This window comes from Frankia sp. Mgl5 (assembly GCF_023242985.1).
Lineage (GTDB): Bacteria > Actinomycetota > Actinomycetes > Frankiales > Frankiaceae > Parafrankia > Parafrankia soli.
Map to the genome: position 1 here is coordinate 143,556 of NZ_JALKFY010000002.1, position 57,671 is coordinate 201,226.

Annotated in this window: 39 protein-coding genes (1 of these 39 only partly in view); 14 read left to right on the plus strand and 25 right to left on the minus strand. The window is 72.9% G+C overall.

Going from position 1 to position 57,671, the window contains the following annotated elements; genetic code table 11:
* Nucleotides 1-212: 212 nt before the first annotated feature.
* The 3 genes from MXD62_RS01855 to MXD62_RS01865 all read left to right on the plus strand — a co-directional run bounded on the left by MXD62_RS01855 (nucleotide 213) and on the right by MXD62_RS01865 (nucleotide 3,989).
* Nucleotides 213-635 (plus strand): cupin domain-containing protein, encoded by a 423-nt coding sequence (locus tag MXD62_RS01855; RefSeq protein WP_248827695.1) that lies wholly within the window; start codon nucleotides 213-215, stop codon nucleotides 633-635.
* An 88-nt stretch (nucleotides 636-723) separates the two neighbouring features.
* Nucleotides 724-1,512, plus strand: a complete 789-nt coding sequence (locus tag MXD62_RS01860; RefSeq protein WP_248827696.1) for an SDR family NAD(P)-dependent oxidoreductase — start codon at nucleotides 724-726, stop codon at nucleotides 1,510-1,512.
* Nucleotides 1,513-2,030: 518 nt separating this feature from the next.
* Nucleotides 2,031-3,989, plus strand: coding sequence for an HEXXH motif domain-containing protein (locus tag MXD62_RS01865; RefSeq protein WP_248827697.1), 1,959 nt, complete (start codon nucleotides 2,031-2,033; stop codon nucleotides 3,987-3,989).
* Nucleotides 3,990-4,053: 64 nt separating this feature from the next.
* On the opposite strand, the gene fxsT is transcribed toward MXD62_RS01865, so the two are convergent.
* The 4 genes from fxsT to MXD62_RS01885 are packed head-to-tail and all read right to left on the minus strand — an operon-like array spanning nucleotide 4,054 to nucleotide 11,951.
* On the minus strand, nucleotides 4,054-8,556 hold the full coding sequence (gene fxsT / locus MXD62_RS01870; protein WP_248827698.1) for an FxSxx-COOH system tetratricopeptide repeat protein: 4,503 nt from the start codon (nucleotides 8,554-8,556) through the stop codon (nucleotides 4,054-4,056).
* Nucleotides 8,556-9,677, minus strand: coding sequence for an AAA family ATPase (locus MXD62_RS01875; RefSeq protein ID WP_368862293.1), 1,122 nt, complete (start codon nucleotides 9,675-9,677; stop codon nucleotides 8,556-8,558). The genes fxsT and MXD62_RS01875 overlap by 1 nt, the downstream gene beginning before the upstream one ends.
* Complete coding sequence (locus MXD62_RS01880) at nucleotides 9,674-11,194, minus strand: hypothetical protein (RefSeq protein WP_248827700.1); 1,521 nt, start codon at nucleotides 11,192-11,194, stop codon at nucleotides 9,674-9,676. The genes MXD62_RS01875 and MXD62_RS01880 overlap by 4 nt, the downstream gene beginning before the upstream one ends.
* Nucleotides 11,195-11,252: 58 nt before the next feature.
* Complete coding sequence (locus MXD62_RS01885) at nucleotides 11,253-11,951, minus strand: effector-associated domain EAD1-containing protein (RefSeq protein WP_248827701.1); 699 nt, start codon at nucleotides 11,949-11,951, stop codon at nucleotides 11,253-11,255.
* Nucleotides 11,952-12,168: 217 nt separating this feature from the next.
* On the opposite strand from MXD62_RS01885, the gene MXD62_RS01890 reads away from it, so the two are divergent.
* Nucleotides 12,169-12,564 (plus strand): DoxX family protein, encoded by a 396-nt coding sequence (locus tag MXD62_RS01890; protein ID WP_248827702.1) that lies wholly within the window; start codon nucleotides 12,169-12,171, stop codon nucleotides 12,562-12,564.
* 38 nt (nucleotides 12,565-12,602) lie between these two features.
* Here MXD62_RS01890 and MXD62_RS01895 read toward each other — a convergent pair whose 3' ends face one another.
* From MXD62_RS01895 to MXD62_RS01915, 5 genes are all read right to left on the minus strand, one after another.
* Entirely contained in the window at nucleotides 12,603-13,571 is a 969-nt protein-coding gene (locus MXD62_RS01895; RefSeq protein WP_248827703.1) for an LLM class flavin-dependent oxidoreductase, read from the minus strand.
* 154 nt (nucleotides 13,572-13,725) lie between these two features.
* Nucleotides 13,726-14,346, minus strand: coding sequence for an FHA domain-containing protein (locus MXD62_RS01900; protein WP_248827704.1), 621 nt, complete (start codon nucleotides 14,344-14,346; stop codon nucleotides 13,726-13,728).
* Nucleotides 14,343-15,032: a 4Fe-4S single cluster domain-containing protein gene (locus MXD62_RS01905; protein ID WP_248827705.1), complete on the minus strand. Its 690-nt coding sequence runs from the start codon at nucleotides 15,030-15,032 to the stop codon at nucleotides 14,343-14,345. The genes MXD62_RS01900 and MXD62_RS01905 overlap by 4 nt, the downstream gene beginning before the upstream one ends.
* Nucleotides 15,019-17,076 (minus strand): AAA family ATPase, encoded by a 2,058-nt coding sequence (locus MXD62_RS01910; RefSeq protein ID WP_248827706.1) that lies wholly within the window; start codon nucleotides 17,074-17,076, stop codon nucleotides 15,019-15,021. Before MXD62_RS01910 ends, MXD62_RS01905 begins: the two co-directional genes overlap by 14 nt.
* A gap of 191 nt (nucleotides 17,077-17,267) precedes the next feature.
* Nucleotides 17,268-18,680 carry a glycoside hydrolase family 3 N-terminal domain-containing protein gene (locus tag MXD62_RS01915; protein ID WP_248827707.1) on the minus strand — a complete coding sequence of 471 codons (1,413 nt, stop codon included), beginning with the start codon at nucleotides 18,678-18,680 and terminating at the stop codon, nucleotides 17,268-17,270.
* Between the two features lie 38 nt (nucleotides 18,681-18,718).
* Here MXD62_RS01915 and MXD62_RS01920 point away from each other — a divergent pair, with 38 nt between their 5' ends.
* Nucleotides 18,719-19,492: a hypothetical protein gene (locus MXD62_RS01920; protein ID WP_248827708.1), complete on the plus strand. Its 774-nt coding sequence runs from the start codon at nucleotides 18,719-18,721 to the stop codon at nucleotides 19,490-19,492.
* A gap of 26 nt (nucleotides 19,493-19,518) precedes the next feature.
* On the opposite strand, the gene MXD62_RS01925 is transcribed toward MXD62_RS01920, so the two are convergent.
* The 3 genes from MXD62_RS01925 to MXD62_RS01935 all read right to left on the minus strand — a co-directional run bounded on the left by MXD62_RS01925 (nucleotide 19,519) and on the right by MXD62_RS01935 (nucleotide 24,946).
* Nucleotides 19,519-21,054: a hypothetical protein gene (locus MXD62_RS01925; RefSeq protein WP_248827709.1), complete on the minus strand. Its 1,536-nt coding sequence runs from the start codon at nucleotides 21,052-21,054 to the stop codon at nucleotides 19,519-19,521.
* The gene (locus tag MXD62_RS01930; protein ID WP_248827710.1) at nucleotides 21,051-23,840 is read right to left on the minus strand and encodes a serine/threonine-protein kinase; all 2,790 of its coding nucleotides are present in this window, start codon (nucleotides 23,838-23,840) and stop codon (nucleotides 21,051-21,053) included. Before MXD62_RS01930 ends, MXD62_RS01925 begins: the two co-directional genes overlap by 4 nt.
* Nucleotides 23,841-24,085: 245 nt before the next feature.
* Nucleotides 24,086-24,946: a hypothetical protein gene (locus tag MXD62_RS01935; RefSeq protein WP_248827711.1), complete on the minus strand. Its 861-nt coding sequence runs from the start codon at nucleotides 24,944-24,946 to the stop codon at nucleotides 24,086-24,088.
* Nucleotides 24,947-25,179: 233 nt separating this feature from the next.
* Here MXD62_RS01935 and MXD62_RS01940 point away from each other — a divergent pair, with 233 nt between their 5' ends.
* The gene (locus MXD62_RS01940) at nucleotides 25,180-25,752 is read left to right on the plus strand and encodes a hypothetical protein (RefSeq protein ID WP_248827712.1); all 573 of its coding nucleotides are present in this window, start codon (nucleotides 25,180-25,182) and stop codon (nucleotides 25,750-25,752) included.
* Nucleotides 25,753-25,760: 8 nt separating this feature from the next.
* Here the strand turns inward: MXD62_RS01940 and MXD62_RS01945 are convergent, their stop codons facing one another.
* The 6 genes from MXD62_RS01945 to MXD62_RS01970 form a co-directional block, all read right to left on the minus strand.
* Nucleotides 25,761-27,263: a Mov34/MPN/PAD-1 family protein gene (locus tag MXD62_RS01945; protein WP_248827713.1), complete on the minus strand. Its 1,503-nt coding sequence runs from the start codon at nucleotides 27,261-27,263 to the stop codon at nucleotides 25,761-25,763.
* Nucleotides 27,260-27,949 (minus strand): ubiquitin-conjugating enzyme E2, encoded by a 690-nt coding sequence (locus MXD62_RS01950; protein WP_248827714.1) that lies wholly within the window; start codon nucleotides 27,947-27,949, stop codon nucleotides 27,260-27,262. The genes MXD62_RS01945 and MXD62_RS01950 overlap by 4 nt, the downstream gene beginning before the upstream one ends.
* 48 nt (nucleotides 27,950-27,997) lie before the next feature.
* A complete protein-coding gene (locus tag MXD62_RS01955; RefSeq protein ID WP_248827715.1) occupies nucleotides 27,998-28,372 on the minus strand; it encodes a hypothetical protein in 375 nt (124 codons plus the stop codon).
* A complete protein-coding gene (locus MXD62_RS01960; RefSeq protein ID WP_248827716.1) occupies nucleotides 28,372-29,610 on the minus strand; it encodes a ThiF family adenylyltransferase in 1,239 nt (412 codons plus the stop codon). Before MXD62_RS01960 ends, MXD62_RS01955 begins: the two co-directional genes overlap by 1 nt.
* Nucleotides 29,601-29,903 carry an EsaB/YukD family protein gene (locus tag MXD62_RS01965; protein ID WP_248827717.1) on the minus strand — a complete coding sequence of 101 codons (303 nt, stop codon included), beginning with the start codon at nucleotides 29,901-29,903 and terminating at the stop codon, nucleotides 29,601-29,603. Before MXD62_RS01965 ends, MXD62_RS01960 begins: the two co-directional genes overlap by 10 nt.
* 317 nt (nucleotides 29,904-30,220) lie before the next feature.
* Nucleotides 30,221-31,588 (minus strand): hypothetical protein, encoded by a 1,368-nt coding sequence (locus MXD62_RS01970; protein ID WP_248827718.1) that lies wholly within the window; start codon nucleotides 31,586-31,588, stop codon nucleotides 30,221-30,223.
* Between the two features lie 705 nt (nucleotides 31,589-32,293).
* Here MXD62_RS01970 and MXD62_RS01975 point away from each other — a divergent pair.
* The 3 genes from MXD62_RS01975 to MXD62_RS39595 all read left to right on the plus strand — a co-directional run bounded on the left by MXD62_RS01975 (nucleotide 32,294) and on the right by MXD62_RS39595 (nucleotide 39,180).
* On the plus strand, nucleotides 32,294-33,040 hold the full coding sequence (locus MXD62_RS01975) for a hypothetical protein (RefSeq protein ID WP_248827719.1): 747 nt from the start codon (nucleotides 32,294-32,296) through the stop codon (nucleotides 33,038-33,040).
* Nucleotides 33,040-33,747, plus strand: a complete 708-nt coding sequence (locus MXD62_RS01980; protein ID WP_248827720.1) for an RES family NAD+ phosphorylase — start codon at nucleotides 33,040-33,042, stop codon at nucleotides 33,745-33,747. Before MXD62_RS01975 ends, MXD62_RS01980 begins: the two co-directional genes overlap by 1 nt.
* Before the next feature lie 93 nt (nucleotides 33,748-33,840).
* A complete protein-coding gene (locus MXD62_RS39595; RefSeq protein ID WP_248827721.1) occupies nucleotides 33,841-39,180 on the plus strand; it encodes a CHAT domain-containing protein in 5,340 nt (1,779 codons plus the stop codon).
* A gap of 43 nt (nucleotides 39,181-39,223) precedes the next feature.
* Here MXD62_RS39595 and MXD62_RS01990 read toward each other — a convergent pair whose 3' ends face one another.
* On the minus strand, nucleotides 39,224-40,615 hold the full coding sequence (locus MXD62_RS01990; protein WP_248827722.1) for a hypothetical protein: 1,392 nt from the start codon (nucleotides 40,613-40,615) through the stop codon (nucleotides 39,224-39,226).
* Nucleotides 40,616-41,152: 537 nt separating this feature from the next.
* Between MXD62_RS01990 and MXD62_RS01995 the strand changes: the two genes are divergently transcribed.
* From MXD62_RS01995 to MXD62_RS02005, 3 genes are all read left to right on the plus strand, one after another.
* Nucleotides 41,153-45,253, plus strand: coding sequence for a CHAT domain-containing protein (locus MXD62_RS01995; protein ID WP_248827723.1), 4,101 nt, complete (start codon nucleotides 41,153-41,155; stop codon nucleotides 45,251-45,253).
* A gap of 94 nt (nucleotides 45,254-45,347) precedes the next feature.
* Complete coding sequence (locus tag MXD62_RS02000) at nucleotides 45,348-46,073, plus strand: hypothetical protein (RefSeq protein ID WP_248827724.1); 726 nt, start codon at nucleotides 45,348-45,350, stop codon at nucleotides 46,071-46,073.
* 1 nt (nucleotide 46,074) lies between these two features.
* Nucleotides 46,075-46,770, plus strand: coding sequence for an RES family NAD+ phosphorylase (locus tag MXD62_RS02005; protein ID WP_248827758.1), 696 nt, complete (start codon nucleotides 46,075-46,077; stop codon nucleotides 46,768-46,770).
* Nucleotides 46,771-47,035: 265 nt separating this feature from the next.
* Here the strand turns inward: MXD62_RS02005 and MXD62_RS02010 are convergent, their stop codons facing one another.
* Nucleotides 47,036-48,253: a hypothetical protein gene (locus tag MXD62_RS02010; RefSeq protein WP_248827725.1), complete on the minus strand. Its 1,218-nt coding sequence runs from the start codon at nucleotides 48,251-48,253 to the stop codon at nucleotides 47,036-47,038.
* Entirely contained in the window at nucleotides 48,171-50,309 is a 2,139-nt protein-coding gene (locus MXD62_RS02015; protein WP_248827726.1) for a hypothetical protein, read from the minus strand. The genes MXD62_RS02010 and MXD62_RS02015 overlap by 83 nt, the downstream gene beginning before the upstream one ends.
* 303 nt (nucleotides 50,310-50,612) lie before the next feature.
* Here MXD62_RS02015 and MXD62_RS02020 point away from each other — a divergent pair, with 303 nt between their 5' ends.
* Nucleotides 50,613-51,701 (plus strand): hypothetical protein, encoded by a 1,089-nt coding sequence (locus tag MXD62_RS02020; RefSeq protein ID WP_248827727.1) that lies wholly within the window; start codon nucleotides 50,613-50,615, stop codon nucleotides 51,699-51,701.
* Nucleotides 51,702-52,398: 697 nt separating this feature from the next.
* Nucleotides 52,399-53,679: a glucans biosynthesis protein MdoC gene (gene mdoC / locus MXD62_RS02025; protein WP_248827728.1), complete on the plus strand. Its 1,281-nt coding sequence runs from the start codon at nucleotides 52,399-52,401 to the stop codon at nucleotides 53,677-53,679.
* Here the strand turns inward: mdoC and MXD62_RS02030 are convergent.
* The 4 genes from MXD62_RS02030 to MXD62_RS02045 form a co-directional block, all read right to left on the minus strand.
* Nucleotides 53,585-54,817, minus strand: a complete 1,233-nt coding sequence (locus MXD62_RS02030; RefSeq protein WP_248827729.1) for an acyltransferase — start codon at nucleotides 54,815-54,817, stop codon at nucleotides 53,585-53,587. The genes mdoC and MXD62_RS02030 overlap by 95 nt on opposite strands.
* Before the next feature lie 334 nt (nucleotides 54,818-55,151).
* On the minus strand, nucleotides 55,152-55,937 hold the full coding sequence (locus tag MXD62_RS02035; RefSeq protein ID WP_248827730.1) for a hypothetical protein: 786 nt from the start codon (nucleotides 55,935-55,937) through the stop codon (nucleotides 55,152-55,154).
* A gap of 294 nt (nucleotides 55,938-56,231) precedes the next feature.
* Entirely contained in the window at nucleotides 56,232-57,101 is an 870-nt protein-coding gene (locus MXD62_RS02040) for a universal stress protein (RefSeq protein ID WP_248827731.1), read from the minus strand.
* 152 nt (nucleotides 57,102-57,253) lie between these two features.
* On the minus strand, nucleotides 57,254-57,671 hold the end of the coding sequence (locus MXD62_RS02045; RefSeq protein ID WP_248827732.1) for a HAMP domain-containing sensor histidine kinase. The gene runs 785 nt beyond the window's last position; the window shows 418 of its 1,203 coding nt (coding positions 786-1,203); its start codon lies off the right edge, out of view; its stop codon occupies nucleotides 57,254-57,256.

Here is a 57,671-nt window from a genome sequence, read left to right on the forward strand (position 1 = left end):
CCGGGGGGGGGGGGGGGGGGGGGGGGGGGGGGGGGGGGGGGGGGGGGTTGGGGGGGGGGGGGGGGGGGGGGGGGGGGGGGGGGGGGGGGGGGGGGCGGTCAGCGCTGACCGCCACCCGTAAAACCTCCGTTGACACCCTCGGTCCCGTGTCACTACGTTTCCGCTCACAACAACCGTTCCATATACGGAACGGCACTGGAAGGAGCGGGCTGATGGCTGACGGCACCGACCGGCAGGGCAGGCAGGAGAAGCCCCGACAGTTCTTCTTCGACGTCAACGAGATGACCGGCCGCACGAACGTCGAGATCATGGGGGATTCCGAGGAGGCCGAGAGGTATTTCGACTTATTCGGGCGGGATCTCGTCACCAAGGCCATTCTCCAGTCGCCGGCACTGTCCGTCTTCCATGAGTCGGCCAAGCCGGGTGAGCGGGTCAAGCCCCATCGTCACGGCACTCACCAGATGAATTACGTCCTCAGTGGGGAGCTGATTTTCGGCCGGCGGCGGGTGGGGCCCGGAATGGGATTCTTCACGCCCGACATGCTCTACTCGTGGCGGGCCGGGGAGGAGGGCGCCGAATGGCTCGAGATCCACGCCGGCCAGCCCGGCATCTTCGTGGAGCAACGGGAGCTCTGACGGGCCTGCCCGCCACCGCGGAGGCGTTCGCGGTCCGCTGGGCGCCCGCGCCGCTCCGGAGCCACCGACCAAGCGAAGGACGTCGATTATGACCGGGTTATTCGAAGGCAAGGCCGCTCTCATCACCGGCGCCGGCTCCGGAATGGGCCGAGCCATCACCCTGCGACTCGTCGGGCAGGGCGCCTCGGTGCTCGCCCTGGACATCGACGCCGACCGGCTCGTCGAGACGAAAGCCCTCGCGGCAAAGGCCCTCGAGACGGCGGCCCTCGAGACGGCCCGAGTGGCGGGCACGGTGTCCGTCCGCCAGGCCGACGTCAGCGACCCCGGCGCATGCGCCGAGGCGGTGGCCGCCTGCGTGGCGGAGTTCGGGAAACTGGACGTGCTGGGCAACGTCGCCGGCATCTACCTCGCCGAGCACACCACCAAGGTCACCGTCGAGCAGTACCGCCGCGTGATGGGCGTCAACCTCGACGCCTATTTCTTCCTGGCCCAGGCCGCCATCCCGCACCTGCTGGAGACGGGTGGCAACATTGTCAACATCGCGTCCAACGCCGGGCTCCAGGGCGTGCCTTACTCCGCGGCCTATTCCATGAGCAAGGGCGGCGTGGTCGCGCTGACCCGGTCGCTGGCCGTCGAGTTCCTGAAGACGCCGCTGCGGGTCAACGCCATCGCCCCGGCTGGGACCAACACCAACATCGCGACCTCGGGATCGTTCCCGTCCGGCATGGACCCCGACCTCGCCCGGCGGATGGCGGGCCTGCGCGGCCTGGCCGAGCCGGAGGAGATCGCCGCCCTGTTCTCGTTCCTCGCCTCCGCCGACGCCCGCTCGGTGACCGGCGCCGTCTACACCGTCGACAACGGCCTCACCGCCAGCTGACCACCCACCCGCCACCGTCACCCTTCGCCGGCGGCCGGTTCGCTGCCGGCGAAGGATCGTCGAATCCCGGCCGGATACCGGATGGGGTCCGTCGGGCCCGTGCCCGGCGCGGGCTCGGCTCCCCAAGAAGCCTGTGCGGCCCAATCAGCCTGTTGGCCCGGGGATCGTGTCCGAACCACGAACCCGATGAAGAGGCTGGAGCGGTAAAACCCGCACCGGGCGTTAACGTGTGTGATACTTGTGCACCGGAGGCGATTCGATGCTTCCACCGCAAACGTCCCGCCAACATGTCAGGCCTGGTTCACAGCTCTGTGATCTGCTGGTAGACAAGGAAAGGGGCTCCCCTTGGCAGCGCACACGATCCAGTCCGAACTCGGTGATGTGGCATCGATGAGCCTCGCGACACTGCGGTCCTGCCCGGACGGCGTCGTGCAGCAAAGCCTGGACTGGCTCGTCGCCCGGATCGCTCTTCAGTACGAGCGAAACTCAGACGACCGAAACAAAAACAGAACTGACTGATGCGCCAGGAACGCGAACCGGAAAGTCCGGCGGAAGTTCATGATCCGATACGTCGTCATCGAATTTCGAGTAGGGATTTCGACGCGCTCGCGTCCGGAACCGATCAACACGCGCTGATCTGCCAGCTGCGGGTCGCCGAACGTAGTTACCGGTATCTCTCGCTCCGTAGTCTCCTTGATTTCGCCCGCGGGCATGAGCCGACAACCGGGCTGCTGTCGTCTCCTGACACGGCATGGGATCTTCTCGTAAAGGCCGAGCGCGTCGCTCCGGCCGAGGTCACGGCCATCCTGGACCTGCCGAGCGTCGGGGCCTGGGCGGCCCGGGCGCTGCGGCGGACCCGTGGGCTCCTGTACGACGAGATTCCGCTGTGGGTCGACCTCGGCTATCTTCACCTGCTCTCGGCAGCCGCCGGTATCCGATGTGACATCCCTTTTAGGCTTGATGTCCCGTTGCGCCACGGTCAGCTTCACCTCCCGACACTCGGCTCCATCGCGTTGCCGGGCAAGAGGATCTGGGATTCGACGACCGTCATCTCCGACGGGCGATCGGCGCATGCCCTCCTGCCTGTGGGCAAGATCCGTCTCGCGGGGCGCGACCCGGCGGACGATCCACCCGGCTGGAGGAGAACGACGAGCCTGGATGCGCGGCACCGCGGGACGGCGGCCACCGTCTACCTGGACAGTAGCGACCCTTATCGCATGGTCGACACGCCCGCGCTGCCCGAGAACATCGGCATACCCGCCCAGCGGCACTGGGAGTCCCTGTTCCAGGAAGCCTGGGCGGAACTGGTGGAACAGGACAGCGAGGTTGCCCGAAGCGTGGCCGAGTGCACCCTAACGCTGGTTCCGCTGCCCCGGGCAGAGCGGTTCAGGGAAAGAAGCACATCGTTCGGCGAATCGTTCGGTGGGGTTGTTCTATCGCTGCCGGATAGCCCGGAACGGTTCGCCGTGACCCTGGTACACGAAATGCAGCACGCGAAACTCGGCATCCTTCTCCATCTGTTCTCGCTCCTGAACGAGGAAGAAGGCGTGCTTGCCTATGCGCCGTGGCGTGACGACCCCCGCCCTGTGCGGGGCCTGCTGCAGGGGATCTATGCATTTTTCGGTGTTGCCGGATTCTGGCGTCGTCGCTTCGCCGTGGCGAAGGGAGAGGAAGCGGCTCTCGCCGGCTTCGAGTTCGCCCTGTGGCGCGGCAAGGTGAGCGAGGCCGCCGCACACGCCAGGAGCCGTCAGGAGTTCACCGCCCTCGGTCATCGCTTTCTGACCGGGATAGACACCACGGTCACTGCGTGGCTGGCCGAACCGGTGTCGCCGTACTACGCAGGGCTGGCGGGTCTCGCCGCGGCGGACCATCATGCGGGCTGGCGCGTCCACCACCTCGTCCCCCCGGCCGCCGACGTCGCGAGCCTGTCCCGGGCCTGGATCGACGGGACGGATCCGCGTGAGCTTCGTGCTCCCGGCCGGTCCGCGCTCGTCCCGGACGGGAAGGTGCCCGACCTGGACACCCTGGTCGTCCTGGTCCGGTACTGGTTGGCCGACCGGGAGCTCTTCCGCCAGATCGAACGGAATGGCCAGGTCGGCAGCGTGGTCACCGGCGCTACGGCGGCGGATCTCCACCTGGTCGCCGGACGCCACGACGAGGCCGCCCGTGCCTATCTCGACGAACTCGGGGAGCCCTCGTCCAGGCTGACTGCCTGGACGAGGCTCGGATCGGCGCTCGCCACGAGCCCCGACCGCCAGAGGGCGGCGGCCGGCCGTGCCCTGCTCACCCGGCCCGAGCTCGTCCGGGCGGTGGCCCGTGCCGTCGAGGCGGACACCGGCCGCCGACCGGCGCCGGTCGACCTCGCCGGATGGCTGGGTGAGCTTCCCCCGAACGAGGACCCGGTCCGCGGCGCGGGGGCGGATACGTCGTCCGCCCCCGCGCCTAGGCCCGGCGACTCGCAGGAGGCAGTGCACTGATCGGCCCGCTACCGTGGGTGCAACGAGCCGCTCGCACGCGTCGGAGTCTTGGCCGACGCCCGCCTCACACGAACGGATCAATGTCGCAGTCGGCCCGGACGAAGCTGGCGGCGGCGCGGGTCGCCGGATGGCCCTTGCCCAGAACCCGGTCGAGCTGCACGACGGTGTCAGCGAGGAGGTTCTCCGCCGGGCCGTCCTCGCCAAGGGCTCGCAGGTCCAGTGCCAGGTTGCTGGCACAGGCGAGGGTGGACGGATGGTTCTCGCCGAGGATGCGGCGGCTGCGTTCCAGCGTCGCCACGTCCATGTCGTGCGCGATCTGGAACTCGCCGAGGGCGTAGCGGTCGCTGGCGAGATTCGTCGCCGCGATCATCGTGTGTGCGTGGTCCTCGCCGAGCCTGCCGCGAAGCCCATCCAGGCCGGTTCGGCTCAGCTCGGACGCGGTCTCCAGGTCGCCGGCGAGCCGTGAGATGACACCGAGGTCCACCGTTGCGGCAAGCGTGTGTGGATGGGCGGCACCGAACGCGCGGTCGAAGCGCCTTCTGGTGGCCTCACACAGCTCGTGTGCCTCGGCCAGCTCCCCGGCGTGCCGGAGATCGATGGACAGGGCCAGCGCGGCACCGATCGTGCGCGGATAGTCCTTGCTGTAGCGCCGCAGGGAGCGACGTTCCACGTCTCGGGAGAGCTCGAGGGCGCTGTCGTGGTCACCGGATTTCCGGCGCGCGATCGCGAGGAGTCCCGACACCCGGAGCAGCTCGGGATGGTCCTCGATGTTCTTCACCAGCCGGCGGACGCGTTCCACCACGTCTTCGAGCCGGATGCGTACCCCCTGGTAGTCGCCGAGTTCACGTTCGTCCACGAGAAGGTTGCTGTAGGTGCGGAGGCTTTCGATGTTGTCCTCGCCGACCAGCTGTACGCGGCGTTCCCAGGTCTCCTGGTCGAGTTCCCTGGCCTCCTGGAATCTGCCGAGGAGCCGCAGGCCGAGCCCCACATTGTGGGCCGCGTCGAGGGTGACCGTGTCACCCGGCCCGTAAGCGCGCACGGCGCGCCGGTGTCGCTCGCGCGCGAATCTCAGCGAGTCCTCGAAATCGCCGGCGACCACCCGGTCCGCGCCGACGTTTCCCAGCGCCTCGAGGGTCTCGGTGTGGTTGTCGCCGTGGACCTGCTCGCACAGTTCCAGCAGCCGCTTGTTGACCCGGGCGGCCTCCGCGAAGCGGCCGCTGATGTAGCTGACCCAGCCGACCCAGCCGGCCATGGTGATGCTGTGCGGATCCTCCTCGCCAAGATCCGGGTTGCCGGTCCAGGCGTCGTACGTCTGCTGTGCGAGCGTGAGGCTTCCCTCGTGGTCACCCCACCGGAACAGGTAGTCCACCTCGTGGACGAGCAGGTCGCGGACGAAGGGGTCACGGCTGCCGATGGCCTCGGACGCGATGACATGCGGATAGAGCTCGGAGTACTGCTCCCAGTTCTCCGGGTTGCTGGGCTCGTCCGGATCGTTGGCGGCGAGCAGCAGATGGGCGCCGTGCCGCATGGTCTCCCGCTCGTCGGGGGTCATCCGACCACGCAGCACGGTCTGCACGAGGCGGTGCATCTGGAGCGAGTTCGTCCGGTGGTCGACCCGGGCGAGAGCGTAACGCGTGATCTCCCGGATGGCCATGTTCAGCTTGAAGGGGTCACGCAGGGCCGCGTCCAGCTCCGGCATAATCATGATGTTGCGTCCGCGCCTGAAGACCTGGCGCGGAATCGGTTCCGGGGCGAAGAAGGAACACACCTGGAGGAGGCGCAGCGCCGCCGGATTGCGGTCCGCGAGACGGTCCAGGGACAGATTCCACGCGGCCTGGACGGGAACCTCGTAGTCCATCGGGGGCGAGGTACCGAGGAGCTCCTCTCTCTTCTCCTCGAAGAGGGTGAGGTACTCGTCGGCGCTCATTCCCGTCTCAGCGCGCCAGGTGGCCGCCTGTTCGACCGCAAGCGGAAGGTCTCCGAGTGCCCGGGCAAGCCGGCCGGCGTCGTTTTCGGTGAGGTCGATGTCGCGTTTCTGGAGGAGTTCAACACTCTCCTCCCGGCTGAAGACGTCAACCTCCAGCGGGCGAGCGATACTGGACCACTGCGCGTTTCGCGACGTCACCAGGATCTTTCCGTTTCCGCCCTGTGGGAAGTATTCTCGAACGACGCGGGGATCCTCCGCGTTGTCGAAAACGAGGAGCCAGTTGTCGTAGGGGACGCCGATCCGCAGGGCCTCCCGTACCGCCGGAACGGCCGTGTTGGCCTCCCCACCTACCGACAGGCCAAGGCGTTGGGCGAGTTCCGCCAACGCCTTGCCGATCTGTGTGGAATGTTCGGCCGGTATCCACCACACGATGTCGTAGTCGGCCTGGTGCCGGTATACGTACTCCACCGCGAGCTGGGATTTTCCCACCCCGCCCATTCCGTGTAGAGCTTCCGGCAGTACCGCGGTGGTGCCGTGGCCGAGCCTCGTGTGAAGCTCGCGGAGAAGTCCGTTGCGCCCGGTGAAATACGGGTTTCGCTGGGGGACGTTTCCGAACACCACCGGGTGCTGGCGCGCCTGCTGCTGCTTCGCCGTCGAGGTCTCGGTGGTCGAGGTCAAAACATCTCCTTTCAGATGTGTCCGGTTACCCCCTAGCTGGCTATCCCCTAGGCGGTCTGGGTCGTCGCCGTCCGTCGGCGCGCGGGGTGGCGGCGGAACGGAGATCGCGTCGCCGCCGTCGGTGCCTGACGCAGCGCTAATATCGGTTGTCACCGAGGGCATGTTACTAACTACTGTCGGTGACTGAGTGGATGTGAGGATGTGCTGCTTGTCCGCCGCTGCCACAAAATGTTCCTGAATGCGGCGTGCTCGCGCCAGGAACGGGCCGGACAAGGCGGACAACGCTGTCTCCTCGACGGCGAGGAAAGGCGCACTGGAGGGCGTCACCTCAGGAATCGGCGCCGATCCGGGCGAATCTATCGCCTGTCGAAGATGTCGAACCATCGCGATGTCGGGTCCCAGATGGTCACAGACAGCCTTCAGCACGCGGATGGTGTCGCGCTGACGGCCGAACGCGAGCAGGTTGGCACGAACCCCGGGGAGAAAGTCGAGGACTATCTCCGCCTCGGCCCCCGGCACGTGCCCGGCGGCCGCCGCGGCGGACGGGCCCGTCCGGGTGAGGAGACCGTGCATGAACAGCTCGGAGAGTTCTCGCCGGTCGGCACCAGGGGTCATCGCGATCACCTGATCGATCATCGACCAGGTGAGCGGTGCGGCGGCCAGATGCGTCGCCAGGTCGAACGCCGGTGAGGTGGCAGCGTTGTGGAATGCCGCCACCTGCTGCCAGCCGGCATCGTCGGTGAAGTTCCGGCGTGTCGCGTCGGTGTCCGCGGTCTCCGCCGGGACGACCGTGCGGGTTACCGGTGGAACGAGCATGACCGGCAGCTCGGTTCGGCCGTCAGCCCGGCCCGCCAGCGCCCTCGCCCACTTTTCCACAGCATAGCGATTCTGCTCCAGAACAGGGATCGGACGTGCGCGTTCTATATCGACGTCCAGCGCGAACAGCCTCTTGTCCCAGGACTGGCGGAAGGACCATGACATTCCCGAGGCGGGCGCCGGGCCAGGCCCCGCGGAACCAAGCATGGGATATGAACGGATGTTCGTGTTGTGCCACATACGCCGATTGATCGGCGTCAGCACGGCGGTGTTCGCCTTCCCAGCCCATCGCCACAGGAGTGAGAACACGGCGTGCGAACGCCATGTCCTGCCCAGGGTGTCCGAGTAGATCCAGACAACGTGGTCGCGGCCGGGTCGCACCAGAAGGTCGGGCGACCGTGTGCCGGTGGAAGTGCGCGATCCACGCAGCCGCAGCTCGGCGGCCGTCTCGACGTCCGTGTCGACATAACAATGGTGCACGTCACGAAAAACCCCGCAACGCTCGAGCGCTGCGACTAGCCGCGCCGCCTCGTCGCGCCACGCGTGCATCGAGGTGCTCGTGTCGATGACGAGGGTCATGTCCCAGCGCCGTTCGAGCCGTGCGCGGTGAACAGGCATGGCGAGCGCCTCACCCGCGAGCCGCTCAGCGGTGGCCTCCTCGTCGAGATCTACGTTGATCGCCGACGACACAGTCTGCCGGAGGCTTGCCAGGGCTCGGGCCATACCTCGAGCCGTCTCACTCAACGTGACTGGTGTATAAGCCCCGGCCATGGCGGTCTGGACACCGACGACCTCGTGCCGGTCGGGAGCGGAAACTTCTGTGAACGTGGCCACCGAGGGCTGCATATCCACGTTCCGTGGCGATCTGGCTGGAACCATCCCGTCAGAGGCGCGGGGGAGGGCGCCGGTGCCCGGCGCTTCCGCCGGTCGCTCACCCGCCTCCGGATGGCTCCGGTAGTCATCGGCGATGACCTCGGTGGCGGCCGGTCCAACCGGGCCGAGCCGCGTCGGCTGGACGTCGCCGTGTGCGTCCACGGTGCTCTCCGGGACGCTCGGCTCCGGCTCCAGGAACGCGGAAAGCCAGATCGCATCCGCGATCTCGCGAGGGGACGCGCGAACCTGCGCCGACACCGGCTCGGGGGCCATCAGAACCCGGCGTCCGGATCGAGGCGTCGCCAGATCGCGTCCAGGAGTTCGCCGCGGGCCCGATCGTCCGCGGGCAGGGCGCCGACCGCCGTCAGGTGTACCGCGTTGAGCAGCTGGTCGGCGGCCAGCAGCGCTCCGGAAGCCCGCCTGGCCACGAAATTCTCAAGGATCTCATGGTGCTCGGCCGAACCCCGGGGGAAGTGCGCCGCGACCAGGGCGGCGAGATTCTCGGCCGACGGGCTGGGCATCTCCATCCGAACGCATCGGCGTAGGAAGGCGGGTGGGAACTCACGCTCTCCGTTACTGGTGATCACGATGATCGGAAAGGCCCGGCACCGCACCACACCGTTGCGGATCTTCGCCGTCCGGCCGCGGTCGGCGGTGTTCACCGCTACCTCGCTCTGTGCCTCGCGGATTCTCGTGAGCTCGGGAATGTCGAACTCGCCGTCCTCGATGATGTTCAGGAGGTCATTCGGGAGGTCGAAGTCGCTCTTGTCCATCTCGTCCACCAGGAGGACGCGTGGGAGAGGCCGCGGAAGCAGTGCCGTGCCGAGCGGCGCGAGCTGGATGAAGTCACCTACCGGGGGTGCCGCGGATCCCCCGGGCCGGGCGCGGCCGGTGTCCGCCCCGTCCTCCCGGAGCGCGCGTGTGTGGCGACGGATCGGCGGATCGGCGGACCGGACCTGCAGCGTCGCCTGCGCGCGGCCCATCGCGTCGTACTCGTAGAGGCCGGAGCGCAGTGTCGTCCGGCTGGTGACGGGCCATCGCAGCACACGACCGAGCCCGAGCTCGGCGGAGATCATGTAGGCGAGACTCGATTTTCCGGAACCGGGTCCGCCGGTGACGAGGAGTGGGCGCCGGAGATATATCGCCGAATTGATCACCGAGATCTGGTCCGCGGTGAACAGACCAGCCGGGATCACGCCCAGCCGCCGTCGGGTCTCGGCGGCGTCGTCGGGCGGCGCCGGAGCCTCGGGACCGCCGTTGAACTCCCGCCACGGTGGCGCCGGCGGCCAGCGTGCGTGAAGCGCGGCCACGTCCGCCGGTTTCCCCGTGCCGTGGAAAAGCCACCAGCTCTCCGACTGTCGGCCTCGTGCGGTGCCCCCACCGTCGCTGTTCACTGCTGCACCTCTCCTCCGACGGAGAGGGAATCGTCTGGACCCCTCTCCGGCCGCCGGTTCGGGTCATCCCATAAAATAACGAGATTGTGCCCGAGATGATCGCCTTTTGAGACTTCCGAGCGTGCGGCGTCGAGCCGGAGCCGGTGGGTACGCGCTCGGAGATCGGCCGGGCCGCCGAGATCGACGAACTCCTTCACCGCGTCGGAAACCGTCGGGGCCGCGGTGCCGTCACGGTGCCACAGAATCACGGGCAGGCCACAGCGCAGGACGATCTCCAGCTCGGCCGCGGTGGCGCGGGCCGGCGCGGGAGCGCCGCTGAGGACCGCGGCCACCAGGTTCTCGTCAGAGAGAAGGTCGGCATCGAGCCTTTGGATGTAGCCGTCGCCGTCGTCCCTGATCTGCCACGTGCTCGCCGAATCCTGCTTCTCCTGCAGTGTCCGCCACCGTATGCGCCACGGCCGCCGCCAGTGCGGGTTGTGTACCCGCTCCAGGCTTCGCACCACGACGGGATAGTCGCAGCCGAGCTGCTTCGGCAGGATCGAACCGCTCTCCTTCGGCCAGCGTTCGACGGGAAGGTGCATCAGATCGATGGGGAGGACGAATTCAAGAATTATCTGGTCCTCCCGCTCCGAGAGGAGAGCCTCGGTGTCGGTCACGACTTTTTCGGTGAACATTGCCAGGTCGCCCGGCGGGACGGGAAAGAATCGGGCACCTCGTTCGAAAACCGCCGACTCCTCGTCCCATTGTCGCCACCAGGAGACCAGGTGCGTCGACGGGTCCAGGTGGTCCAGCTCAAACTGCAGAATGACATGCACATTCTGCCGTGCCGCGGTGGCGCGGGCACCCCTCCGAAGCCGTGTGTCGTTGAGTTTGCCGGTCAGCCCCAGCTCGTAGGCGCGGCGTTGGTTCCAGTGCTCGACCATGGCGCGGGTCTCGGGCGAGAGCTGGTCGAGAATGCCTTCGAGATAGGAGATGTAGACCGGCAGCCCGTCCGGGCCGGCGTTGCGGCCGGCGAGATGCAGCAGCACCAGCCAGCCGTCGGAGCAGTGCGCCGGCGGTAGCGACAGCCCCGCCTGGGGTGAGAGCCGGCAGGCGGCGACGGCCGCGGCCCGGGTCGTCACCGTGAGCTCGGATCTGAGCCTGGTCCACAGATCCTCTCCCGCGTCGACGGCTGTGGGTGCGGCATCCCACTCGTCGTGGAGGCAGGTGAGCGGGACGGTGACCGCGGGGCCGAGCCCGAACACACGGGCGACGGCGATGATGGCCCGGATGCCGGCCGGCGTGCCGCAGCACGCCTCGACGAACCCTATGAACCACTGGCGGGAGCTGGGGTACTCGGCAATCGGGATCGCGACGCCGGAATGCCGTTCGACCTGGGAGAGAAGAAGGCGACGGCTGCTGTCGCCGTGTAGTTCGCGACAGCCGTGCAGTATTCCTGCGATACGGTCCTCCAGCTCCGAGCGAATGACCGCGACAGCAGCGGTCGCGGCAGCGTCGAAGGATGGCGGTTCTGTCATCGCGTACCTTAGCGACCGGACGGACGGAAGTCGCCAGGTGACCGCCGTTCCGCGTGGCTCACGGGCGTCCGTTGCGCAGGAAACGGTTACCGGGAAAGCGACGGTGCGCCTCGGCGAGAACGCGTCGTCGCCCGTCGGCGAGTATTCCGTCGTCGAGTAGGCGACTGACCTCCCGCCAGAACTCCTCCGACGTGAGCCCGTCCGGATTCGGCTGTTTGTCGATCGGCAGGCCGGCATCCGCCAGAACCTGCCGCTGTGCGACGGCCGTGTGGAAGGCGGCGGCTAGCGCGGCGCATTCCTGCCCGGTCAGCGCCTCGTCGTCCCGGCCCGGCGTGAGGTCTCCGCCCGCAGGGGCCTCCGCGCGGCGCGACGGTGCCTGCGCGGGCGAGCCGTGCCCGTTTCCAGCGGTCGGACCCGCGGCGGATCTCGCTGTCTCCCAGCAGTCCACCAGGTTCTGTACGGACCGGGCGGTGACGGAAGCCGGCTCCAGGACACAGAGCGCCTGGGCAAGTGCTCGCGGACCCTTGGGATGTGCGCAGCAGGCGTCGACGAAGCCTATGAACCACTGCCTGCGGTAGGGGGCGTCCGGTACCTGCAGCTGGACTCCGAGCCGCCTCTCGGTCCTGCTGACCAGCAGCCGCCGGCTGGTTTCCGCGGCCAGAGTCGGAGCCAGATCGAGCAGGTCGACGATGCCCTGCTCGATCTCGACGCATGATTGTCCGCACGGGTCGGCGGTGGATCCCGCCCCGTCCGGCACCTGATCTTTTGATCCGTCGGACGCCATAATCGCCCCCGATCGCGTCCCGAACGCCAGAATTCGGAGAATATCAGTAGCGGGACGGCGGGGCGAATCTTCTGCGGTCTTTACCGCAGGCGGTGCGAACGGATGGGTGCTGTCCACTTCTCGGGGCGGAAGACCTGCGGGCTGCCGGTGCCGCGCCGCATGTCCGGTGCCGTGATGGTTCGATACACCAGTGACGCTTTCGCGGTCCGTCCGGTCGGGCCCGTGGTTGGTGACCGGCGCGTTCCTGGCCAGCGGGGTGAAGCACCTGGTGCGTCCCGGGTCCTTCGAGCCGCTCGTGCCGCGGGCGATGCCGCGTCCCCGCGAGATCGTCTATGTCAGCGGAGTGGCCGAACTGGTCTGCGCGGCCGGGCTGCTCACGAAGGCGTCCTGGGCCGGGCCGGCCAGCGCCGCCCTGCTCGTCGGCGTATGGCCGGGGAACCTGCAGATGGCGCTGGACGCCACCGCCCAGGCTCGCCGTGGCGGCGGCCGGCCCCGTGACCTCGCCCTCGCCGCCGGCGCGTGGGCGCGTATGCCGTTGCAGATCCCGATGATCCGCGCGGCCCTCTCCGCCCGCCGCGCCGGGTGACGTCGGGACGTCCTTTCACCGCACCGCGGTGTGCGGCCTCAGCGCGCGGCCTCATCCCCAGCCCGGGCGGCCGCCTGCTCGTTCCCGTGCGCGCGTAGCGGGGGGATCACCTCGTCGAGCAGGCGGTGGACTACGCGGTCGGGGTCGCCGGTGCCTGGCGCGGGCATGAAGACGAAGTGCCGGGCGCCGGCGTCGACGAAGTCGCGGAGCCTGCCCGTGACCTCCTCCGCCGTCCCGGCCGCCGCCACGCTGTCGACCATGGTCTTGAAGTCCTGGTTGTAGGTGCCGCCCATCGTGCGCGCGGCCTCCTCGCGTGCTCGGTCGCCGTCGGGGTCGACGTTGACGAACACGAACGCGTACCACTCGAATCCGCTCAGATCACGTCCGGCGTCGGCCGCGGCCTGGCGGATGGTCCGCGCCGAGGCCGCGTAGCGGCGGGGCGAGTACAGGTAGGGCATCCAGCCGTCACCGAGCAGCGCGGCGCGGCGCATCGCCGGCTCCTTCCGGCCGGCGACGATGACGGGCGGGCCGCCGGGCTGGGCCGGCGCCGGGTGGATCCGGACGTCCGTCATCGGGTAGAACGGCCCGTCGTGGGAGATCGTCTGGGCTGTCCAGAGCCGCCGGAGCAGGCCGATGGCCTCGTCGGTGCGCCGCCCGCGTTCCCGGACCGGAACCTGGCAGGCGCTGAACTCCTGCGGGTACTCGCCGCCGATGCCCACGCCGAGGACGAGCCGCCCGCCGGTGGCCCGGTCCAGGTCGGCGACCTGCTTGGCCACGATCGCCGGTGCGTACAGCGGCAGGAGCAGGATCGACGTCCCGATGCGTACCCGTTCGGTCACCGCTGACAGGCGGGCCAGGCTCATCATCGCCTCGCCCGACGGGTTCCGGGAGGCGACGTGCCCGCCCGTCCACAGCGAGTCGATCGGCAGGTCCTCCAGTGCGGCGGCCCGTTTCAGATCGGCCCCGGCGACGAACCCGACCGAGATCACGCCGTCCTGTGCGGCCATCCGAACACCTCCGCGGCTCGCGCCGCCCCCGCCGCGCGCACCGGCGGGAGTCGGCTGGCCGAGCGTGCGGCAGACCGCCCGCCGCAGGCAACCGACCCGAGCGCGCGCCCGGCGGGTCGTGGTCGTCGCGAGAAGCCCCACGACATGCCGTGCGCTACCGGACGTCCCGGTTCGCCTTCGGTTCTCGGTCGTACCGCACCGCCGCCGCGACTAGGGAGCCGAGGCGCAGCTGCGCGCCGTCGGGCAGATCGCACCAGTCCGGCCCCAGCCGCCGCCCGTTGACGAAGGTGCCGTTCGCGGACGGCCGTTCCTCCCGCGCGCGGGCGCTGCCGTCCGCCGCCACGCGGACCACGACGTGCCACCGGGAGACGTACTCGCAGCCGTGGAGCAGGCGGTCGCTGTCGTGGGTGCCCTGCCGGCCGATCACGGCGGTGTCGCCCGCGGGGACGCGGACCGTGCCGGTGTCGAAGCGCAGCTCGACGGTGGCGGCCCGGGGACGGACGCGGCTCGGGACGGCCCCGCAGTACGGGCACACCGGCTCGTCCGGCCCCGGCAGCTCCCTGCGGCAGGCCTGGCAGGCCGGCGCGGCCGGCAAGGTCGGCGCGGCTGGCAAGGTCGGCGCGGCCGGGCGCGTCGGCGGGTCGTCGTCGGTCGCCGGCGGGTCGCTTCGGACCCGGGTCTGCCCGGTGAGGATCGTGCCGCACACCGCGCACATCGCGGCCGTCAGCGACACCGGGGAACGGCATCCGCCGCACTGCCAGGTGGTGCCGCTCACGGCTCGGGCCGCCATGAGACGTCGGTGAGCAGGAGGCCGCGCCGGGACAGCGCCTGCTCGAGGCGGCTCAGGTCACCCGGGCCGGGCACGCCGATCACCCACCACCGGTCGCCGTCCAGCCCGACCTGCAGCCGCCGTCGCGGCGGGGGGGCGTCATGGCCGGTGCCGAAGCGCGCCCGGCCGAGCGGGGTCAGCACCTCCAGCCGCTGGTTCGCCGATCCGCGCCACGCCCCGCCCGGGGCGCGCCGCTGGACGTAGGGGCCGGTCACGACGACGTCGCAGAGGGCCATGGCCGCGGCCCGGCCCGGGCTGCGGCGCAGGGCGGCGGTGGTGTAGCCGGAGTAGGCCATGACGTCGACCGTGGGCAGCGTCGCGCGCACACCGGCCAGCAGCGCGGTGAGCGCCGCCGGCTGCTGGAACGGCTCGCCGCCCGAGATCGTCACCCCGGTCAGGCCGGGCAGGTCGCGCAGCCAGGTCAGCAGGTCCTGCACCGGCACGTCGGCGGCGCCCGCCGGATCCCAGGTGTCGAGCGACATGCAGCCGGGGCAGCCGATGGTGCAGCCCTGCGTCCACAGGCCGGCCCGGGTGCCCGGCCCGAGCGTCGTCACCGGGTAGTGGCGGCGGTTCAGGCGCAGTTGTCGCCCGTCCGGCCGGGGCGCGGCCGGACCGGTCTCAGGCCCGGTCATCGCCACGCGCCTTCTCCAGGCTGCCATGGTCCCCGTCCCGCCGGAGGGTCAGCGAGCGGCGGCCGGCCCGGCTGCCGACGTCCGTCACCTCGACGGCGGAGCCCGGGCGCAGGCTGGTCTGGAACAGTTCGCGCGCGAGCGGGTTGACCAGCGCCGCCTCGATGAAAGATCCGATGCCGCGCCCCCCGTACGCCAGCACCGCTTCGGACGTCGCCTCCTGGAGCAGGCGGTCCCGGGCGGCCGCGGACAGCCGCACGTCGATCGCGTGCAGCCGGCGGACCTGGGCCAGGACCCGTCCCAGCTGCAGGTCGAAGATCTGGACGGCGGTCGGGCGGTCGATGAACCCGAAGACGACGATGTTGTCGCCGAGGCGGTTCAGCAGCTCCGGCCGGTTCAGCTTGTCGACGAAGTGCCGGCGGATCTCCGCCTCGACCCGGCGCTCCAGCTCCGCGCGGTCGGTCTCCGGGGTCAGCGGCAGCTCGCCGGCCGGTGCCCGCATCCCGAGGTTGGAGGTGAACACGATGACGGTCTCGCTGAAGTGGACCGTCGAGCCGGTCCCGTCGGTGAGCCGGCCGTCGTCGAGGATCTGCAGGAACTTGTCGAGGATGAGCGGCGCGGCCTTCTCGATCTCGTCGAACAGCAGCAGGCTGAACGGGCGCTGGCGGACGGCGTTCGTCAGCTCCCCGCCGGCGTCGTAGCCGACGTAGCCCGGCGGCGCGCCGATCAGCCGGTCGGCGGAGTGCTCCGCGGAGAACTCGCTCATGTCGAAGCGGGTGTAGGCGTCGGCGTCACCGAAGACGAGCTGGCTGATCGACTTGGCCAGCTCCGTCTTGCCGACCCCGGTCGGTCCGGCGAGGAACAGCACCCCGCGGGGGCGGACGGTGCTGCTCGCGTGCGCGCCGGACAGACCCATCACCGAGCGGACGAGGATGTCCACCGCCCGGCCCACGGCCTGGCGCTGGCCGAGCACCGCCGCGTTGAGCGTCGGCTCCGCCTCGCGCAGGCGGTCGCGCAGCTCGTCCTGCCCCCACGGGTTCTCCCGGACGCCCAGCCGGTAACTGCGGGCGGCCGCCTCCATGGAGGACAGCTCGGGGATGCCGGAGCGGCTCAGCTCGACGATGGCGGGCAGGCTGTTCAGCGGCAGGCCCTGGGCGCTGTCGGCGAAGCGCCTGGCCAGGGCCTCGCGCCGTGGCGCGTCCAGCCCGTGCGATTCCGGCAGCAGTGGCAGCAGCGCCCTGGTGGCGGCGAGCCGGTCGTCGAGCTGGGGCACGGGCACCGCGATCCGCCGCAGCGGGACCGCCGGCGACATGAAGGACGCCGGCAGCTCCTGCTCGGTGTGGACAAGCCAGATGAGCGGGTTGTACCGGGCCCGTTCGTCCGGCCAGATGAAGCGCATCGCCTGGTGGGCGAGCTTCTCTGCGGTGGCGAAGAACGCCTGCTCGTTCTCCATCAGGTTCGCCGGATTGGTGATCAGCCGTCCGGCGTAGTCGATGATCAGCGCGACCGGGATGTCGACGAGGCCGGTCGTGGCGAGGTCCTGGCCGTCGTCGTCCCCCGCGGCATCCTCGGCCCGGGCCGGATCCTTCGGGCCCAGCACGACCTGGCGCATCCGCCCGGCGAGGGCGGGCAGGTCCAGCTCGCGCTGCGGGCACTTCATCCCGTAACGCCGGCGCAGGACGTCCCGCTGGGCGCGGAGGCGCTCGCGCCGGTCGTGCGGCGGGACGGCCCTGGGCAGGTGCAGCCGCAGCCCGTCCACCGGGTCGGCCACCAGCACGTGCTGGTAGCCGCTCGCGTCGAGCGCGAACCACAGCCGGTCGAGCAGCGAGAGGAACTGCACCGGCCCGTTGGGCGGCGCCCACAGGTGCAGGTCCCGCACGTTGCCGTGCAGGACGAACTGCGGGTGGGTGAACACCGACGACTGCAGGTCGCGCACCCAGCCGGGCGCCCGGGTCCGGTCGGTGTCCCGCCGGGCGCCCCCGCCGGCGGCGCCCGGCCACCCGGCCCCGGGGGTGGTCGCGGGAGTGGTCTCTGGATGGCCGGTCATGTGCGCTGCAGCGTTGTGATCGAGCCGCTGTGACACCGCGTGCTCACCTCCGCGTCGGGCGGGCTCGATGCCCGCGGGTTGTGCGTCCGTCAGTGCGTTCAGGGACGGTCCGGTCGGTCCGGTCCGGACTCGGGTCGGAAGGGGGTCGGGGCGTGAGCGGGCGAGACGGCGCCGTCCGGTCGGCGGATGGGTCATCTGGCGGCCGGCGGCTCCGGGGGCGCGGCGGGGCAGTCGAGCATTCCCAGCCGCTCCTTGCTCGCGAGCACCGCGGTCGCGGCCTCGGTCAGGCGCCGGGCGAACGCCGGCACGCGGCGCGCCTCGGCGGCGAGGGCGCCGGTCATCGGCCCCGCGTCGGCCCGCCGGACGGAGAGCACGAGATCCCCGCCGGCCGCCACGAAACGCACGGCGCGTTCGCCCACCGGCACGGACTGGACGGCGACCGCCGCCCCGAGGTCGTCCGACACGACCATGCCGCCGAACCCGAGCTGGCCGCGGAGCAGGTCGGTGACGATCGGCCGGGAGAACACCGCCGGCTCGCGCGGATCGAGCCGCGGGTAGCGGGCCAGGGACATCATCACCGCCGCCGTGCCGGCGGCCACCGCTGTCCGGAACGGGGCCAGGTTCGGGTCCGCGGCGTCCGCGGCGCCGTCGACGGCACCGGCCGAGGTGTCGGTGTTGTGCCGGACCCGGCCGAGGCCGGGGAAGTGCTTGGCGGTCGCGAGCAGGCCGCTGTCCTGCATCGCGGTGATCACCGTCTGGGTGTCGGCCCCGACCGCGTCGGCGGTGGCGCCGAACTGCCGGTCGAAGGCCCCGATCGGCGGGTTGTCCCGGGCGGTGCCGGCGGCGACGGTGTCGGCGACGGGCGCCAGGTCCAGGGTCACGCCGGCGCCGGCCAGCTCACGCGCCCAGTCGCCGGTCCGGCGCCGCAGCGTCGCGGTGTCCCAGCCGCCCTGCTCGACCGCGCTCGGGATCTCCCCGAACCCGGGCCCGCGCAGTGTCTGGACCTTGCCACCCTCCTGGTCGACCGCGATGTGCACCGCCACACCGACGTCGCGCAGCGCGGCCTCCTGCACGGCCCGCAGCGCCCCGCGCAGGGCGTCGGCGGATCCCGTCGACCGCCCGGCGAGGAAGACGCCGCCGAGCCGGGACTGCCGGACGACGTCGACCGCGGACAGCGGGTCGGTGACCGGGACGCCGACCATCACGACCTGCCCCGCGCGCTGCTCGACGTTCATCGCGGCGACCAGGGCTCCGGCGCAGGAGACCGACCGGGGCGACCGGCTCACGCCGGCGCCACCGGCGGCCGGGCTCCCGCCGGGCGCGGGTGCGGGTGCGGGTGTGGCCGGTGGCGCCGAGGCGTCCGGCGGCGCCGACGGGCGCGGCGAGATCGCCGCGGTGGTGACCGGTGGGTTCGACCCGGCCCGCGACGGCTGCTCCCGCCCGGCGCCGCTGACCACGACGCCGAACCCGAGCAGCGCCACCAGCCCGGCGGGGACGAGCAGCCGCAGCGGCAGCCACCAGGGCAGGTCGTACAGCACGGACGGGATGGGCAGGTACCAGCGCCGTCCCGACCGGTACCGGTGCCGTCCGTACCCGGAGGGCATCCGGATCACCGGGACCGCACCCGAGGAGGAGGAACAGCATGAGCGAGGGCAAACCTTTTCCCGCGGATCCGCGGCCGAGTCCGGGGCCCGGGCCGGCGGGATCCTGGCCCGTGGTGGCGGCCATCCTCGCGGCGACGGCCTTCCTGCTGGTGGTCGGTGGCGGCTACCTGGCGGTGACGCGTAGCGATGTCCTGGCCGGTGGGTCCGGCCCGTCGCCCCTGTCCGGCCCGCGGACCCAGGCGGTGCCGACCACGGCCCCGGGCTCCAGCTCCGGCCCCGGGACCTGGTCGCCGGGAGTCCCCGGGGCTCCGGTCACCACCCCCCCGCGCCAGCCGACGCGGCCGACCACCCCCGCCGGCATCGCCGCCCTCCCGGAGCAGGCGGCCGCCGAGCTGCTGGCTGACCAGGCGGCTCATGACGAGACAGGGGTCCGCGCGCTGCGGGGAAGCTGGGTGCCGCAGGTGTCCAGCAAGTGTGTCGGCGTGCGGGCGGACCTCGAGCCGGACTGGTTTCCGGACGGCACAGCCGAGACGCCGAGCGTGACCACACCCCAGATCGCGGCCTTCCACCAGGCGCTCCAGCTGCGGTTCGGCGCGCTGACCACCAGGCCGACAGCCCTCGGAATCGACCAGGACTACGCCACCGCCGGTGCCTGCCAGGGCCAGCTCGTGTGGATCAGCATCGTTCCGCTGGCGTTCTCCGGCCCGAACACCGCGAACGGATGGTGCGACGCCAACGGGATTCCCACCGAGGAGTGCCTGGCGCGGAAGGTGGAGCCCGGCGGGCGGAGCGAGTTCGTGGCCCGCGGTTGACAGCCGGCGCCACCTGCCCGTGCGGCTCACGAGCCGGGCAGCTGGCGCCGGCGCTGCTGCTCCCCTTCCGTGCGCCGCCGCCGCTCGGCCCGGCGGCGCGCCGCCGCCGCGGCCTCCTCCGGTGACAGCGCGTCGACCGGCAGCACCGAGCCCGGTGGCTTGCGGGTCTCCTCCTCGTGCTCGACGCCGGACTCGGCGAGCTGCTCATCGACCCGGTCCATGCCGGCCGCGGCGGCCTCGCACACCCGGGTGTCGTCCGCGATGACGGCGTCCGCGGCCTCGGCGGGGCCGGCCTCGGCGGTGCGGACCGTCGTCCAGGACAGCAGCTGCTCCTCGTCCGGGCCGTGCGGGCGCAGGGCGAGCCGCAGCTCGTGCCGCGCACCGATCGCGGCCCGCACCTCGACCGATCCGTCCGGTGCCTCGATGACCTCGAGCTGCTCCGGGTCGTCGGTCAGCTCGTGGACGGCCTCCGTGAGCACGGTCGCCTGGTGGCGGCGGGCCGCGGCGGCGAGGAGCGCGTCGATGGCGGCGACCGCCCGCCCGCGCAGGGGGTCGTCGAGCAGCCGGGTGCCGGCCATGACCTCCAGGAGCTCCGCGCGGACCGCTTCGCCGGCCGCGTCGACCATGGCTGCGCCGGGGCCCTCGGGCAGGAGCGGCTGGATGAGCACGGCGGCCTCGACGGCCGCCGTCTGACGCCGCCGGACCGCGTCCCACACCTCCTGGGCGGTGGCCCGCAGCCCCGCCAGGCGGGCCTCGGCCTCCCCCGGGGGACGGCTGCCCGGCTGGCCTCCGGGCTGGTCGGCGCCGGTCTGGTCGACGGCGCGGCGCAGGGCGCGCAGCGCGGCCGCGGCGGCGTCCGCCAGCGCGGCGTGCTCGTCCACGGTGGCGAGCGCGACCCGGGCGTCGGTCAGCATCGCGTGCACCTCGGCCTCGAACGGGGCGGCGAAGGCCGGCTGCCGGCCGGCAGCCGGCGCCGCCGCAGGCCCGGTGTCGGCAGGGCTCCCGATCCGCACCCTCCCGCTTCCGCCGGTCGTCCGGACGGGGCCGGTCCTCAGGGGGCCGGTTCTCCCGCCCTGCGCCGCGGGGGCGTGCAGGCGTGCCAGCAGCGCCGAGCGGCGGCGCCGGGTCAGCTCCTGTTCGAGGCGGGCCAGCTGCCGGTCCAGCTCCCCGCACCGGCCGAGTACCGCCTCCGGCTGGCCGGAGTACCCGAGGGTCAGCAGCGCCGTGTCGACCGGGATGCCCTCCGCGCGGCACGCGGCGGTGAGCAGCCCGACGCGCGCGTTGCGCCCGGCGACCTCCCGCACCGTCGACTCCCACCGCCGGGCGTCCTGGACGGCTGCGTCGCAGGCGGCCGCCGCGCGTCCGGCCCGGTCGGCGCCCACCCGCAGGCTGTGGGACACCGCCCAGGCCATTCCCGTCCCGGCGGCCCCGGCCACGGCCGCGCCGGCGGCGACCGTGACGATCACTCCGGCCGCGGCCACCGCCGCCGTGTGCGCGGCGCCCAGCACCGCGTGCGTCGAGATGGTCGGCATTACGCTGACGGTGCCGAGCCCGGCGCTCATGGTCTTCCTCCTGATGGCCTTCGCCTGATCACACGAGTCGTGTCGCCGGTCGCCGGTGCCGCGCTGCCCGCCGCGCCGCCGGTGCGGCGCACCATGCCCGCACCCGGCTGGGCGCCGAGGGTGTTGCGTCGGTGCGTCTCGTGCGCGCCGGCCCAGGCCCGGCGCCGCGCGGAGACCCGGTGCGTGGCCACCCAGAGCTCGACCGCCTGCAGCGGGAGCGGGACCGCGACGAGCACGAGGAGCAACACGCACAGGGCGGCGAGCAGCAGCAGGCCGACCGCCAGCCGCGGCCCGGCGTCGAGTTCCCACAGCCGCCGGCCGGTCTGGTCCAGCCAGGCTGACCGCGCACGGTGCCGGCGGCTTTCGGCGGCCGACGCGACCGGGGCGCGGTAGTCGCCGCCGAGCTCCGTGGCGAGCCGGAGCTCCCGGTGGGCATGCAGACCGACCGCGCCCACCGCGGCTGCCGTGAACAGCGCGAACCACCCGGCGGACCAGGTACCGGGCCATGAGGCGGCCGCGTCGCGTCCCCACCACACGTGCGCCGAGAGCAGAACAGCCGCGCCGGCCAGCCAGGGCACGATCCACCACAGCGCCCGGGCGCGTGCCCTCGGGCGGCCGGCGTGCCGGTGGGCCTCCATGTGGTCCCAGGCGGCCCGACGCTGCCGGGCCGCTTCCTGCGCGACCTCGTGGCGGGAGCGGGCGGCTCCGGCCTCGCCGGCCGCGGCCGGCAGGTGCAGGAGCGCGGCGGCCAGATCCACGCCCCGGTGCAGGTCCCGCTCCGGGACGGGCCCGTGCACCCGGATCCTGCTCGCCGTTCCGACACGGCGCACCCGACCCGTGCCGCCCGGCGCGCCGGTCACCCCCCGCAGCACGCTCGTCCACCAGGCGGGTGCCCACGGATCGAGCCGGGCGCTTTCCGTGGCGATCAGTTGGGAGAGGTGCCCGGCGGCGCCGGTGGGGTCGGCGGCCAGCCACAGGGCGGTCGCGTTCGTCCACTCGGGGAGCCAGGTGGGCAGGTGGCGGGTGCCGCCGGGGACGAGGCCGTGGGCCCGGGCCGGCAGCGCCGCCGCGGCCTCGTCCCAGCGCCTGGCCACCGCCGCCAGCCGCGCCCGCGCCCCCGCCGTGCCGCCGTGTCCTCCGCTGTTCGGGCCGTTCGGGCCGTTCGGCCCGCCGCCGGAGAGCCGGGCCACCGGGGCGGCGACGGTCGTCAGGATGCGCTCCCGGCGCAGCTGCTCGATCAGCCTGCGCTCGTCGCACCGCCGGCCGGCGGCGATCGCCGTCCGGGCGGCGTCGGCGAGCTCACGCAGCGACTCCGGGCTGATCTCCACCCCGCGGAACCCGGGTGCCGCGTCGGGGTCGAGCCAGCGCACCAGGTGCAGCAGGCGGACGTCCAGCGACACCTCGGGCCGGCGCAGTCGGTGGTCGAGGAGCTCGGCCAGGTCCTCGTCGGTCCACCCGGCACCGCTGTTCGGGCGGGTCGCCCGCAGCCATTCGACCAGCTGCCGCCAGCCCTCGCCGTCGTCGTGGCCGCCGGCCACCGGCAGGAACCGGCGGCCGGCGTGGCTCCAGGTCACCGGGTCACCGCTGATCGCGGCGGCCAGCTCGGCGGGATCGTGGAAACGGCGCGCCCGCAGGCTCAGCGCGACCGGTTCGGCCCCGGCGTCGGCGACCGCCGGCGAACCGCCGCCCAACCAGCTCGCGACCTCCCGATGGCCCCACCTCGCCGCGTGATCGCGGGTGAGCAGGCCCCGGCAGAGCATCCGGACCCGGGCGTCCGCCACCCCGGAGACGTCGACGCCGCGCGCCGCCAGCTGCTGCGTCCAGGCGGCGTCGTGCAGGCCGCGGAAGACACGCACCCCGGTCGCGAACTCCAGCACGACGATTCCCAGCGCCCAGTAGTCGCGGGCGGGGGAGTCCCAGACCTGGCCGGCGACGATCGCCTCCGGCGGCATGAAGCGCGGTGAGCCGTAACGGCCGGTGTAGCGGCCGGTGTCGTCCACGACCCGGGCGATGCCGAAATCGCCCAGCACGAGATGGGGCGGGTCGAGCGAGCGCACGAGGATGTTGCCGGGCTTGAGGTCGCGGTGCAGCACCTGCGCGCCGTGCAGGGCGTCCAGCGCGCGGTCGAGCTGGGCGACCAGCAGCCGGATCCGCTCGGGCGGCCACGGCGCGAAGGTCTCGCCGTGCTCGTCCACGGACGCCTGCACGGCGTCCTCGAGGGATCCGGCCGGGAGGTACGGCGAGATCTCGTAGTCGTACCGGTCGGCGGTCCCCGTCTCGCGCAGTTCCAGGACGTGCTCGTCGCGGATACCCCGGACAGCCGCCCAGACCGCGTCGCGGTCCCGCGGGACCGCGGGGTCGTAGAGCTTGAGCACGCACCGTGGAGCGTCGCCGCCGACGAACCGCAGCCGGGCGTCGGACGCCGGTCGCCGCGGCCGGACGAGCAGCAGCGTCGCCTCCCCGCCGCCGGGTAGCCGCCCGCAGCGGACCCATCGCTCGTCGAGGTCACCGGGCAGCCGGTCGGCGAGGTCGTCCGGCAGCCCGGTCCCCGCGACGACGTCCGCGGCGACGTCCGCGGTGTCGGTCGCGGTGCCGGTCGTCGGGGGATCGGCGCGCTCGATCCGGGTGATGTCCGGGTCGGCGAGGCCAGGCCGGGCGGTGCCGCCGAGTTCGACCCGGGTGAGTTCATCGGCCGGGCGCTCGACGCGGGTGATGTCGGGATCGCCGCCGGCCGCCGGGCCGACCGGGCCCGGCCCGTGCTCGACCCGGGTCCGGTCGGCGGCCACCGGCCCCCTCGTGCCGGAATCGTCGTCCGGGCCACCGGAGCTGGTCAGCGCGCACCTCCCTCTGCCCTGACGGGGCGGTCACGGAGCGCGGACCGCCGCGCACCTCAGGACAGACGGACGGATCACCCCGGGCCGGCCGGCACCGCCCGTCCGTCCGTACCGATGGAGCGGGCGCCAGCCGGCTCCACAACCGGGGGTGATGCGCGGTGCGGACACGACGGGGGCGGGGCGGGCGGCGACGCCGTTCACCCCTCGGGGTCGGTGAGCCCGTCGACGTCCTCGATCGGCCGGTACCGGCGGCGCGCGAGATCCTCGTTGTACGACTGGCGCGCGTCCACCTCGCGCTGGAACCAGTCCCGGGCGGCGTCGTCGGCGAACATGTCCCGCAGCAGCGCGAGGAGCGCGGCCCGGTCCGCCTCGCTCGTCCCCTCCCGGCCCAGCACCGCCTGGTAGGGGTCCACGGCCCCGTGATCGAGCCGTTTGAGGACGTCGCGGAGCAGCTCGATGCCGCGCGGGTGCCGGGCGCGGAACCCGGCGAACGTGACCCGCTGGGAGAGGTCCCGGCCCGGCTTGACCGACCAGCCCTGCCGCTGCGCGAGGACGGAGCGTCGCGCGTCACCGACGAAGTCGCTGGTGCGGCGCATGGTCCGCGCCCCGCTGGCCGAGGGAAGCAACTGGGTGGCGACGGCGTGCACCAACGGCAGGAGGGGGTCGTTCGGCGGCAGCCGGTGGAAGAAGGCGTGCCGGACCGCGGCCACCTCGGTCTCGTCGCGCGGTGGTGTCCGGATCCACTCCATGATCCGGACCCAGTCCCGGACCTCCTCGCCCCGGCTCGTGCGCGGTGGACCGTCGCGCAGCTGCCGGCGCACCTTGTTCGCGGCCCACACCGCGTGCGCCAGGGCGATGTCCCAGCACAGGTCGCAGTCCGGGCCGCACCGCGGGCCGAGGTGCACCTGCCGGGCCCGCTCGGCCCGGGTCAGGTGCAGGAAACGGTGCGACACCATCGCCGCCATGGCGTGGTAGGCGCGCTCCGCCGGCCGGTCGGGGTGCTCGCTGTCCGCCTCGGTGAGGTGCCGCAGCCGCCAGTCGGCCGTCCCCTCCAGCATGGTCGAGCTCCCCTCCCCGGTCGGCGATACGCCTGCCTCGCCGTCGGCGCGAAGGTGCCGTCCTGCCATGAGCGCCGCGGATGGGACAGACGTGACTTCCGAGCACAGACCTACCGCCCGGAACGGGCGCCGTCGCTTTCGGCGTACAAGATGTCGCTCTTCTGTCCCGTGCGGCCCGGGGACCGGGGCGGGGAAGAGGTCCGAGGGGGGAGAGGATGGACCGAGAAGAGTCGGTGACCGCCTTACCGGCGGACGGTGCGTCCGGGCCCGGGGACGACCCGCGTCCCACGCCGCCGGCCCGGGGGGAGGGGACGCACATGGCCCACCGCGGGCAGCCGTCCGGCCGGCGGGCACGGGACGTCCCACCGGGCGCGGGGGAGTTCTCGGCCGCCGTCTGGCGGCTCTGGTGGACGACCCGTCCCACGCTGCGGGTGGAGGTTCACCCGGGACCGGACCGCCTGTTGGTGACCGGCCGGCCCGGAACGCCCGAGATCGAGGTGGACCCGGGCGAGCGGCTGTCGGTGGCCTTCCGTGCGTCGGTGCTGACGTCGCTGTGTCTGGACGGGGCCTCCCGCTGGGACGAGCGGCCGGCGGAGGTGGAGCTGGCCCGCCGACTGCTCGGCCCCCGGGCGAGTGCGGCCGTCCCGGGGCTGCTGTCGGCTGGCGGCGTGGTTCAGATCATGCTTGAGGCCGCTGAGGCCGCGGAGCTGATGGACGTCTGGGACGGCTTCGTCGCGGAGACCGGCGCGGCCGGCGCGGCCGGTGGGACCGGCGGGACTGGCGGGACTGGCGGAGCCGCTGGGTAGGCGCGGCGTCACCCCCGGTCGTCGTTGGATGGTGTCCCGTCGGGAGGCCGCCCGGGGTGGTCGTCCGGGCAGGGATGACCGGTGCCGTACCGCTCGTGCGTGTCCAGGTACGTCTCGACGACCGGGACGCAGGTCGACGACGCCGGCCGGGGCATCGTCGGCTGGTCGTCGGCCGGCGGTCCGCCGCTCGCGCCGCGGTCGCCACCCATGAGCACGATGATCAGCGTGCCGCCGACGAACAGGACGATCGCCAGCAGCGCGAGGAGAACCGGTAGCCCCAGTTGTCGCCGTCGCCCCGGGTCGTCGGCGGCGTCGTCCGGTGGGGGCACCGTCCCGGCCGGCGCGGTCCTCCTGACCGACCGGGTGACGCGGCGGAACCAGGACTGCCGGCCATGACGCGGCCCGCCCCGGCGGCCTCCCCGGAGTCCGCGGCGTTGGCCTGGCTCGCCCGGCCCGTCCACACGCGGCTCGTCCTCGCCCGGTTCGCCGCCGCCCGGGCCGCCGCCCGGGCCGCCGCCCGGGGCGCCGTCGTATGGGCCGGGGCTGTCCGGGCTGTGGTCGCGCGGGTCGGGGTTCAGGGGGTCGGGGTTCAGGGGGTCGGGGTCGCGGGCGGCCGGGTCGACGTCCACGGCGCTCGCGGGCGACCGGGACCGCAGCAGTGACATCACCGCGTCGGCCCTGTGCGGGGTCGTGGGCTCGCCGCCCCGTGGCCCGGAGGTGAAGACGCCGAGCCGGTCGATGGCCGGGTCCGCGACGAGGGCCACCTGCCCCACCAGGCCGAAGAAGCTCCGGTGCAGGAACGTGTCGTAGCTGGAGAGGAAGATCCCCAGCCCGGGATGGGTGTGGTACCAGCCGACCAGGTGCACGTCCGGGCGGTTCTCGAGCCAGCGCTGCAGGTCGACGAAGGCGTCCGGCGGGATCTCCAGCCGGGCCCGCTCGCCCCGGGCCTGGAGCGCCGGGTGGGCCTGCGTGATCGATGTCCAGGCACCGCGCGCGTCCGAGCCGATCTGCCCGGTCAGGAAGCCGCCGACCTCGTTCGTGGACGTGTGTGCGTGGTCGCTGATCCGGATCAGCGGCTCCTCCGCCAGGTAGAGCTGGCCGAGGTGGGTGCCGACCCGCCGGAACGCCGGGCCCGCGTCCAGGGACGGCCGGATGGCCGCTGGCCGCGGCGGCGCGGGGACGTTTTGGCGCAGTCGGATCCGGGGCCGCGGCGGGGCAGCCGGGGCAGCCGGGGCAGCCGGGTCGGCCGGGTCGGCCGGGTCGGCCGGGGCAACTGGGGTAACTGGGTCGGCCGGGGCCGTGGTGGGTCCGGCGATGTCGGTCAGCCGGCGTGCGCGGCCGGGCAGCTCGATCGTGTCGGCGGTGCCGGCACCGGTGGCGGCGCTGGCTTCGCCGGCCGCACCGGCTTCCGTGGCACCGGGCGCCGCGTCGGCGTCCGGGTCGGGGTCGGGGTCGAGGTCGAGGCTGCGGATCGGCCGGGCGTCGAGGTCGGGCCGGGTCGGGTCGATCACGGCCGCTCCCGGGCGATGCGTATCCGCGGCTCGGCCGTCGGCGTCGGCGTCGGCGTGGGCGTGGTGGAGGCGGGCCTGACCCTGATCCGGGATACCGGCCCCGGACCCGGCCGGCCGGCCGACGGACCCGGGCGGCCGGCGGTGGGGTCCGGGCGCAGCAGCGGGCGCGGGTCGACCGGCCGGCTCTTCGAGAAGTAGCCGGCGCGCTCAGCCTGCCTCGCCCACGTCGCCGCCGCCTGGTCCAACGGGAACGGCGGCACCAGTTCGGCATGGTAGTTCTTGTACTGAACCATCTCGCCGAGCATCAGGACCACCCGGTCGAGGGTGTGGCCGACCTGCCAGTGCGCCTGGTCGATGCAGACCCGCTGCGGGCCGTGGCCCTCGATGTTGGGGTGCAGGATCGGGGTGAGCCAGCGCAGTCCCGGCGGCACGCGCGGGTACTCCCGTCCGAGCTCGATCCGCACCCGGTGGTGGTCGCCGTAGACCGGGCGGCCGTCGCGTTCGGTGCCGACTATGCCGCGGCAGCGGAACGTCACCTCCCAGATCTCCGGCGGTCGCCCCGTCGCGGTGTCCAACGGCCGGGCCTCGATGAGGTCGCTGTTCTCGCTGAGCTCGAGCACCTTGCGGGCGTCGGCCCGCAGGCGCCGGTCGCGGGGGTTCGTCGTCCCCCCGGCGGGTGCGTTCATTTTCTCTCCTCGGTCTGCTGGGCAGCCGTCCGGACCGTGGCCGCCGGGTCAGGCGAAGCGCGCCGAACAGTTCGGCAGGGCGCAGTTGTCGGCGAAGACCATGCAGTCGCGGTGATGCGGATGGCCGGCGGTGCAGCGGGAGTACGGCTCGCCGGGGCCGATGGTGTCGCCGCAGACCTGGCACCCCTCGGTGCTGGTGCCGTCCCGCCGCATCTGCACGCGCGTCTGGCCCGCCGTCCTGGGCGGGCCGCCGCGGTTCGAGGACGAGTTCGGATCGACGATCCGGACCCGGCCGCGCGCCTCGGGCCAGGATCGTGGCGAGGGCGGCGTGCCGGGCCCCGACCGGCCGCGCTGATGCAGGTAGACCCCCATGCCCAGTAACAGCGCCATGGCCGGGATGAGGACGAGGGCGATCGCGTCCATCAGCGCGCGCGGTCCGTTCCGGCCCCGCGAGCGGCCGTCCCCTCGCTGACGCGGTAGCGGGTTTCGTGGTCGGTGCGCTCGGCGTCGCGGTCGCCGGTGAGCTCGAACCAGCGCGATCCGGCCGGCCCGCGCACCTCCACGACGTCACGGGGCGGGATCCCGGCGGCGGCGAGGAGGAGGTCGCCGTCCCGTGCGTCGAGCCGGTGCCGGAACACGGGCCGGCGCTCGTCGCCGCACTTCGGGCAGATCGCCGCCGACTGGCGGACGAGGCCCCGGGCCCGCCGGACGGAGCTGACACCGCCGCAGCCGGAGCAGTCGAACTCCCACACGCTGTCCCAGCGCAGCTCGACGGTGGCCGGCTCGCCGACCACCGGGACAGCCGCCGCGAGCAGGTCGGCGACGGTCGCCGTCCGCGCCCGCAACGGGGTCTCGACGACCGGGCCGTAGCTGACATGCGCCTCGCAGTCCGGGTCCTCCCGGCGCCCGCTGATCATGAGATCCGGCGCGCCGAGGTTGACCAGCATCCCCCGCCCGCCGACGACAGGACGCCCGTGCAGGACGTCCATCGCCAGGTGCACCTGGGCGGCGGCGATGACGGACGCCGTGGTGGGGGAGGTGGCGACCCGGCCGTGGGCGGCCGCGTCCACCGCGAGCTGACGGCAGGACGCCACGTCGTCCAGCGCCCGCCAGTCCTCGGGACCGAACCCGCACTCGTAGCAGGGGCCCTCCTCTGGGAGGAACGCCATGGCGTGGCCGTGCGGCCCCTGGGTGGCTCCCTCCACCCAGGGCACGCCGAGCGCCCGCGCGTGCCGGTTGAGCCACCAGCGCACCCGCCGGCTGTCGAGGCCGGCGATGATGACGTCCTGCTCCCGCAGGTAGCCCAGCCCGGCCTCGTGGACGACGTCCGCGTGCACGGCCGTGACCTCGACGTCGGGGTTGAGGTCGGCCAGGGTCTCGACGGCCGCGGACACCTTCGACACCCCCTCGTGCCGGGGCCGGAAGAGCACCGAGCGGCTCAGGTTCGACATCTCGACGGTGTCCCGGTCGATGATCGTGATCGAGCGGAAGTCGAGCATCGCGAGGTTCTTGAGGATCTCGTTCCCGAGCGCCCCGACCCCGACGACGGCAACCTTCGCGCCGTGCACGACCGACCGGTCCCACCAGCCGTCCAGCCAGGCGAGGCGGGCGTTGCGGTCCCGCGGATCGGGGATGCGCCGGCGCGGCTGGTTCAGTGCCATGCCGCGAAAGCGCCGGTGGCCGCGGAGGCGCCGGCGACCACGAACGGCGCGATCACGAGCGGGCTGTCCGCCGGCACACCGGCGTCGGACAGCGTCTCGTTGCCGGTGAGCTCCCGGCCGAGGCTCTTCGAGTGAATCTTGTAGACCACCGCCGACCCGTCGCTGCCGGTCGTGGGCAGCCCCAGCTCGGTCACGAACTCGGGGATGAGTTCCCCGATCGGTACGTCGTCCGGCATTTCGACGCCGGTCGTCGTGCCGGAGGGCTGGATGAGGGTCATGGGCACGTCGGCCATGGAGGTTCCTTCCGCTTCCGCACGGTTCGTCGCGTGGGTCAGCGACCGTCGCCGCCCGAAGTGACATCCCGAACTGACGGACCGAACCGGCGGGCCGGTGGCCGGTCCGCGGAGTGGACGGACTGTCATGCTTCTGTCCACCGGCTGGCAGGAAAATGTCGCCGCCGTCGGACCTGCCGCGGGAATGGTCTTTCTTCGCGATTCCCGCGCGGGGCATCCTGATTTGGCCGGCGTTCCGCCCGGGCCGTCAGCGCCCGTGGCCATTCACGGTGACCGGGCGCCGCCCGGTCACCGTGAATACCCTGGGCGAGTCTTCGTCAGACGACCCAGCGCAGGCCGTAACCGCGGCCCTGGCGGAGGTCGTGGAACTGCATGTGGACCTCCCCGGCACGGTCCACGCCGAGTCGGGGAAGCTGCGCGCTGTCGTCGTCGACCACGCGCGGCGGAACACCGTCCAGGACGAAGACCTCGACGCCGTCGGCCGCCTGCGACGGCGAGAAGCGCACCCGGATTTCGAACTCGGTGAGCCGGCCCAGCGGAACGCACACATAGTGCGGTGCCATCGGCGCTCCGTCGACCACGCGCAGCGCAATCCCGAGCTTGTGCCGGTCACCGGCCCGCAACGGGCCGGGGAGCTCGACGTGCAGCCGGAAATGGCTCGCGCTCGGCCGGTCCCAACCGAGCAGGATTCCGCCGTAGAGAATCTCGGCACCGAGATCGCGCCCGCGGCCGCCGCGGCTGCCGTCGGGGGGGACGCTCAGCTCGAGCGTCACCGTGTCGACCCCGTTGACCGTGGCCACGATGGTCCGCGCCTCTGTCGCCTCGGGCACGTCGCGGTCGAGGCGCAGCAGGGTGGACAGGCGTTCGGTGTACCAGGTGTCGCGCGTGGGGTTCCCGCGCGCCGCCTCGGGCCGGGCGCCCGGCGATTCGACCACGGCGGGGCCGTCCGCCGGCGGGCCGTCTGTCGGCGGGCCGTCGGCCGGCGGTTCGACCGCCGCCTCGGCAATCAGCGCGAGCGCCTCGTCGACGCGGCGCCGCACCGTGCGCCGGTCGCGTCCCCACTGGTCGCCGAGCCAGTCGAGCCGTTCGCTGAGGAACCGGTGCTGCGCCTGCGGGTGGATCCCGAAGAACACCTGCGCCGCGACAGCCAGATCATCCGGGATGTCCGGCAGCCGCTGCCGCAGCCAACGGCCCACGGCGGCCCGGTCCACAGCTGCCCCGTCCACAGCTGCCCTGTCCGTGGCTGCCTGATCCTCCGCGGTCAGGCCGGCCGCCCTCTGGTCCGCGGCTGCCCGATCAGCCGCCGCCCGGCCCCGGGTCGCCTGATCCCGGGCTGCCTGATCCCTGGCGGCCGAATCAACGCCGGTCTGGGCTGTGGTGGCCTGATCCGTGGCCCGTGGGGTGCCGTTGCCGGCGGCGGGCCGGTTCATCGTGGCGCGAGCCACGCCGTTTGGTGTTGCTCCGGGGCGGCCCGGTGCGTGCGCGCGCGTGCGCCCGTCCCGGCGAACCGCGAAGGTCAGCATCGGGCCTACCCGCGTCTCCACCGCCGGGGTGTTCAGCCCCCGCCCCCAGCCCAGCTTCTGAAGCTCCCCGGCCAGTCCGTCGCGGGTGAGAACACCCACGTCAGCCGGCGTGGACGGCGCCGGAGCGCCGTCGTTGAACCGCGCAGACCCGTCAGTCGGCACGCTTCCTCCTCCACCTTGGTTCAGTACGCGATCCGTCCACCGCCGCTCGGGTCCGTCCGGTCCTGGAACCGCGCCGGTGCACGGGTTCTCCCACCACGGCGGGCCCGCGGGCGCCCGTAGTGGGTTTCCCTGTTGTCGGCCCGCGTGCGCGCAGGCCTGACTGTCGGCCGCCCGCCCATGTGCGCGGTTCGGTGCCGGCCTGCTTCGGGCCGGCCGTCGCACCTGGGCGTCACGGCGCCGCACACGCGGTGTCAGCGGCCGTCGGCTAAATGATGATCACTCAAGATGTGTTCCCCCCGTTTTCTTCTGGTGCCGGTGGGATCCGGCGCCTGGCGATCCCATGGCCTCATGCCCCGCCGGGCTGTGTCCATGTCCTGTCCAGGTCCTGACGTGGTACGCGCGTCAATCCCGATTACCAGTATGCCGCCGGGTGCCCTTCGAGGTCCCCATGTCGTCGCGGTCTACGGCACAAGATGTGTGAGCTTTCCGCGCCGGGCGCCGCACTCCCCGCGGGACAGAAAAGTGGCAGTTCCGGGACACCGCAATTCGTCGTGTTGGCAGCATCTCGACGCTGGACTACAGTCCAGCCGGCGCCGGAGCCGTCCACTGCTCTTTGCGGAGGAGAAAGCGCATGACCCGTAAGCGGCCAGGACAGCGACCGGAACACGATCCCGGCCTCGGTGACACCGCATGGGGAAGGCCGTGGTGAATACCGGGGAGCCGGATCCTGCGGACCCACTGCTGCGCGCGCTGGCCGAGCACTGGGAGGACGTGCTCGCCAGGGCCGACGACGAGCAGCGGGCGCGACTGCACGGCCTGGTCGACGGCTCCCTCGAGCCCGACCCGGTGGATGCCCGCGCCGCACTCGCGGACGAGCTGCTGATGCTCCTGCCAGCGGATCACCCCCTGGTCGAGGTGCTGCGCACGGGCCCGATGCTCGCCCCGGGAGGCCTGGCGGGCGACAAGACCGGCCTGCTGGACGAGGGCTTCCGACTGATCCTGCGCGCGGCCGGCGACGACCCGGGTGGCACTCCCGCTCCCGCTCCCGCTCCGGCTCCGGCTCCGCGACAGGAGCCGGGCCACACCGCCCTGCCGGCTCTCGACGAGTTCGACCGGCAGGTCCAGGCCAGGCTGCTGGCCCTGCCGTCCCTCAGCCCGGAGGAGCTGCGTGCCCGGGGCACCGACCCGGACGACCGCCGGCTGATCCGACTGGCCCACCCGGACAGAGGAGACCAGTTGCCCGCGTTCCAGTTCGCCGGGTCCGGCCAGCCGTGGCCGGTCGTCCGGCAGGTGAACGAACGGCTCGACGCCGAGGCCGATCCCTGGGGCGTCACCTGCTGGTGGATCGACCCGCACGCGCGGCTCGACGCCGCCCCGGCCGAGCTGATCGGCCTGGACCGCAAGCGGGACGCGCTCCTGCTCCGGGCCGCGGCAGCCATGGCGGTGGACTGATGCCGGCCGGCGTGCCGCCCAAGGACGGCCAGGCTCAGCCCCGGTACCAGGAGGTTCCCGCCGGCACCCTGCTGTGGCGGGTGACCGGCGTCGCGGACGGGCAGTCACCGGAGCCGGAACCGTCCCTGTTCCGCTCACCCGTCCGCGACATGGAGGAGGACAGCCTGCGCTGGGGCGGCCGGTTCGACGCGACCCCGGACTGCCCCTACCCGTACTGCTACGCCGCGTTCGACGACCTCACCGCACTGTGCGAGGTGCTGTTGCGGGACGTCCCCTTCAACTCGCCGCAGCGGTACCTGCCCGCGAGCGCGGTCACCGGCCGGAGCCTGGTGCTGCTGGAGACGCTCCGGCCGTTGCGGCTCGTCAGCCTGCTGGCCGCCGCCGACCTGGCCGCTGCCCGTCAGGACACCTGGCTGGTGCACACCGACCACACCAACTACCCGGTCACCCGGCTGTGGGCGCACTGGCTGCGCGACGGTGAGGACACAGCGGGACAGGGCCCACCGGCGGGCCTGGTGTGGCCGTCGAAGCGCCACCCGAGCGGCCAGGCCGTGCTGCTGTTCGGTGATCGGTGCGGGGACGCCGTCACCTACTCCCCGTTCGGCGCCCGCCCGCTGGACGACGAGGCCGGCCTGGACTGGCTGAACCGACGGCTCTCGCTGCTGCGCACCCGAGTCAACCGGCCGCGGGCCAGGCCGGCGGCGTAGGCACGCTCGTCCGTCTGCAGTAGGCGGGCCCGGCGACGCCGCCGGGCCCGCGGCCGACTCCGCTGAGCCGGCCCGGCCGAGAAGGGGAGGCTCGTGGAACCCGCCGACTATTTCGCGTCGAACTCCGCCGACCTGCAGGAATTCGTACGAGTGCTGCCGGCACTGCGGGACCTGGGACCCGTCGCGTCCGGTCTTCCCGAGGGAGATCCAGGACGGGGCCGGCTGCGGATACTGTCGGCGGCGGCAGGCCTCTTCGAGGCGATGATGCAGGGCCGGTGGACGGAGACCGAGGACCAGCTGCTGGCCGGCATCAAGCAGGAGGCGGACCGCGGTATCCGTACGGACACCGGCGAGGACGACACGCTCGGGGCCCGCGGCATCCTGGCCCTCGGCCAGGCGTTCCGTTGCCTCCGGCCGACCGCGCGCCCCGAGGACCAGGCCTCGACGGCGGAGATCGAGGACGCGGTCGCGGAGCTGGACGCTGTGCTCACGGCCATGTCCGGCGCCGAGTCCCTGCCCGCCAGTATGGCGGGCGTCGTCGCCATGGCCGCGCCGGCCCGGTGGATCACCGGGACGTTGCTGCTGGAGCTGGCGCGGCGGCAGTCCGAGGCCGCGGGGAAAGGGTCCGGCGAGGCGCGTGCGGCAGAGGCGGCACTACTGGCCCGAGCACATCAACAGTTCGCGGGAGTGTCCCTGGAGAACCTTCCCATAGGCGCGGACACCATCGCCATGCTGAATCTGATGGTGCGGCAGATGCCGGGCGCCGGTGGGGACGCGCCGCGGCCCGGCACCGGCGCGCCGCCGCCGGCTTCGGCTCCGCCGGCTTCGGCTCCGCCGGCTTCGGCTCCGCCGGCTTCGGCTCCGCCGGCTCCGGCGGCGGCGGACGAGCGCACGACCGAGCCCGCTGCCGCGCCGCCCGTCACGCCCTCCGTCGAGCCCTGGCAGGACGCACCGGACAGGCCCGAACACGGGCCCGAGGAGCCAGTGCCCGTCCGGCCGGAGCAGCTCGCCGTGCACGAGACCAACGTGCACCGGCTGCGCGAGCTGTGTGGCCAGGTCGGCGAAGGCGATCGAGGGCGGACGGCACTCCTGCTCGGCCTGGCGGTCGCGGACCTCGCCGGTCACCTGCCCCAGGACGACGACCGGCTGCCCGAGCTGGCCCGGGAGGGTCTGCTGCGGCTTGCCGAGCCCGATCTCGGCGAACAGCCACCCGCCATGGTGATCGCGGTCGAGCGTGGCCGGGCGCGGCTGGCGGCGTTCCTGCCCGCGGATCCACATCCTGGGTCCGGGGCACCCGATCCTGGGTCCGGGTCACCCGCCGCGGGCGGTGGGCCGGTCGGCGCCGCCGCCGCGCCGCCCTCGACCGCCGCGCCGCCCTCGACTCAGGCCATGTCGGCGGGTTCCTTCCGGCTGCAACAGCCGGATCCGACGTGGGACGTCGACTGGGCCGCCATGCGGCACACCGCCGAATGGTCCCACAACACAGCCGAGCTGTTGCGGTTCATGACCCCCAGGCTGTCTGGCGACTATCAGTCGCTGAGTCGTGATGCTCTGCGGTTGATCGACCTGGCGGGCGTGCCTGGCGCTGAGGCGATGACCGGCGAGGCCCTCACCGGCTACCTGGGCAGTCTGCTTGCCGGCGCCGAGGGATTGGGGCTGTCCGGCGGGGAGGTTGCCTTCACCAGGGCAATGCAGATGGTGACCCGGTTCAGCGCCTGCTGGGCCGCTACGGAGGCGGGCGAGCCCGCGGACTGGCCCGCGGGCGCCGAGGTCGATGAGATCATCTCCAGTCTCGAGGTCGGGGACGACCCCATGCGCGGCATGGGACCCGCTTTCGACGGCTTGGCGGGGATGAAGGGGTTCCTACGCGCGGCACTGCTCCTGGGCAGGATCGGGATGGACCTCCGCGACGGCGTGGGCGATCGGGATGTGTCCTGGTACGACGACACCATCCGGCGGTTGACGGGGGTGCGAGAAGAGCTGGTCACGCCGCCCCCGGCCTTCGCCAGCATGCTCCTCCCGATGGTGGGAACCGCTGACCGGCTCGTGGGAGCCCTCGAACTGGCGCGTGATGCGGTTCGTCGGCGTGGCACCGTCCCGTCCGCTCCTCCAACGAAACCACCGCGGCCGACTCCCCGGCCTGTTCCGTCGGTCCCACCTGCTCCGGCCCCTCCGGTCGCCGCACCTGCTCCGGCCCCTCCGGCTGCCACACCCGCTCCGCCTGCGACACCCGCTCCGCCGCGGCCAGACCCACGGCCGGTCGCCGGGCAGGACCCCGATCACGTAGCGGCAGCCATGCTGGACGAGGTGGGCGGCGGTTTCGCGCGGGCGCGAGCTGTGGCCCGCAATGCTGAGGAAAGCCGCGATCCGGACGACATCGCGGCCGCGGTCGACGCGCTGCGCGCCGTCCGGCGCGGCCTGCCCGCCGGCCACCCCGACCACGCCTCCGTGCTCAGCTCACTGGCCCGGATGCTGGGCCAGCGGGCGATGCTGACCGGCTCCCCCCGGGATCTGACCGAGGCGCTCGACGCGGCCGTCGAGGCTGTCCGGGCCATGGCCGGGGACGAGCCGCGGACCGCTGTCGCACCACTGCTCGGCTTTCTCGTCGCCGCCGTCGTCCAGCGGAACACCAGCGGTCCGTTCGCCCGGGCGGAGGCGGCGCTGCGGGCGGCCCAGGCCGCCGCCGACCCCGCGGACGGCCAGCTGGCGGTGACGTTGAGCGTGGCCATCGGCGTCGCCGGTGGCCTGCGGGAGCGGGCAGGGGCGGGTGCGCCGGCTGACGGAGGGGACGGCGGGACACCGCGGTCCGCCCGGCTCGGGTTCGCCGCCGTCGAGCGGATGCTGCCCGCCGGAGATCTGACCGCCGGGTGGTACACGCAGGCACGGGAGCTCTACGTGTGGGCGGTCGCGGAGGCGATCTACCACCGAGATCGTGAGGCCAGCGAGGTTGCGCTGCGGACGGCCGGGCGGATGGAGAAACTGCTCGCCGACGATCCGGCCCTGGCCGAGCGGCTGGCCAGCAGTCCGGGCGGATCACGTGGTCTCGCCGGGCCCGGCCTGCCGGGCATCCCAGGTGCGGAGGAGCACGACGAGCTGACGGGGCTGAAACTGATGCGGGGTGTGCTGACGACCCTGGGCGACGGAGGGCCGCTCGCAGAGATGATCTACGAGTCCGCCGCGCGTGGACGACCTGAGCGTCCGGAATCCCCCGCGCCGTCCGCGTGGGCCGCGGCGCCCGGCCCCGATCCACTGCCGGACGAGGACAGCCGCCAGTTCGCCCGCCGCGGCCTCGCGCTCGCCGCCGAGACCCTCGGCGATCTCCAGCCGGGAGCGCGGTCAGGGCGCCGGACCGGCCGCCCCGACCGGCCGCGGCCCGAGTTGCTGCGTGCCGCCACCGCTGATCTGCACGCGGCCCTCGCCGGCGCCCTGGCCGACTCCGACCTGCGGATCGAGGTCGACGGCATGCTCGGGTGCTGCCTCGCCGAGCTGTACCGGCAGCAGGTGGCGGACCCGTCGGCCGTGACGGGTCCGTGTGCCGCCGCCGTGGCCAACGGCGTTGCCGGCGATCAGCCTGCCGGCCCTGCCGGCCCCGGCGGGAGCCGGGCGCTGGCGATGACGCTGCTCGACGCGGTCGAGCACCTCAGCCGCTCGCTGTCGATCAGTCCGCACGTCGAGCCGAGTGCCGCGCGGGCCGATCTGATGGACGTCCTGGCCTGGTGCTACCAGGAGCTGCACGAGCGGTCGATCCGGCCGGGCGCGCGGCTCGACGCGCAGCGCACGGCCGAGGCCGCCGTGCGGGAACTGGCGCGTTGCGTGCTGATCGACGACCATCCGGCGCGGGCGATGGAGGCGGCGACGCGGGCGAACGAGACGGTGGCCCGGGCCGTCGACTGGTGCCTGGCCGACGGTCAGCACGACGCCGCCGTGCGTATCGCCGAGGCGGGCCGCGGCCTCGTGCTCGCCTCCGCGGCCATCACCGGCCGGGTGGAGGAGCTGCTGCGTGGCGCGGGACACGACGATCTCGCCGACGGATGGCGCCGCGGCGACACGCCGGGCCGCCTCGCCGGCCTGAACGGACTGTGGAACATCGGGAGCAACGGTGCTCCGCCGTTGTTGACCCCGTCGGCGGACGAGATCCGAATGATGCTGACCGGCACGACGCTGGACGCCGTCGTCTACCTGATCCCGCCGACGACGACCGAGGAGGGGGCTGGCGGCGAAGCGGCGGCCGGCGGCGAGGCGGGGGGCCGAGGGCAGGGTGGCGATCCGGGGCCGGCACGGCGTCCGTTCGCCGCGGGCTGCCGGGCTCTCGTACTGCGGGCCTTTTCCCGGGAATCGGCGGTCATCGACCTGCCCGGTGTCGAGACCGGGCCCGGCTCCCCGATCGACCGGTATCTGGCCGCGTTCGGCCAGGCGGTGGACGACTTCGACGACACGATCCGCTATCCCGACGGTTTCCGCGGCTCGCCGTCGGGACAGCCGTGGGCGGACGCGCTGGAGGAGCTCGGGCGCTGGGCTCACACCCACATCGTCGGCCCGCTGGTCGAGCACACCCGCGGCTGGGCACTGGGGCGGACCCCGCACATCGCGCTCATCCCCCTCGGCGAGCTGGCCGCCGTCCCCTACGCCGCCGCGTGGACGCCCGATCCCACCGTCGCGGGCGGGCGCCGGTACGCGGTGCACGACCTGGTACTCACCCACGCGGCCTCGGCCCGCCTGCTGATCCAGACCGCCCGCCGGCCCCGGCAGGACCTGACTCGGCGGGTGGTCTTCGTCGTCGACCCCGCCGGGACGTCCCCCTACGCGAGGGACACCGCCAAGAGGCTCGTCGGTCGGCAGTACCCGAACGCGGAGTTCTACGGCCGCAAGGACGCGCCCACCGGGCTCGCCACGGACGACGCCGTGCTCGGCGCGCTGCCCCGCGACGACCAACCGGGCGCGTCACTGCTCCACCTCTACACCCACGGCGCGTTCCGTCCCGGCGACGGCTCCGGCGGCGACGCCCCGACCGCGGCCCTGCAGACGCTGGACGGCTGGCTCCCGCTGACGCGGATCCTGAGCCAGGCCAGGAACCGGCCGCCGGACGCGACCGGCGGCCTCGTCGTGACGAACGTCTGCCTGACCGACAGCACCCGGGTCCACTTCGACGAGTCGGTGACCCTGGCCACCGCGATCCTCGTCGCGGGCGCGACCGGCGTCATCGCCACCCGCTGGCCGGTCGACGACGACACCGGCTCCGTGCTGACCTACCGCCTGCACTACCACCTGCACATGGGCTACCCCGCCGCGGAGGCGTTGCGGCGAGCCCAGCTCGACCTGCTCACGCCTGGTCCGAACAGTCGGCTGGGTCTGCATCCGCATCTCGCCGCGCTCCCGGACGCACGGCTGAACCACCCGACCAGCTGGGCCGGCTTCGTCCACCACGGAATCTGAACGCCGGGGCCGGGCCGCCACGACCGGCCCGGCCACCTGGCCGTCAGCGGGTTCCGGGGTCGCGGTCCTGGCTGCCCAGCGTCTCGAAACGGTCGAAGTCGACCCGGTCGAGGTTCGCGAGCATGTCGAGCTGTTGACGGACCAGCTCGGTCCTCGCCGCGGAGTCGCCGTCCGGATGGAGGGCGTTCGGCGCGGTGAAGTGGTACCTGGCGAGGGCGAGCCGCAGGCTGCGACTTTCCAGCAGTATGCGGAAGACCGCCTCGTTGCTCAGCATCTGCGCGAGCGACACGGCCGGCCGCCGAAAGAAACTCGACACGAGCTGGACGGCTGACAGCCCCAGAACCAGCATCGGCACGAGCAGCGGAACGCTGTCGGGCCGCAAGGAGGAGATGACCGCCAGCGTCACGGAGGAGCCCAGCGTAAGGATCCCGCAGGCGATGAGGAACGTGTTGGTGAAGTTGACCAGCCGTACTGTCGTGCGCAGCCGGCCGGCCATCTGCTGGCGGTAGCCGCGGAGCATCGTCTCCTCGTAGGAGACGATGCTCTGCCTGTCCCGGAAGTACTGGGCGTAGTCGGCGAAGGCGATGGCCGCCATCGCGGAGGCCGGTTCCTCCTCCGGGTCCTCGTCGCTGCCGAGGAAATGGGCGAGGTCGCTGACGCCGTGCATCACCTCGACCCGCAGCACCTTGTGCGCGAAGTCCAGCGCGGCGAGATGGCGGTCGAGCGTCACACTGGCGGTCAGCGAGTCCGACACCACCAGGTGCTTCGGAGCGAAGGCGACACGGAGGCTCTGCAGCAGGATCTGCACCTTGATGTCGGTGTACACGCCGACCACCGCGATCCGCACGTTGTCGGCACCGGCTGACTCGATAATCGGTTTCAACGTGTCCATGAGCTCGCTGTGTTCACCCGAGGCATGGTCGTTGAGGTCGAACAGACTGTTCGAATGGATGTGGTGAACCACCAGCGACCCGGATCTGCTGCCATCGGAGGACCACCTGCCGCGAGTCGGCTCCGGGTGCGCGCTCCGGCGACGTGTGCCGGTCGGGTCGAGTAAACCGGTCAGCGCGCTCGGGTAGTCCGCCCCCCAGGTTCCGGCCTCGCAGTGCGGGCCGTAGCCGCGGCGCTCGAGGTCGTACTCGTCGCTCGGCACGTGCCAGTCGCGCACGTTCACCAGATGCAGCTCGCCCTCGCCGCGGCCGCGGAGACGTTCGCCCGCCGTCGCCGCGAGAAGCCGGCCGAACGGGCTTCTCCGGATCGTCCGGTCGTCGATGGTCCGGCGGTTCCCGCGCTGCTCGAAACCACCTCGACCGGACGGCAGGAAAAGTTTGCCGACGGCATCGTCCGGCAGCCTGAGCCGGCAGTTGAGATTGAAGAGGAAGTCGTTCTGCACGCACTGCGTGATCAGGATGTATTTCGCCTCGTCGCCTGGCATCGCGTCTTCGAACCTCCGAGCCGGCCGTGTGTCGGACCGTGGTGACGGCTTACCGGCTACGCTTGGTAGCCAGTCGTGGAGCAAGTTGCCCGAGCGGAACGGGGATAACTCGGACCATACCTGATGTCCGGATCTTGTCCCAGTACGGTCCTTCATTCCAGAAGTTCCCGGGGAAACTGGAGGCGCAACCGTTCCGATTACCACCGTCGAAACTGGAGCGTTCCTGTTCCGGTTTCGTGGCGAAGAACTGGAGGTCTCGCGCATCACGGATAGCCGTGATAACAATTGCGTCGTGCGGTCCCGCCTTCGGTGGCCGCCCGCGCCGGACGGCGTCGCAGTGGAGGCTGATGCATGACCCACAGGCCGGACGATCCCTCGTCGGTGCACCCGGGCCGCCCGCCCGCCGGCGCACCGCATGACGGGCCGCCACGCGCGACCGAGACCGGTTCCGGTCGCGCCGCGGGGCCCCCCGAGCGGATCGATCCGGACCGAGCTGCCGGTCGCGGGGTCGATACGGGGGGCGGCCCCGCGGCCGGCTTGAACGAAGCCGCCGGTGGACCGGCCGGTTCACCGGCCGGCGAGGCTGTCGATGACGCTGCCCACCAGCTCGTGGAGCGCGGGACGGAGCTGTTCGACCGCTACCGGCGCGGCGGCCCCGACGTCGAACCCGCCAGCGTGCTGGACTCCGCGATCAGCCTGCTGACCGAGGCGTTGCGGCTGCTCCCGGCCGAGGACGACTGCCGCCCGTCCGTCAGCGCCCGCCTGGCTACCGGGCTGATGCTCCGCTACTCCCGGCACCACTCCGGCCCGGCCGACCGCGACACGGCGATCCGCCTGCTCGAGGAGGTGGTGGCACTCGTCGACGTCGACCCGGGGGAGCTCGCGGTTGCCCGGCTGCAACTCGCTGGGCTGCTGCTCTTCCGTGTCTTCCCGGAGGACCATCTGGCGTTCTTCCGCGAGACGTCCAGCGCGATGATTGCGGGCGGGGCGTTCGGCCCGGACTTCCTGCGTGACGCGCGAGCGCTCGACATCCAACCTGCCGGCGTGGCGGCGCGGGACGACGTGGAGCGCGCGATCCAGCATCTGCAGACGCTGGAGAGCACCGGTGCCGTACCCGAGCACCTGCGGGGCGCGGCGCAGAGCCTGCTGGGCGGCGCCCGGGTTGTGCGAGGGATGATCCTGCTCTCCGGCGCCGGGCTGTGGACGGAGGGCGACGCAGCCCCGGCTGCCCGTGCGGCGCGGTCCGGGGAGCCTCCGGCCCTGGGCATGAGCCCGGATCGTCGACCCGAGGCAGCCCCGGAGCAGCCCGCCGCCTCCGCGGAGTCGCTCGAGGACTTCGGGGAGCTGATCGGGTCCGCCGCGGGCCTGCTCGCCGACGCTCCCGCCTTCGCCGGGAAGGAAAAATACATCGATCTTCTCAACGGGCTGGGGGTGGTGCTCTCGAAGAAAAGCCGCCTCCCGGCGGATCCGTCCGAACTGGGCGGCCTGATCGACGGGCTGGACCGGCTGGCGGAGCTGTTCCCCGTCGACGAGTCGTCCGCCGAGCCGGCGCTGGAGATCCTCGGGAGGATTCGCACGCGCCGGTCGCAGATGACCGGGTCGATTGACGACATAGATGCCTCGCGCGAGCTGTTCAGCCGGCGTCTCGCCGGGATGGACGAGGACGACCCCGACCGGGCTGTCGCGCTTCGCCAGCTGTTCGGGGCGACGGTGAGCGCCGCCGCCTCTCATATGGACCCCTCGTTGGTACGGGAGGCGAACGACCTCGCCCGGCAGGTCCTGGCCAGCTGGAACGACCAGCCGCCGCAACCTGGCAGCGCGGCGGCGGAGGACCTCGCCAAGGACCGCTACCTGGCCGGGGTCGCGGGCATGCTCGCCGCCATCACCGAGCAGTCGGACCCGGCGAGTGCCGAGCGGGAGCGTCTCGCGGCGCAGGGCCTGCTGGAACAGGCGTACGCCGATCTCCCGACGGGAAACGATCTACGCGTGTCGCTGGTGGGCACGATCGGTGCGTTTCTCAGCGAGCGCGGACACCAGTACGGGGTGTACGACGACGTCCTGACCGCTCGGGATTTTCTTGGTCAGGCACGCTCGATCATCGAGAGTTCGCGGGAGACGGGTCTCGGCGTCGACGATCTGGACGAGTCGATGGTCGAGGCTGTGAGCGCCTACGTCCAGCTACAAAACGCGCTGCACCGAGAAAAGGCGGCAGGACAGGACAGGACCGCGTATATCGCGGCCATCGAGCAGGCAGCCCTGGCGCTGCGCGAGGCGATGGACCGGGTGCCGCGGGGTTTCATCCTGGCGCCCACGCTGCGCCTTGGCCTTGGCCTCGCGATCCTCTCGCTGGGACAGGCCCAGGCAGACGCGGCGCGGATACGCGAGGGCCTCGTCCTGATGGAAGCGGCCGCCGACGATGGTGCGGACGAGCAGGCGCCTGGGCCTCCCGCCCTGCGCAGGCAGATCGTCATGGGCGCGGCGCTCGCCGCCCTGGCACACGCCGCGCTCGACCAGGACCTCGCCGCGCTCGACGCCGCGATCGAGCGGATCCGCGTACTGCTCGCCGGCGGTGCCCCGCTCCGCCTGCAACAAGCTCGCCTGCACGTCGGGCTGGGGCTCGCCTACGGCCTTCGGCACGAGCTCAGTGGTGACCCCGCCGACCTGGACCAGAACGTGGCCGCGCTGCTTGACAGCGTCGGGGCGGGAGCCGGTGACCCCGGTATCGCGAGAGCCGCCGAGACGCAGTGGGCGCTGTACCGGGCCCTGCGGCAGCGCGGCAGGGCGGAGGACCACGGCCGTGGCGTCCGCGCCGGCCTGGCCGCGCTGCGGACGGGTGTCGCCGACGTGCTGCTCCAGCATGACGTGGCCGACCGCCTCGCCGTGGCCAAGCAGGCCGCGGCGCGGGCGATCGAGGTCAGCCGCTGGCTGCTGCACGAATGCGCGCGGTGCCGGCGCGACGCGGACGCGGCGGCGACGGCCTGGGCCGCGCTCGAGCTGGGCCGTGGCCTGGTCCTGCACGCGGCGACGGCGACGGCGACCGCCGCCGAACTCCTCGACGCGGCCGGCCATGCCGACATCGCCGCGCAGTGGCGGGCCGCCCCGCCGCTGCCCGTGGCCAGACCCGTCGACCCGGACACCGGCGCCGCGGGCATCGACCTCGCCACCGTCCTGCTCGAGATGCCCAGCGACCTGCGCCTGCGCGCGCTGGACGCGCTGCGGCAGGCCCCGGCCGGGTCCCCGCTCGAGACGCTGCTCGAGGCACCCGCCCTCGATGACGTCCGCGGCGCGCTGCGCACGGTGGGCGCGGAAGCGATGATCTACCTGCTGCCCGGCGCCGAGGACTCGCCCGGGTACGCGCTCGTGCTCGCCGTCGACGGGGACCGGGCGGCCGGGGACTGGGTGACCGTCGACCTGCCGGGCCTGACCGACCGGGCCGGCGGGGAGCTCGACCGCTACGTCACGGCGCACAGCGCCTACCTCGAGGCCGCGCCGCCCGGGTCCGCCGAGCCGCCAGGGACGGCTGATCTGCCCGGGTCAGCCGCGCTGCCCTGGCCAGCGGTTCCCGGCGGGCTGGACGACCGGCGCCAGGCCTGGCGGTCGGCGCTGGGCCCGCTGTGTGACTGGGCCGGCGAAGTGGCCATGGGACCGCTGCTCGACTGGCTGAGCGCCCGGCGGCCCCAGGACGCCGCTGACCCGCCGCGGCTGGTGCTGGTCCCGTGCGGGCGGCTCGGTGCCGTCCCGTGGCATGCCGCCCGGAGCGCGGCGGCCGGCGGGCGGCTCGCCGTCCAGGACGCCGTGATCTCCTACGCGGCCAGCGCGCGCCAGTTCGTGGAGACCTCCGGGCGGGTCCTGCCGCCGCCGGGGGCCCGTCCCGTCGTCGTCGTGCCGGACGCGTCGCTGTCGTTCGCCCGTGTGCTGGCCCGCAACCTGGTGGGCAAGGTCTACCCGGACGGCCGGCTGTACGGGCCCGCGCTGTCCGGGGCGCCCGGGCGCGGCACCCCCGGGGAGATCCTGGAGCACATGCCGGGCGGGGCCATGCCCGCCTCGTTGCTGCAGCTGGGCGCGCACGCCACGGTCGAGAAGGACGACCCGCTCGCCTCCTACGTGCGGCTGGCGGCGCCGGCCTCGCTGGAGGCCGAGCCGCCGCCGAGCGGGGGGAACCTCACCGTCGGCGAGATCCTTTCCCAGGCCGATCGAGTCCTTCCGGCCCGGCGGACCGGTACGACGGCGGCTGACGCGGCCGGGCCGGCGGGCCTGGTCGTGCTGTTCTCGTGCGCCAGCGATGCCAGCGACTCCGACCACGACGAGGCCCTCGCGCTGTCGACCGCCCTGCTCGCCGCCGGATGGGCCGCGGTGATCGCGGCCCGCTGGAAGGTCCTCGACCTGCGTACCTCGATCATGATGTTCATGTTCCACCGCCATCTCGGCGACCTGGCGCGGACCAGGGGAGCGATCCTGCCCGCCGAGGCGCTACGCCAGACCCAGCTGTGGATGCTCGACGGGAACCGGGTGGTCCCCGACGACATGCCGCCGCTGCTGGCCGGGCCGGCACGGGAGGCCCGGCTGGGCGGGCGCCGCCAGGATCTTGAGCTCGACGACGTCTGCTCCTGGGCCGCGTTCACCGCACAGGGCCGCTGACACAGGGCCGCTGACACCGGGCCGCACGGACACGGGCACCACGCGGGGACGGGTAACGGGCCGGCCGGACCTGGCATCGAGAGGAGGACCCGAGATGTCCGTGCGACGGGCCATCGACGAGCTGCTGCGCGACCGGGCCGAGCTCGCCCGCCGGCTGGCACCCGGCGGAGCCGAGCTCCTGGCGGCCGGCCTGCGCGGGATCGCCGCGGCTCGACGGACCGAGGACCAGCTGGCGCTGACCGTCGACCTGATCGGGGATCTGGTCCCGTATCTGCCCGCCGACGATCCGCTGGTCGTGGCGTTCATGATCGATGACACCGAGGCCTACGCCGGAGCGCCCACCGCCGCCGCCGCACTGCGCCGGCTGATCGCCGACATCGACGCACGCGGGACGCTGCCCGCCCCCGGTCCTGCACCCGAGGTCGGCCCGGGACCCGGGGCGGCGGACCGGTTCGGGAGCCTGGGGGAGGATCTGGAGCTCGTGAACGCCGTCCGGCGTGACCTGCTCGCGGCGCCGGCCCGCACGGCGGGCGAGCTGCGCGAGACCGGCGGCGACCCCGACGCCCCGGGCCTGATCCGGCTGCGCCGGGCCGGCGGCATGATCCAGCTCCCGGCCTTCCAGTTCGACGAGCGGCTGCGCCCGCGGCCGGTGGTCGTCACCGTGAACCGGCTGCTCGAGGCCGAGGCCGACCCGTGGGGCGTGGCCTCCTGGTGGCTGGACCGGAACTCCTGGTTGGGCGGCGCACCGGCGGATCTTGTCGGCCGCGTTCCCGACGGCGACATCATCGCCGCCGCCCGGGTGGATCTGGAGGGTGCCTGAGATGCCGCCAGGGCTGCCACCGAACGAGTTCGACGGCCAGGTGCGGGCCGCGCTGATCCCGGCCGGGACGGTGCTGTACCGGGTGCACGAGGCGCGCCGCCCGGCGCACGCCTTCAATCCCACGCCGGCGCCGCCCGCGCCGGGCGGCGGGCGCTTCGACGGCACCGCCGAGCATCCCTACCGGTACCTCTACGCCGCCCCGCGGGCCGCGACCGCGGTGGTCGAGCGGCTGGTCCGCAGCCGCGAGTTCGACGGCACGCGGCGCCTGCTCAACCGCACGGCGCTGCGCGGGATGCGGCTGTCCGCCATCGAGGTGCGACGTGAGCTGCGGCTGATCAGCCTGGTCAGCGCGGTGGATCTCGCCACGGTCTGCCAGGACGACTGGCTGGTGCAGGCCCCCGAGCGCGAGTTCGGCCTGACCCGGGCCTGGGCGCCCTGGCTGCGCGAGCGGGATCCGACCGCGGCCGGCCTCGTCTGGCAGTCACGGCGGGACAGGCCGCACACCTGTCTCATGCTCCACGCCGACCTCCACAGCGTGGACGGCGCGAGCCCGGTCGGCGTGGACGTCCAGGCCGCGGTGGGCACGCACGACCTGCCCCACCTCGATCTGGACTCGCCCGCCGGCCATCGGTGGCTCAACAGTGTCCTGCGGCCCTACCGCACCCAGATCACGTCGGACGAACCCGCCGCGTTCTGACCCGAGCCCCGCCGACAGGGCGCCGCGTTGACGGCCGCCGGCCGCCGGCCGGCGGGACTCGCCCGGGACTCGCCCGGCCGGCGCCCCGATCGCTCCCGGGTTCGCGCCCGGCTTCCTCGTCACGCTGGAAAGGAGGGCAGGCGGCAGGGAGGAGGTGTGCGGTGGAACCCCACACCCGGTAGCCGACATGCAGCACCCTGCCGGCCGTAGTTCGGCCGGCCGCGACCCTGCCGGCCGCGACCCTGCCGGCCGCGACCCGTCGGCGTCAACCCGGCGGGACCGGCCGGCGGGCAAGGCCGGCGAGGATCACCTGGATCACCTCGGCGTCCTTGGCCACGAAATGGATCTGCCACGAGCCGTCCGCCGCGAGCTCGAGGTCGAGCGCGCCGAGGATCCAGGCCAGGCTCGACGCCGGGAGGAGCCCGCCGCGTCCCGCGCCGAGCAGCGGCAGGCAGATCGAGCGCAGCGGCGGATCGAAACGGGCCCGTTCCCGGCGGGCCAGCTCGAAGACGGCGCCCACGGCACGCGCGACCGCCCCGGGATCGGTGTCGTAGTCGTTGGACCCGGCCCGCGGCGTCGCCACCGCCGCATGGTAGATCCGCCTGATCCCCCGCCGGCCCAGCTCGCCCGACGAGGTCGGCGCGATCGTCCCGCCCGGCACGGCCAGCCCGGGCTGGCCGTTCGCGAGCATCCAGGCACCCAGCTCGGCCCCGACGACGTCGTCCAGGATGCCGCCCGCCGGGTTGCGCACAGCGGCGGCCCGGCGCAGACACGCCGAGATCGAGCTCTTGAACGTCAACGGCACCTCGAAGTACGTGTTGGTCGGCGACACGACGACGTCGATCGCACAGAGCAGGTCGACGGACGCGTGATGGACGGCGACCTCGGCGGGCCGGCCCCCGAGCGTGGCCGTGACGACCGTGGCCCCCATCACGGCGTCCGGCGTCCCCGCGGTGTCGGGCAGGCCGGCGGGCGTCCCGGTGCCGGAGCGGGTCCCCACTCCGGACGGCTCGGATGGCTCCGGCGGCTCGGCCCGTTTCTCCCGGCACAGCGCGAGGATCTGGTCGGCGGTGTGCCGGATGATCAGCGGCTCGTGGTGCTTGCGGAACCGCTCGGCCCCGACGCCGTAGAGCTGGGCTCCCCGGCGCCTGCGGTCCTGACCGGGCCAGTCCCGCGTGCCGGGCAGCAGCCCGAAGGTGAAGGCGGCCACCTCGGCCAGCCGCCCGCCGTCCAGCCGGTCGACCGCCGCGCGCAGCAGCGTCTCGACGGCGGACGGCGAGCGCGCCCCGGCACCAGGCACGTCCGCGTGCAGGGCCGCGGCCCACAGGGGCTCGGCGTCGACCTCACGCAGCCGCAGCAGCCCGCGCTCGCGGACCCGCTTCAGCGCGCCGACGAGCTCGTCATGGGTCGGTTCCGGCGGGGGCGGCGGTTCCCGGCCGGCCGGGAACCCGCCCCGGGGGCTCGGGACGTCCGTAGCGGTCATCGTCGAGCTCCTCCGCCAACCTCGCGGCTTCCAGAACCTCGCGGCTGTCAGGCGGATAGTACTTCTCCCGCAGGCGAAACGAGGCCCGAGCGGCATCGAGCGCGGTGCCCCGGTCTGTGTCGGCGAGCGCGCGGGCGAGGAGCAGCTCGGCCCAGCCGGCGGGCAGCGACGGGTGGACACCCGGGGCGAGCTCGATCACCAGCCGGACGTCGTCCGCCGCCTCCACCGCCCGGCCGGCGAGGAGAAGCGCGTGAGCGTGCAGGAGGAGGGCCCGCAGGGTCGGGGCCGCCGCCGTGCCGAAGCGCCGCGTCCGTTTCGCGGCGACGGAGCGGGTGATGACCTCCACATCGGTGGCGAGCCCCGCCGACGCCTCGCCCGGCCGCTCCTCGATGGAACGGATCATGGTATAGGCCAGGATCGCCTGCACGGTGAGGGTGAAGGGGTGGTCCGCGCCGAGGTCGGCGACCGCCGCGTCCCGCTCGGCCGACAGCAGCCGCCGGGCCAGGTCGAGGTCACCGGGCCCGTTGCGCTCCCGGATCGCCTTCGCGTGGTTGACCCGGCTCATCCTGGTGAGGTGGGCATCCGGGCCGTGCAGACGGGCCCGGCGCCCGGCCAGCTCCTCCCAGCTCCGTACCGCGGCGTCCAGGGCCCGTGGATTCCCGCTGATCGTCGCGTAGCGGGTCGCCAGGGCGCCCAGGTTCAGCACGACGCGGTCGTCCGCTCCCAGTAACTGTTCGGCCCGTTCCCGCAGCCGACGCCAGGCGGCGGCCGACTCCGCGGCCGGCCGGCGGCGGCTGCGCAGCTCCTCGAGCCAGGCCTGGATCCGGAACGCGATCGCGCTGTCGGCCGGGACGTTTCCGAGCTGGATCTCCAGGATGCGCTCGGCGTCGGCGGGTGAGCCGCCCTCGCCGACGTGGTGCATGAGCGTCTCGAGCGCCGCGGCGGTGGACGCGTCCGCCTCGGCACCGCCCGGCGCCGCTCCCGCCGGGCGCGACGGTTCCCGCACCCCTCTCCATCCGGCTCGGACATCGCCACCCCCGGTGTCGGGAACCTGATCGCCGGGGCCGCCGGTGTCCACGCCGGCGCCGGCGCCGCGCTGTCCGGGCTCCGCGGGGACATCGGTGGGCAGGAGGCTGTTCGCCGTCTCCCAGAGCCGGCGCAACTCGGCCGCGACCGCTCGCCGCTCTCCCGGGGACATCCGCAGCAGGAGGTGGGTGACGCTGGTCATCAGCGATTCCAGCTGGCGTGGGACGCGCGCGGCGCCGACCTCGGGAAAAGCCGTCTCGTGCAGGTCGGCGCGGACCGATTCGAGCACGCCACCCGAGGTGGCACCGGCGTCGTCGAGGCTGCGCCGAACGGCGCGGCGCAGGATCTCGGCGAGCGCGCCGACCGTTTCCGCCGCGCTGCCCGCTTCTGCCACGCCCACCGTGTCCGCCGTCGTGGCCCTCCCCTCCCGGGCGCCGGCCGGGCAGGTGATGCCGGCGGCCACGGCGAGATCTTCCAGCGCGGCGACCGGCGGGGCGAAGTCGCAGGTCGCGGCAACCAGCGGCTGTTGCGCGGCCCATTCGGCGACGACGCGGACGAGCGATTCCGCGGCCACCCGGCGGGGCGGTTCCCCGAGGCTCTCCAGCATCGAGAGCCAGCCCTCCCGGTAGGGCCAGAACGAGGCGGCCTTCGCCTGGAGCACGAGCCTTTCCAGGCTTCCAGCCGGCTCCGCGGGCACGAGCAGGTGCGGGGCCTTCTCCCGGAGGAAGGCGGCCAGGGTGGCGCTGCGGCTCCCGAAGACGTGGTCGAGGCTGCTGGCGCTGTTCTGCCCCGCGGCCTCGGCGACCCCGCGCAGGCCGGGCCGGTCCCGCGCGAGCCGGATGATGTCACCGCCGTAATATTCGGCGACGGTGGCCAGGTGCTTCTCGAGCGCGGCGTAGAACCGCCGGCGCGAGCGCAGTGTCCGGGTCGGCGCGTGCTCGTTCGGTGTGTCGGCCGCGGCATGCGGTCGCGGTGGTTCGAACCATCGTGACACCTGCGTGTTCCGCAGCTCCATCGTCAGCGCCGACATCTTTCCCCCGTTGTCGATGCGATGTGGTGCGATCCTGCGTCAACTCTGTCTTTTCTGGGTTACGGCTGGCTACCCTCCGCTGCCGTGGTCGAGAGGTGGGGCGGCGGGCCGCGCCCACCGCGGTTGCGGGCCGGCGGTGCGGCCCGGCCCCGGCTGGTCAGACGGCCCGCATCTTAGCGTCGGATGTCGTGTCATAGGTTCATGGAACATGCGATGTCCTCGGATGTCATTGATGAGACAGTGGTGCGTATAGATGCAATAGGTGTACGCCGAACCGTCTACCCATGTTCCGAGGTCCTGAAAATGAGTACAACGGACCGATTTCGTCCAGAAAGTATGTCCTCGGGCGACGAGGCGGGACGGCTGCGGGCCGAGCTGGGCCGGCTGTGCCGGGGCAGGGGCGCGACCTCCGTCGATCTCCGGGCGCGGCTGGGCCCGGAGATCGACGAACTGCTGAGGATCCACCGGCGGAACGCGAGCCGGTCGCCTACCGACGCCGACGAGCGGAGCCCGCGGTCGGATCTGACGACCCTGCTCGCGGCCGGCGTTGCCCGGCTGCCCGCGGACCTGCGCCTGGTGGCGGCCGCCGCGCTCGGGCTCGAGCCGTCGGCGCAGGGCCGTTTCCTCATCGACCGGATCGGCTGGCTGACCGGCCGGATCGGCCGCGACGAGCGGACCGTGCGCCGCCGCCTCGGTGAGGCGCTCGCGCTGCTCGCCGAGGCGCTGCTCGTGCTCCGGGACGAGGCGCTGGCGCCCGCCGGCCCGCCCGGCCCGCCGCCCGACCCGGGCACGGCCCGGCCGGCGCGGGACGCGCCCGACGCCCAGGACGCGCGGGATCCCTGGTACCTGCGGCGGATGCGTTCCCTCGTGCGTCTCGACCTGCCCCAGCCCGAGGTCTACGAGGAGCGGGTCGTCGTCGCGACGCGGGACGGCCTGGAGTCCGTCGTCCTCTCGGCGAGCCTGCCGCGGCCGGGATCCCAGGCCGTCGGTGGCCGGGAACTGCACGCGGATGTGCTGTCCGGCGGCCTGCTGACCGCCCGGGAACGCCCGAGCGAGAGCCTGTTCCGGTTTGTCGTCACGCTGCCCCGCCCGCTTGCCGCGGGCGCTGACCACCGGCTGGCGGTGCGCCTGACGCTCGCGCCCGGGCAGGCGATGGCCGACTACTACGGGCTGACGCCGCTGACCCGATGTGACGAGTTTCAGCTGCGGCTGCGCTTCTCGCCCGCCAGCCCGCCCACCGGAGTGTGGCTGTTGGACGGCGTCCCGCCCCGCATCGCGGACGACGACCCGTCCGGGCTCCCGGCGGTGGAGCTCGACCGGGTGGGCGAGTGCCTGCTGACCTTCCCCGCTCCCCGCCTCGGCCGCAGCCACGGCGCTCGCTGGCAACTGTAGCCGCCGCCGCTCAGGGGTCTACGACCTCCTCGTCCTCCGGGCCGTCGTGGGCGGGCCCGGCCACCGGCGGGCGTGGGCGGGGAGAAACACCGTGGTCATTGCTCCGCATCGGGACCTCTCTGGAATCGGAGGCGTTCACGATGCGTGCCGGACGTCATTCACCGCGAGGCGTCTTCCCCGCCAGAAAGGAGACGTAGCGACGATCGTGGGTGGGGCGTTGCCAGTTCCGGCGCGCGATGGCCGGTTAACGGGCATAACAGCGACAGAAGACGGTCACGCCCGGTCCCGGTCCCAGCCCCGGCCCGCGGGCGAGTGGCCCGACGGGACCATCTCGCCGGTTCGCGCGGCCCCGCCGCCCTCGACCTCGGCGCGGTATGAATTTCATGCCGGAAAGAACGTGCGGTGAACCCCTTTTGTTCTCGCGGTCACAAAGGCCCTCCGGCTGTTTTGGGTGGCCCGTTGGTAGGGATTCGACGGTAGCTCCGTCCCGGCCCGCTGGTTCGATGGTCTGGCGCGGCTCCGCCTTTTCCTGATGGTGTCGCATCTCATCCCGGGAACCGCCTGCAAGTGACGCGGCGCGGCATTGGCGGACACGTTCCGAAGCGTAGTGTTTCGCGAGCCCTTGCGCTTCCTCCCGACGTCATCCGGCGCCGGGAAAGCGTGTATCCGTCGGCCGGAAACGGGAAGGCAGGGACTCGTGGGGGAGCGGGAGGCAGTACCCGCCGCGGGAGCATCCACCGCGGGCGTGCGCTACCACCACCTGGACGCGCTGCGCGGCGTCATCATGCTGATCGGCGTGTTCGTCCACGTGGCCACGCTCGGGGACGACCCTGTCTTCGACGGGATAGCGCGTGCCTCCGGCCTCTTCCGGATGGAGACCTTCTTCGTCGTCTCGGGTTTTCTCTCCGCGATGCTCACCGCGAAATACGGGCCCGGGCTCGCCCTCCGGCGCAGGCTGGCGGCGGTGGGCGTGCCGCTGGTGGCGACGCTCGTGCTGTTCAACCCGCCGACACTGTGGCTGATCTCCCGCTTCCACAACCGTAGCGACATCTCGTTCGCCGACTTCCTGCGAGCCTGCGTGGCTCCCGCGTTCGAAGGCCGGCTGAACTGGTACCTGCACCTGTGGTTCCTGCTGGTGCTCCTCGGGTACGCGCTCCTCACACCCGCGGCGGTGAAGCTGCTGAGCAGGTTCGTCTCCACCCGGTGCTATCAACAGGCCACCGCGGGGCGGCTCCGCGCCATGACGGCGATCACGCTTCTCGTGCTGGGCACGATGGCGGCCGGCCGGATCGGCTGGGGCGAGGCCATCCGGCCCGTCATCGGGTCGGGATTTCATGCGGACCTGGTCCGCCGCACCCTGGAGTTCCTGCCGTTCTTCCTGCTCGGTCTCCTGCTGTTTCTGGACAGGGGTCGGCTCGTGCCGTCGTTCCAGCGGCCCGCGCCGGTTCTTCTCGCGGTGTCGGGGCTCGTCCTGCTGGCGTCGTGGCACGGGTGGGTGGACACGCTCGCGATGGGCACCGGCCGGGTGCTGGCCGAGACGATGTTCGCCATTCCGGTGATCGCGACGATTTTCGCCGCGGCCAGTCGGTGGGGGTCGCGCCCGAGTCCCGCCCTGCGTTATCTGGCGGACGCCTCGTACTCGGTCTACCTGCTGCATTTCTTCTGGATCTACGTGTTCGCGACCCTGCTCGGTTTCGATCCCGGTCTCGGCTCGGCCCGGATGATGCTGTTGGTCGTCGCCACCTACGCGGCCACCTTCGCGACCCACCATCTCGTGATTCTCCGGTTCCCGCTCCTCCGGCGAATCTTCAACGGCAGGTTCCCGTCGAAGGCACGCCCCGGGTCGGAACCGCCCGCGGCCGTGCCGGCGGCTCCGCCGGTTCTCACCTCGACGCGTGGCGGGTGCGCCGCTGGTCGGGCACGGCCGCGGGCCGGGAGAGGAACCCTCCCAGCCAGGACGGCGCCGCCGCCGACTTGAGGGCGAGCGCGGGCGATTCGACGAGGTGCCAGCTGGCGACCGCGACCGCCGCGGAGAGGCCGATCGAGGCGACGATGTTGACGGTGACGCTGTCGTCGCCGACGCCGAGCTCGAGCAGGAGGAGCTGCAGCGGCCACGAGTAGACGTAGATGCCGTAGGAGAGGTCCCGCCGGCTCCCGACCCGCATGAGACGACGTCCGGTGCCCGCCCACAGCAGGAAGTAGGCCAGCGGCGCGGGCGCGAGGGGCAGGTAGGCGGCGGGAGCCGCGAGGGCGATGGCGAGCAGGCAGCAGCTCGCGGCGAGCAGCGGCCGGTTCAGCGGGATGCGGTCGGCATAGAGGAACATCACCGCGCCGACGAGGAACATCGAGGTGAAGCGGAGCGCGTAGGCGTCGGCGAGGCGGTCCGCGCCGGAGACGGCGTCCGCGGCGGCGAGCACCCAGCAGGCGGCGGCCAGGCCGAGGACGGCTGCCCGGCGCCGGCGCAGCAGCCCCATCGCGCCGAGGATCCCGATCATCAGGTAGCACAGCGCCTCGAAGAAGAGGGTGTGCAGGGAGCCGTCGAGCGCGCCGCCGCCGTTGAGGTCGCCGATGTTGAACTGGTGCATCCGCAGCAGGGCGTTGGCCGCGACGTAGGTCAGCGCCGAGTCGGCGCCCGTCCAGGGATAGCCGGCGAGGGTGTCCCGTTCGAGTAGCCACAGCAGCGGTCCGAGGATCACCGCGGTCACGGCGAGGCAGACCCAGAAGCCGGGCAGGATCCGCAGCAGGCGGTGCCACAGGAAACGTCCGGTCGAGCGGGCCCGTTGCCGGCTCCGGGTGATCAGGAAGCCGCTGAGCAGGAAGAATCCGTCCACGGCGACCTCGCCCGCCTCCGGCCCGCCGGTCAGCTTCCCGAGCGGGTCGTCCTCGTCCCGGACGAACCCCCAGGAGTGCGACACCAGCACGGTCGCCGCCAGGACGAGCCTGAGCGCGTTGAGGTTGTTGTGCCGCGGATCGAACGCCTGGCCGAGGGTCCGTGCGCCGGGCGTCGCCAGCCATCCCCACGGTCCCTGCGGCGCCCAGGGCCATCCGTGCCGCTTCCTGCGGTGGCGCGGACCTTCGGGACGGCCCGGGGCGCGGGCCGAGCTGGCGTGCGTCACGTCTGGTGTCCTCTCGAGGCCTCGGCCCAGCCGCGCCCGTGGACGGCGTTCCCGACGCCACCGCATCCAGAGGACTACCCTCCGCACCCATCTCGGGCAGGCGTCGCACGCGCGGGTGCGGCCATCTCCGTCAGAGGTACGCCTACCCCCGGACCAGCCCCCACAAAAGGCGCGACTGTCCCGGCCGTCCGCCGGCACCGCCCATGTCAGTGGCCGTCCAGCCCGGGCACACCGCGGTCCAGCCGCCCGTACCGCTCGGTGATCCAGCCCGATGGCGGTCCGCTCGCCCGCCGCCGGGTGGTGGCCGCGAAGCGGCGCGACGTTGCCAGGAAGGTCAGTAACGCCAGGTAACGCTGCCGGGGCCGGGGTCGTCGAACCGGATGACGCCAAACTCCTCGGTGACGTCGAAGACGAGCGTTGTCGTGACGATGGTGCCAGCGGAGAGCGGTCCGGTGGGGAACATCGCCTCCGAGAACAGCGGGCAGGCTATTGTGTTGTCCGGCCCCACCGCGGAGAACATGAACCAGTCCGGCGCAACGTAGTCTCCGGTCACCTCGGCAGAGACATCCGCGACGAGATAGACGCCATTTTTTGGCTTCGGCGGGTATTCACTGCCTGGTGCGGTGGGCTGTTCACGCACATTCTCGACCGTGAGCGTGATAGCTGTGGGCTGCTCGCAGCCCAGTATCCTGTACTGGACGACGACAGTGTCACCCGCGGCGACAACGGGGTCGAGCCCGTCCGGTGAACGCTGAGCCGCCTCGGCTCCCGGACTCGCCGGACCAGCGGATTCAGGGCAGTCGGCCGGCCCGGCGACGCCCACGCCACCCTCCGACAGATCCGAGCTCGGTCCGTAGTTCTCTTCATCCGTGAACGGAGCGTTTAGCTCGCGGACGACGTCATGGGCCACTTCATCGCTGTCGGTGCCGCCGCGGACCACCGCGACCGTACTCAACGCGACGGCGGCACCGGACAGGACCGCGACGGCGACCAGCAGCCAGCCCTGCCATCGCGGCGACGACGAGGGCTGCGGCGGCGGTGGATACCAGCCGTAGGCGGGCCACGGAGCGACTGGAACATAGGGTGGAGTTCCCGTCGGCATAGCGCCAGGTGCGGGCACACCCCACCCTGCCGCCTGGTCCGCCGGGGAACTGCCAGATCCGGGGGCTGGGTTCTCCGTTGGCCGCGATTCCTCCGCCGATGAAGAGGGCGATGGCGACCCGTGCGCGGGAGGCATGGCCGCGGACGGGGAAGCGGCCTCCGGTCGTTCTCCTGATGGGTTCCCGCCGTCTTCCGCCACGCCCCGCCCTTCGCCCTGGATCCTCGGATCTCCGAACACCCGGCTGATTGAAAGGTTCACGCTAGCGGATTGAATGATAATCCGCGCGGCACCGCCTCGCCGGGCCCGATTGGCTCACTCCTCGTCGTGGACGACGGAGACGGGGCAGGCGGCGTGCAGGATGGACTGGTGGCTGACCGAGCCGAGCAGCAGGTCGGCGAAGCCGCCCCGGCCGCGGCGGCCGACCACCAGGAGCTGCGCGTCGGCGGCCTCGCGCAGCAGGGCCGAGGCGGGTGCCTCCGCGGTGACCACCGTGTCGACGGCGACCTCGCTGGCGTGGTGCAGGCCCTTGGCCACGGTCTCGTCCAGCATCGTCTGCGCCCGTCGCAGCAGGTCCGACTGCCCGCTTATGACCAGCCCGGGGTACAGCGGCTCGGTGCGGCCCACGGCGTGGACGACCCGCAGCGGGGCCAGGCGCAGCGCGGCGGCCTGGGCGGCCCAGCGCAGGGCACCGACCGAGTTCCGTGAGCCGTCGACGCCGACCACCACCGGTCGCCGGTCGGGGCGGGGCGCCCGGTCGGTCGAGCCCCGGACGACGACGACGGGGACGCGGGCATGGTTGACCGCGCCCTGCGCGACCGAGCCCGCCAGCACCCGGTGCACCGGGCCGTGGCCGTGCGACCCGACCACGACCATCTCGGCCCCGGTCCAGTTCTTCTCCAGCGCGACCAGCGGCGGCGCCTCGACGACCAGGCGGCTCACGTCGACATCGCCCGAGCCGACGCGCTCGACGGCCTGCTCGAGCGCCTCGGTCGCCGCGGTCTCGAGGGTCTCGTGATCGGCCCGGACGACGCGGCGGAAAACCTCTCGCGGCAGCCCGTCGTTGCCCCACGCCAGCAGCGCGGTGACGGGCCGGGCGCGCAGCCGCGCCTCGCGTAACGCCCACCGCAGCGCGTCTTCCGAACCTGTTGAACCGTCCACGCCGACGAGAATTGTCCTGTCCATGTCCAGTACCGCCTGTCTTCATCGGTTGCCAGCCCGAAAGTGACCGCCTCGAATCTCGCATCGCGGGCGGAGACGGACATCGGCCGTACGGCAGGCGGTTTCCGGTCGTCGGCCCGGTCCGGCCGGGACCATGGGCCCGCGGTCGGTCCGGATCACGCGCTTTCCCGGGTCGGCAGGAAGACGGCCATCTCCAGGCCGCCTTCGGGCCGGGGCACGGCCCGGACCGAGCCGCCGTGGGCGCGGACGATCGAGGCGACGATCGACAGGCCGAGCCCGGCACCGGGCTGGGCGCCGGGCTCGGCCCCCCGCGATCCCCGCCCGGCCTGGCTGAACGGTTCGAAAAGGTCGACGGCCGAGGACGAAGGCACCGAGGGACCGGTGTTGGCGACCCACAGCACCGGATCCCTGCCGTCGCGCACCCACACCGTCCCGCCGCGCCGGTTGTACTTGATCGCGTTGTCGACCAGGTTGGAGACCATCCGCTCCAGCAGCACCCGGTCGCCCCACACGAGATCGGGCGGCCGAGCGGAACGGTCGCGGCCGGTACGCTCCCACCGCAGGTCCACCCCG

Coding starts and splice junctions, on each gene's coding strand:
- MXD62_RS01855 (WP_248827695.1), top strand. CDS start 213: ATGGCTGACGGCACCGACCGGCAGGGCAGGCAGGAGAAGCCCCGACAG.
- MXD62_RS01860 (WP_248827696.1), top strand. CDS start 724: ATGACCGGGTTATTCGAAGGCAAGGCCGCTCTCATCACCGGCGCCGGC.
- MXD62_RS01865 (WP_248827697.1), top strand. CDS start 2,031: ATGCGCCAGGAACGCGAACCGGAAAGTCCGGCGGAAGTTCATGATCCG.
- fxsT (WP_248827698.1), bottom strand. CDS start 8,556: ATGGCCCCCGAGCCGGTGTCGGCGCAGGTTCGCGCGTCCCCTCGCGAG.
- MXD62_RS01880 (WP_248827700.1), bottom strand. CDS start 11,194: ATGACAGAACCGCCATCCTTCGACGCTGCCGCGACCGCTGCTGTCGCG.
- MXD62_RS01895 (WP_248827703.1), bottom strand. CDS start 13,571: ATGGCCGCACAGGACGGCGTGATCTCGGTCGGGTTCGTCGCCGGGGCC.
- MXD62_RS01905 (WP_248827705.1), bottom strand. CDS start 15,032: ATGACCGGGCCTGAGACCGGTCCGGCCGCGCCCCGGCCGGACGGGCGA.
- MXD62_RS01910 (WP_248827706.1), bottom strand. CDS start 17,076: ATGACCGGCCATCCAGAGACCACTCCCGCGACCACCCCCGGGGCCGGG.
- MXD62_RS01915 (WP_248827707.1), bottom strand. CDS start 18,680: ATGCCCTCCGGGTACGGACGGCACCGGTACCGGTCGGGACGGCGCTGG.
- MXD62_RS01920 (WP_248827708.1), top strand. CDS start 18,719: ATGAGCGAGGGCAAACCTTTTCCCGCGGATCCGCGGCCGAGTCCGGGG.
- MXD62_RS01925 (WP_248827709.1), bottom strand. CDS start 21,054: ATGAGCGCCGGGCTCGGCACCGTCAGCGTAATGCCGACCATCTCGACG.
- MXD62_RS01935 (WP_248827711.1), bottom strand. CDS start 24,946: ATGCTGGAGGGGACGGCCGACTGGCGGCTGCGGCACCTCACCGAGGCG.
- MXD62_RS01950 (WP_248827714.1), bottom strand. CDS start 27,949: ATGAACGCACCCGCCGGGGGGACGACGAACCCCCGCGACCGGCGCCTG.
- MXD62_RS01955 (WP_248827715.1), bottom strand. CDS start 28,372: ATGGACGCGATCGCCCTCGTCCTCATCCCGGCCATGGCGCTGTTACTG.
- MXD62_RS01960 (WP_248827716.1), bottom strand. CDS start 29,610: ATGGCACTGAACCAGCCGCGCCGGCGCATCCCCGATCCGCGGGACCGC.
- MXD62_RS01965 (WP_248827717.1), bottom strand. CDS start 29,903: ATGGCCGACGTGCCCATGACCCTCATCCAGCCCTCCGGCACGACGACC.
- MXD62_RS01980 (WP_248827720.1), top strand. CDS start 33,040: ATGCCGGCCGGCGTGCCGCCCAAGGACGGCCAGGCTCAGCCCCGGTAC.
- MXD62_RS01990 (WP_248827722.1), bottom strand. CDS start 40,615: ATGCCAGGCGACGAGGCGAAATACATCCTGATCACGCAGTGCGTGCAG.
- MXD62_RS02000 (WP_248827724.1), top strand. CDS start 45,348: ATGTCCGTGCGACGGGCCATCGACGAGCTGCTGCGCGACCGGGCCGAG.
- MXD62_RS02005 (WP_248827758.1), top strand. CDS start 46,075: ATGCCGCCAGGGCTGCCACCGAACGAGTTCGACGGCCAGGTGCGGGCC.
- MXD62_RS02010 (WP_248827725.1), bottom strand. CDS start 48,253: ATGACCGCTACGGACGTCCCGAGCCCCCGGGGCGGGTTCCCGGCCGGC.
- MXD62_RS02015 (WP_248827726.1), bottom strand. CDS start 50,309: ATGTCGGCGCTGACGATGGAGCTGCGGAACACGCAGGTGTCACGATGG.
- MXD62_RS02020 (WP_248827727.1), top strand. CDS start 50,613: ATGAGTACAACGGACCGATTTCGTCCAGAAAGTATGTCCTCGGGCGAC.
- MXD62_RS02040 (WP_248827731.1), bottom strand. CDS start 57,101: ATGGACAGGACAATTCTCGTCGGCGTGGACGGTTCAACAGGTTCGGAA.